The 57002-nt window shown below is 27.4% G+C and carries 57 protein-coding genes (1 of these 57 running past the window's edge); 4 read left to right on the top strand and 53 right to left on the bottom strand.

Annotated elements, in window-relative coordinates:
* The first annotated feature begins 191 nt into the window (after positions 1-191).
* On the top strand, positions 192-1217 hold the full coding sequence (locus tag O212_RS0108860; protein ID WP_024614755.1) for a branched-chain amino acid aminotransferase: 1026 nt from the start codon (positions 192-194) through the stop codon (positions 1215-1217).
* Positions 1218-1331: 114 nt separating this feature from the next.
* Here O212_RS0108860 and O212_RS0108855 read toward each other — a convergent pair whose 3' ends face one another.
* The 10 genes from O212_RS0108855 to purB form a co-directional block, all read right to left on the bottom strand.
* A complete protein-coding gene (locus O212_RS0108855) occupies positions 1332-1640 on the bottom strand; it encodes a hypothetical protein (protein ID WP_024614754.1) in 309 nt (102 codons plus the stop codon).
* Positions 1640-3184 carry a cobyric acid synthase gene (locus O212_RS0108850; RefSeq protein ID WP_024614753.1) on the bottom strand — a complete coding sequence of 515 codons (1545 nt, stop codon included), beginning with the start codon at positions 3182-3184 and terminating at the stop codon, positions 1640-1642. Before O212_RS0108850 ends, O212_RS0108855 begins: the two co-directional genes overlap by 1 nt.
* A 19-nt stretch (positions 3185-3203) precedes the next feature.
* Positions 3204-3851, bottom strand: coding sequence for a diphthine--ammonia ligase (locus O212_RS0108845; RefSeq protein WP_024614752.1), 648 nt, complete (start codon positions 3849-3851; stop codon positions 3204-3206).
* A gap of 103 nt (positions 3852-3954) precedes the next feature.
* Entirely contained in the window at positions 3955-4566 is a 612-nt protein-coding gene (locus O212_RS0108840) for a histidine phosphatase family protein (RefSeq protein ID WP_024614751.1), read from the bottom strand.
* On the bottom strand, positions 4559-4936 hold the full coding sequence (locus O212_RS0108835) for a bifunctional adenosylcobinamide kinase/adenosylcobinamide-phosphate guanylyltransferase (protein ID WP_024614750.1): 378 nt from the start codon (positions 4934-4936) through the stop codon (positions 4559-4561). Before O212_RS0108835 ends, O212_RS0108840 begins: the two co-directional genes overlap by 8 nt.
* Before the next feature lie 12 nt (positions 4937-4948).
* A complete protein-coding gene (locus tag O212_RS0108830; protein WP_024614749.1) occupies positions 4949-5701 on the bottom strand; it encodes an adenosylcobinamide-GDP ribazoletransferase in 753 nt (250 codons plus the stop codon).
* Entirely contained in the window at positions 5688-6251 is a 564-nt protein-coding gene (locus tag O212_RS0108825; protein ID WP_024614748.1) for a bifunctional adenosylcobinamide kinase/adenosylcobinamide-phosphate guanylyltransferase, read from the bottom strand. The genes O212_RS0108830 and O212_RS0108825 overlap by 14 nt, the downstream gene beginning before the upstream one ends.
* Before the next feature lie 26 nt (positions 6252-6277).
* Positions 6278-7378, bottom strand: coding sequence for a nicotinate-nucleotide--dimethylbenzimidazole phosphoribosyltransferase (cobT, locus tag O212_RS0108820; protein WP_024614747.1), 1101 nt, complete (start codon positions 7376-7378; stop codon positions 6278-6280).
* Positions 7379-7435: 57 nt separating this feature from the next.
* Positions 7436-8590 carry an MFS transporter gene (locus tag O212_RS0108815; protein WP_024614746.1) on the bottom strand — a complete coding sequence of 385 codons (1155 nt, stop codon included), beginning with the start codon at positions 8588-8590 and terminating at the stop codon, positions 7436-7438.
* Positions 8591-8696: 106 nt separating this feature from the next.
* Positions 8697-10127 (bottom strand): adenylosuccinate lyase, encoded by a 1431-nt coding sequence (gene purB, locus O212_RS0108810; protein WP_024614745.1) that lies wholly within the window; start codon positions 10125-10127, stop codon positions 8697-8699.
* A 178-nt stretch (positions 10128-10305) separates the two neighbouring features.
* Here purB and O212_RS0108805 point away from each other — a divergent pair, with 178 nt between their 5' ends.
* Complete coding sequence (locus tag O212_RS0108805; RefSeq protein ID WP_024614744.1) at positions 10306-10518, top strand: DUF378 domain-containing protein; 213 nt, start codon at positions 10306-10308, stop codon at positions 10516-10518.
* Between the two features lie 71 nt (positions 10519-10589).
* Here O212_RS0108805 and O212_RS0108800 read toward each other — a convergent pair whose 3' ends face one another.
* The 37 genes from O212_RS0108800 to O212_RS0108620 all read right to left on the bottom strand — a co-directional run bounded on the left by O212_RS0108800 (position 10590) and on the right by O212_RS0108620 (position 51148).
* Positions 10590-10850 carry an HPr family phosphocarrier protein gene (locus tag O212_RS0108800; RefSeq protein ID WP_024614743.1) on the bottom strand — a complete coding sequence of 87 codons (261 nt, stop codon included), beginning with the start codon at positions 10848-10850 and terminating at the stop codon, positions 10590-10592.
* Between the two features lie 141 nt (positions 10851-10991).
* Entirely contained in the window at positions 10992-11252 is a 261-nt protein-coding gene (locus O212_RS0108795; protein WP_024614742.1) for a stage V sporulation protein S, read from the bottom strand.
* Positions 11253-11430: 178 nt separating this feature from the next.
* Positions 11431-12975 carry a ribonuclease Y gene (gene rny / locus O212_RS0108790; protein WP_024614741.1) on the bottom strand — a complete coding sequence of 515 codons (1545 nt, stop codon included), beginning with the start codon at positions 12973-12975 and terminating at the stop codon, positions 11431-11433.
* A gap of 306 nt (positions 12976-13281) precedes the next feature.
* Positions 13282-14328, bottom strand: a complete 1047-nt coding sequence (gene recA / locus O212_RS0108785; protein WP_024614740.1) for a recombinase RecA — start codon at positions 14326-14328, stop codon at positions 13282-13284.
* Between the two features lie 155 nt (positions 14329-14483).
* Positions 14484-15074, bottom strand: a complete 591-nt coding sequence (gene pgsA, locus O212_RS0108780; RefSeq protein ID WP_024614739.1) for a CDP-diacylglycerol--glycerol-3-phosphate 3-phosphatidyltransferase — start codon at positions 15072-15074, stop codon at positions 14484-14486.
* Entirely contained in the window at positions 15058-16404 is a 1347-nt protein-coding gene (gene rimO, locus O212_RS0108775) for a 30S ribosomal protein S12 methylthiotransferase RimO (RefSeq protein ID WP_024614738.1), read from the bottom strand. Before rimO ends, pgsA begins: the two co-directional genes overlap by 17 nt.
* 98 nt (positions 16405-16502) lie before the next feature.
* Positions 16503-18869: a DNA translocase FtsK gene (locus tag O212_RS0108770; protein ID WP_024614737.1), complete on the bottom strand. Its 2367-nt coding sequence runs from the start codon at positions 18867-18869 to the stop codon at positions 16503-16505.
* Between the two features lie 102 nt (positions 18870-18971).
* The gene (locus tag O212_RS0108765) at positions 18972-19664 is read right to left on the bottom strand and encodes an ATP-dependent Clp protease proteolytic subunit (RefSeq protein ID WP_024614736.1); all 693 of its coding nucleotides are present in this window, start codon (positions 19662-19664) and stop codon (positions 18972-18974) included.
* Between the two features lie 59 nt (positions 19665-19723).
* The gene (gene dapG / locus O212_RS0108760) at positions 19724-20923 is read right to left on the bottom strand and encodes an aspartate kinase (protein ID WP_024614735.1); all 1200 of its coding nucleotides are present in this window, start codon (positions 20921-20923) and stop codon (positions 19724-19726) included.
* 18 nt (positions 20924-20941) lie between these two features.
* A complete protein-coding gene (locus O212_RS0108755; RefSeq protein ID WP_024614734.1) occupies positions 20942-21232 on the bottom strand; it encodes a YlmC/YmxH family sporulation protein in 291 nt (96 codons plus the stop codon).
* Between the two features lie 59 nt (positions 21233-21291).
* Positions 21292-22599: a pitrilysin family protein gene (locus O212_RS0108750; RefSeq protein WP_024614733.1), complete on the bottom strand. Its 1308-nt coding sequence runs from the start codon at positions 22597-22599 to the stop codon at positions 21292-21294.
* 45 nt (positions 22600-22644) lie between these two features.
* Entirely contained in the window at positions 22645-24753 is a 2109-nt protein-coding gene (locus O212_RS0108745; protein ID WP_024614732.1) for a polyribonucleotide nucleotidyltransferase, read from the bottom strand.
* Positions 24754-24834: 81 nt separating this feature from the next.
* On the bottom strand, positions 24835-25098 hold the full coding sequence (rpsO, locus tag O212_RS0108740; RefSeq protein WP_024614731.1) for a 30S ribosomal protein S15: 264 nt from the start codon (positions 25096-25098) through the stop codon (positions 24835-24837).
* A gap of 115 nt (positions 25099-25213) precedes the next feature.
* Complete coding sequence (locus tag O212_RS0108735; protein ID WP_024614730.1) at positions 25214-26128, bottom strand: bifunctional riboflavin kinase/FAD synthetase; 915 nt, start codon at positions 26126-26128, stop codon at positions 25214-25216.
* 22 nt (positions 26129-26150) lie between these two features.
* Positions 26151-27026, bottom strand: coding sequence for a tRNA pseudouridine(55) synthase TruB (truB, locus tag O212_RS0108730; protein ID WP_024614729.1), 876 nt, complete (start codon positions 27024-27026; stop codon positions 26151-26153).
* Positions 27026-28000: a bifunctional oligoribonuclease/PAP phosphatase NrnA gene (locus O212_RS0108725; RefSeq protein ID WP_024614728.1), complete on the bottom strand. Its 975-nt coding sequence runs from the start codon at positions 27998-28000 to the stop codon at positions 27026-27028. Before O212_RS0108725 ends, truB begins: the two co-directional genes overlap by 1 nt.
* A 1-nt stretch (position 28001) precedes the next feature.
* Complete coding sequence (gene rbfA / locus O212_RS0108720; protein ID WP_024614727.1) at positions 28002-28352, bottom strand: 30S ribosome-binding factor RbfA; 351 nt, start codon at positions 28350-28352, stop codon at positions 28002-28004.
* Positions 28353-28369: 17 nt separating this feature from the next.
* The gene (infB, locus tag O212_RS0108715) at positions 28370-30412 is read right to left on the bottom strand and encodes a translation initiation factor IF-2 (RefSeq protein ID WP_024614726.1); all 2043 of its coding nucleotides are present in this window, start codon (positions 30410-30412) and stop codon (positions 28370-28372) included.
* A gap of 14 nt (positions 30413-30426) precedes the next feature.
* Complete coding sequence (locus O212_RS0108710; RefSeq protein WP_024614725.1) at positions 30427-30744, bottom strand: ribosomal L7Ae/L30e/S12e/Gadd45 family protein; 318 nt, start codon at positions 30742-30744, stop codon at positions 30427-30429.
* Complete coding sequence (locus tag O212_RS0108705) at positions 30737-31003, bottom strand: YlxR family protein (RefSeq protein WP_024614724.1); 267 nt, start codon at positions 31001-31003, stop codon at positions 30737-30739. Before O212_RS0108705 ends, O212_RS0108710 begins: the two co-directional genes overlap by 8 nt.
* 14 nt (positions 31004-31017) lie before the next feature.
* Positions 31018-32127: a transcription termination factor NusA gene (gene nusA / locus O212_RS0108700; RefSeq protein WP_024614723.1), complete on the bottom strand. Its 1110-nt coding sequence runs from the start codon at positions 32125-32127 to the stop codon at positions 31018-31020.
* Between the two features lie 15 nt (positions 32128-32142).
* Positions 32143-32601 (bottom strand): ribosome maturation factor RimP, encoded by a 459-nt coding sequence (rimP, locus tag O212_RS0108695; protein ID WP_024614722.1) that lies wholly within the window; start codon positions 32599-32601, stop codon positions 32143-32145.
* 235 nt (positions 32602-32836) lie between these two features.
* Entirely contained in the window at positions 32837-37174 is a 4338-nt protein-coding gene (locus tag O212_RS0108690) for a PolC-type DNA polymerase III (protein ID WP_024614721.1), read from the bottom strand.
* An 85-nt stretch (positions 37175-37259) separates the two neighbouring features.
* Positions 37260-38309, bottom strand: coding sequence for a flavodoxin-dependent (E)-4-hydroxy-3-methylbut-2-enyl-diphosphate synthase (gene ispG / locus O212_RS0108685; protein ID WP_024614720.1), 1050 nt, complete (start codon positions 38307-38309; stop codon positions 37260-37262).
* A gap of 12 nt (positions 38310-38321) precedes the next feature.
* Positions 38322-39335 (bottom strand): RIP metalloprotease RseP, encoded by a 1014-nt coding sequence (gene rseP / locus O212_RS0108680; RefSeq protein ID WP_024614719.1) that lies wholly within the window; start codon positions 39333-39335, stop codon positions 38322-38324.
* A gap of 11 nt (positions 39336-39346) precedes the next feature.
* Positions 39347-40504, bottom strand: coding sequence for a 1-deoxy-D-xylulose-5-phosphate reductoisomerase (gene dxr / locus O212_RS0108675; RefSeq protein ID WP_024614718.1), 1158 nt, complete (start codon positions 40502-40504; stop codon positions 39347-39349).
* Positions 40505-40525: 21 nt separating this feature from the next.
* On the bottom strand, positions 40526-41488 hold the full coding sequence (locus tag O212_RS0108670) for an AI-2E family transporter (protein ID WP_024614717.1): 963 nt from the start codon (positions 41486-41488) through the stop codon (positions 40526-40528).
* A gap of 88 nt (positions 41489-41576) precedes the next feature.
* The gene (locus O212_RS0108665; protein WP_024614716.1) at positions 41577-42371 is read right to left on the bottom strand and encodes a phosphatidate cytidylyltransferase; all 795 of its coding nucleotides are present in this window, start codon (positions 42369-42371) and stop codon (positions 41577-41579) included.
* Positions 42372-42395: 24 nt separating this feature from the next.
* The gene (locus tag O212_RS0108660; RefSeq protein WP_024614715.1) at positions 42396-43157 is read right to left on the bottom strand and encodes an isoprenyl transferase; all 762 of its coding nucleotides are present in this window, start codon (positions 43155-43157) and stop codon (positions 42396-42398) included.
* Positions 43158-43219: 62 nt separating this feature from the next.
* Positions 43220-43777 (bottom strand): ribosome recycling factor, encoded by a 558-nt coding sequence (gene frr / locus O212_RS0108655; RefSeq protein ID WP_024614714.1) that lies wholly within the window; start codon positions 43775-43777, stop codon positions 43220-43222.
* A 15-nt stretch (positions 43778-43792) separates the two neighbouring features.
* A complete protein-coding gene (pyrH, locus tag O212_RS0108650; protein WP_024614713.1) occupies positions 43793-44503 on the bottom strand; it encodes a UMP kinase in 711 nt (236 codons plus the stop codon).
* 72 nt (positions 44504-44575) lie between these two features.
* Positions 44576-45484, bottom strand: a complete 909-nt coding sequence (tsf, locus tag O212_RS0108645) for a translation elongation factor Ts (RefSeq protein WP_024614712.1) — start codon at positions 45482-45484, stop codon at positions 44576-44578.
* A 94-nt stretch (positions 45485-45578) separates the two neighbouring features.
* A complete protein-coding gene (rpsB, locus tag O212_RS0108640) occupies positions 45579-46280 on the bottom strand; it encodes a 30S ribosomal protein S2 (RefSeq protein ID WP_024614711.1) in 702 nt (233 codons plus the stop codon).
* A gap of 214 nt (positions 46281-46494) precedes the next feature.
* Entirely contained in the window at positions 46495-47271 is a 777-nt protein-coding gene (gene codY, locus O212_RS0108635; RefSeq protein WP_024614710.1) for a GTP-sensing pleiotropic transcriptional regulator CodY, read from the bottom strand.
* A 176-nt stretch (positions 47272-47447) separates the two neighbouring features.
* The gene (gene topA, locus O212_RS0108630) at positions 47448-49544 is read right to left on the bottom strand and encodes a type I DNA topoisomerase (RefSeq protein WP_024614709.1); all 2097 of its coding nucleotides are present in this window, start codon (positions 49542-49544) and stop codon (positions 47448-47450) included.
* Between the two features lie 42 nt (positions 49545-49586).
* Complete coding sequence (gene dprA / locus O212_RS0108625; protein WP_024614708.1) at positions 49587-50639, bottom strand: DNA-processing protein DprA; 1053 nt, start codon at positions 50637-50639, stop codon at positions 49587-49589.
* A gap of 14 nt (positions 50640-50653) precedes the next feature.
* Positions 50654-51148: an ATP-binding protein gene (locus tag O212_RS0108620; RefSeq protein WP_278244704.1), complete on the bottom strand. Its 495-nt coding sequence runs from the start codon at positions 51146-51148 to the stop codon at positions 50654-50656.
* A 9-nt stretch (positions 51149-51157) separates the two neighbouring features.
* On the opposite strand from O212_RS0108620, the gene O212_RS0108615 reads away from it, so the two are divergent.
* The gene (locus tag O212_RS0108615; RefSeq protein WP_024614706.1) at positions 51158-51592 is read left to right on the top strand and encodes a helix-turn-helix transcriptional regulator; all 435 of its coding nucleotides are present in this window, start codon (positions 51158-51160) and stop codon (positions 51590-51592) included.
* Between the two features lie 224 nt (positions 51593-51816).
* On the opposite strand, the gene O212_RS0108610 is transcribed toward O212_RS0108615, so the two are convergent.
* A complete protein-coding gene (locus tag O212_RS0108610) occupies positions 51817-51960 on the bottom strand; it encodes a ribbon-helix-helix domain-containing protein (protein ID WP_024614705.1) in 144 nt (47 codons plus the stop codon).
* A 156-nt stretch (positions 51961-52116) separates the two neighbouring features.
* Between O212_RS0108610 and O212_RS0108605 the strand changes: the two genes are divergently transcribed.
* The gene (locus O212_RS0108605) at positions 52117-52344 is read left to right on the top strand and encodes a helix-turn-helix transcriptional regulator (RefSeq protein WP_024614704.1); all 228 of its coding nucleotides are present in this window, start codon (positions 52117-52119) and stop codon (positions 52342-52344) included.
* A gap of 44 nt (positions 52345-52388) precedes the next feature.
* Here the strand turns inward: O212_RS0108605 and O212_RS0108600 are convergent, their stop codons facing one another.
* The 5 genes from O212_RS0108600 to O212_RS0108575 all read right to left on the bottom strand — a co-directional run.
* Positions 52389-52754, bottom strand: a complete 366-nt coding sequence (locus O212_RS0108600; RefSeq protein WP_024614703.1) for a hypothetical protein — start codon at positions 52752-52754, stop codon at positions 52389-52391.
* Between the two features lie 15 nt (positions 52755-52769).
* Positions 52770-53147 (bottom strand): hypothetical protein, encoded by a 378-nt coding sequence (locus O212_RS17090; RefSeq protein WP_024614702.1) that lies wholly within the window; start codon positions 53145-53147, stop codon positions 52770-52772.
* 329 nt (positions 53148-53476) lie between these two features.
* Positions 53477-55009 (bottom strand): hypothetical protein, encoded by a 1533-nt coding sequence (locus O212_RS0108590; RefSeq protein ID WP_024614701.1) that lies wholly within the window; start codon positions 55007-55009, stop codon positions 53477-53479.
* Positions 55010-55614: 605 nt separating this feature from the next.
* Positions 55615-56529: a GH25 family lysozyme gene (locus O212_RS0108580; RefSeq protein WP_024614700.1), complete on the bottom strand. Its 915-nt coding sequence runs from the start codon at positions 56527-56529 to the stop codon at positions 55615-55617.
* Positions 56530-56605: 76 nt separating this feature from the next.
* Positions 56606-57002 carry the 3' portion of a hypothetical protein gene (locus tag O212_RS0108575; protein ID WP_024614699.1) on the bottom strand. 92 nt of this gene lie beyond the right edge of the window, so 397 of the gene's 489 nt are visible here — the last part of the coding sequence; its start codon lies beyond the right edge, outside the window; it ends in the stop codon at positions 56606-56608.

Below are 57002 nucleotides of genomic sequence, written 5' to 3'. Positions count from 1 at the left end.
TCACTTTTATTTTTTATTTATTACAAATCTAAATTAGTTTTTCACAAATTAATTCATAATATAATATAATTTTAAATAAAATTTATTATTTTTCATCTTTATTTGACATTTTATTTATAATATAATAATTAGTATATTGAAAATTTGAAGGGAGGAAATTATTTTAAGTTAAGCTTAAAATAGTAACTGTTATGAAAAAAATAAATATAGATTGGAACAATTTAGGATTTGAATACATTAAAACAGACTATAGATATATATCTATATGGGAAGATGGTAAATGGGATAATGGTAAATTAGTAGAAGACAATAAAATAGTAATTGAAGAAGGAGCACCAGCTCTACATTATGGTCAACAATGCTTTGAGGGATTAAAAGCTTATAGAACTAAAAATGGTGCTATACAATTATTTAGACCTGATAAAAATGCAGAAAGATTAAATAATAGTTGTAAAAGATTATTAATGCCTGAAATACCTGTAGAAAAGTTTATTGATGCTTGCATACAAGTTGTTAAAGCTAATGAACATTTTGTTCCTCCATACGGAACTGGAGCTACATTATATTTAAGACCTTTTCTAATAGGTGTTGGAGATAATATAGGTTTAAAACCTGCAAATAAATTTATATTCTCCGTATTTTGTATACCAGTTGGTCCTTACTTTAAAGGTGGAATGAAACCAGTAAACTTTATGGTATCTGATTATGATAGAGCTGCACCAAATGGTACAGGTGCTCAAAAAGTTGGTGGAAACTATGCTGGAAGTTTAATTGCACAAAAAAAAGCTAAAAGTCTTGGATATGCTGATGCAATATTTTTAGATCCAGCAACACATACAAAAATTGAAGAAGTTGGATCAGCAAATTTCTTTGGAATTACTAAAGATAATAAATTTATAACACCACTTTCTCCTTCAATACTCCCAAGCATAACAAAATACTCTCTTTTAGAACTGGCTAAAGATTATTTTAATATGGAAACTTCAGAAGAAGATGTATTTATTGATAATCTTGATATTTTTAAAGAAGCTGGAGCATGCGGAACAGCAGCTGTAATAACCCCAATTGGTGGTATTTACTATAAAGATAATTTACATGTATTTTATAGTGAAACTGAAGTTGGTCCAATAACACAAAAATTATATGATACTTTAACAGGTATACAATTTGGTGATATTAAGCCAATTCATGATAATTGGATATATAAAGTAAAATAACATTATAAATTTAGGCAATATTATTTTAGTATTGTCTATTTTTATTTATATAATAATCATTTACGAGGAAATCTTTTAAGAATGTATGATTTATAAATAAAAAAGAAGCAACATTTATATTGCTTCTTTTTTTGTATCTTTTAAAAAAATTAATGATGTTACAAAATATAATATTAGTAAACTAAAACCTTTTATTATTAATGCCAAAGTACTTCCATATAATAAATAATTATTAAAAATATTATTCACATATATACATATAAAAATTATTATTATTGATAAAAATATTAAAAATACTTTTATTAGCTTTTTATTTAAAAATTTTATAGCTGAAATTTTTTTAAAAGCTTTACTATTTCTCCAAATAGGATCTAATAAATAAAAAATTATAGCTATATATAAAATATTTAATATATAATTCATTATCTTACTTCCTCTTTATCTTTTGTGATTTCTAATTCTATATCCTTATTTTCAATCTCTTCTGACTCTTTACTAAAAAAAACTTTTACTTTATCTAAATCAATATTATTTTCAATTAATTCAGTTAAAGTATCATATTGTTTTAATCTATACATTTTATATTTTTCTTTTTCTTCAATACTATTTTCTATTATTACATCATATTTTTCCTTAAGGCTATTTATAAGATTTTTCCTAAATGCTTCAATTTCAAATATACCATGGATATATGTCCCAAAAACGTCTCCACTTTCATTAGATAATCCTACTATATTATTATTTTTATCTATAATAAAAACTTCTCCACCATCTAACATTTCACTATAGCCATTTTGAATTTCATATCCATATATTCTTATATTTGATAAAGGTTTTAATTTATTATCCATTGAACAAACAATACCTTTTGCTATAGCAGTTTTTTTATTTAATGAAAACTTAGTATTAAATGGTATCATATCAAAACCTTCTATTACTAAATTATCTTCTGTTGAAATTAAATTTTTACCTAACATTTGGAACCCACTGCATATTCCCATTACAGTAGCACCTTTTTTATGTAAATCAATTATTTTATTATACATTCCACTTTCTTTTAATTTATTTAAGTCATTTATTGGACTTTTACTTCCTGGTATTATAATTAGATTAGCTCCTTCTATCTCGCTTTCTGAACTGACATATCTAATATTTATATTCTTTTCTAGTTCCAACGGATAAAAATCTGTTAAATTAGATATGTTATCTAATTTAACTATTGCTATATTAAGTCCACTTCTTTTAGTACTTCTTATTTTTTTAATAACAGTTTTTTCTTTATCTAATTCTATATTTTTATATGGTATAACACCTAAAATAGGTATATTAGAATATTTTTCAAAGTCTCTTATTTGATTTTTTAATGAATCAGTAGTATCTTTATTTTTATTTATTATAATTCCTTTTATTTTACCTTTTATATTTTCATCAATTAACATTAAAGTACCGTATAATGAAGGAATTGCTCCACCTCTTTCATTATCAGATACTAAAATAATATCTGATTCTGTTAATTCTGAGGTGAAATTATTAGATATAAAATTATATTCATATTCATTTTGTGATAGTGCTCCATTTCCTTCTATTATTCTATATTCATATTCCTCACATACTTTTTCAAAATCTTCCTTTATAAAACTTTTAAAATCCTCTATTAATTCATCAGACTTAAAATTTTCCTTATTTCTATAAAACTTTCCATTTATAAATATCTTATTACTATCCTCTTTTATACATACAGGATTTAATACCCCTTTAGGTTCTATCTCACACGCCTCTGCTTGCATAAATTGCTCTAATGATATATATTCTCCTGAAATATTTTTTTTAGCTTCTGTACATATACTTATACTTTTAAATGGAACTATATTATATTTTTGTTTTTTTAAATATCTACATAATGCTATTGAAATAGTTGTCTTACCAACACCAGACTCTGTTCCTAAAAACATTAAATTTCTTTTCAAAACTATATATCTCCTTCCCCTACTCCTTACTAATTAAAATATGGTTATAATTTTCTCCTACAATTTTATCTAATACTTTAAATTCCACTGACTTTTTAAAAATAGGTCCATTACATACAAAAGTATGATATTCTCCATTCTCACCACATGGATCAGCACCTCTGTCTTTTATTTTAGAAACAAGCTCCTTTGTTAAAACTTTTCCTAAAAATGTACTATCTAATTCTTTATTATTACAACATTTTATAATAGCTTTAAAACCATTATCTATAAATTCATTAGTCAATTGTTCCCTATCTTCATTCCAAAGAGGAAATACATAATCTATACCTATATTATCACATCTATCAGTACACCACTTTTTATGTACTTCTATATCTATATCACCAAAAACACATGAGGTTGCTCCTAATTCTTTTGACTTTTCTAAAGCCCTTTCAAATTCGCTTTCATAATTATCTCCAATGCACTCTACTTTTATCAAAGGAATTTCTAATGAATTTGAAACCTCTTCTAAAATTTCATTTGGTATTCTATGAAACCAAGATTCATCTTCATTTTTATTAACTGTAACTATTAACCCTACCGGTGTATGTCCTTCTTTAATTAATCTATATAATGCTAGTGTGCTATCTTTTCCACAACTATATGATAATACAAAATTCATATTAAAATATTTCTCCTTTATTTCTATTATTCCATAAATTATTTTACCATGTAACTTTAAAGTAGTAAAAGTTTATAAAAATTTATTTATTAAAGATATATAATTATATATCTTTTACACCTATTACTTTAAACCCTTTTTCATCAATTTGAATACTTAACACATAACCTCGTCCACATTCTGGTTGCCATTCATAAAAATTTTTAGAATTATTATAAAATAATTCTAAAATTGTTCCTATTGTTCCACCATGGCATACCAATATAATTTTATTTTTATTTTCTAATACTAATTTATTTATAAATCCTTTAAAAGTTTTTTTTATTCTATTTCTATATTGATTTTTACTTTCACCACTTGGTACTATAAAATCACCAATTTCATCTGTTATCCATGAAATATAATTTTTATCTTTTTTTAGCTCATTATAGCCTTTCATTTCAAAAGTTCCAAAATTATATTCCATAAATCCTTCTTCAATATCATAATTACTATTAAAAAGTATACTCATTGTTTCATTAGTCCTTTTTAAACCGGTTGTATAGTATCCATCAAATTTGATTATTTTCTTTATATAATCATACTCTTCTTTATATTTATATAGGGTTTCTATTCCATTTTTAGATAATTCTAAATCAGTTTTCCCACAATACAATTTCTTCTCATTACCATCTGTTTTGCCATGTCTTATAAGATACAATTCTAAATTATTCATTTTTAAGCACCATCTCTAACCCAAAAAATATTCTTATAACTTTCTTATTTTCACTTGATAATATTTGAAGAACTTTTCCATTAGTATCTCTCCATATTCTATCAACTTTCTCTATAGGAATAATTCCTGAATTAATATCATCTGATATTATAATTTTTTCTTTTAGTATACATTTATTTTCTTCTACATATTTAATTATATCTTTATTATTTAAAAGCATTTCTCTAACAAATATATGAAATCCTGAAATAACTTTTTTATCTAACTCTAGCTTATCTGAATTACAGTAATAAATATCATTATTATCCAGTCCATACTTTTCTTTTATATAATTAAGCTTTCCATTAAAAGCCCCGCCCAAAATCAACATATACTTCTCCTCCTAAAATATTGCTAATAAAATTAATCCAACTAATTCGCCAGTTACAAGACAATATCCAGCAATATCTCCATTTATTCCATCTAAATCTTTCACATTTTTATAAGTTTTATAAAACATACATATACACATAGCTATTAAAATAAAATCATATTTTATTCCCAATAATAAATATAAAACAATTATTAATGCTAACATAATTATAATTTGAAATATTCTATCAAACTTATTTGTATTTTCTTTAAAAAATTTAGATAATGTGCTTTCTTTAAGATCCTTATTTATGAGTATCATAAAAGCAGAAAAACATCTTGATATTATAGGAATAAATATAATAAATATAATATTTTTTTTCTCAAATAAAATTGAATTCATAGCTGCATATTCAAACATTATTAAAATTACTAAACTTATTACAGAAAATGCACCAGTGCAAGAATCTTTTAAAATCTTAATTTTTGTTTCTCTATCTCGCCTTGATAAAATAGCATCACTAACATCCATAAATCCATCTAAGTGAAGCATTCCAGTTATATATATAGGAAATGCAATAAGTATTGCTGATTCTACCATATAATTTATATTAAATTTATTTAATATAATATAAATAAGATACCAAATCAATCCTATTATAACACCTATAAAGGGATAAAATTTTAATATATGTCTTACATTTTTATCTTCCCATTTATATTTAGGTGCAGGAATTACAGAAAACATTGATAATGCCATAAAAAAACTTCTAATATATTTCATTTATTAAATTCTCTCCTTCAGCTTTTCCTTTATGAATTATATAATTATTATTTATACATTCTATAACTATATCGAAATCTTTAACTATGCCTCTATTTATATAAGCAAGCTCTCTAGAATAATTAACTACTAAATCATCATATATTATTGAATCACTAAATATATAATCACTAACTATTATAATATTTTTACACAATCTACTTATTTCTAATATTTCTTTAGATATTCTTTTAGAAATATTTTTTTCAATTACTTTATCTTTAAACATTTCATTATTTAATAATGTTGTAACACTATCTAGCAATATAGTATCAGATAATTTTATTTTATTTTTTATACTAGAAATATCACTAAAAACTTCTAAAGTTTTAAAATTGCACTCTTTTCTTCTTTCTATATGACTATTTATTCTTTCTTTATCTTCAATACAAAAAGGCTGCATTGTAGCTAAATATAAAATATCACTTTTCTTTCCATTTAATATTTTACTTAATTCCTCTGCCATGAAAGATTTTCCACTTCTTGTTCCTCCAATAACGATAATTTTCATATCTTTATCTCCTTAATAGTAAATAATTATATCCTATAACATTTCTCTTCTCTTATTGATTCTAAATATTCACAATCTATCCCTGACTCTTCAAATGTAGCCATATTACTAATAATAGCATTCGCTGTATCTATTATTGTAAATGCTATTGGACAGCCACTACCCTCACCAAGTCTCATATCCAAATTAATCATAGGCTCTAATTCTAATTCATCTATAACTTGACTATATCCTATTTCTCTACTTATATGAGATGGAAATATATATTCTTTTATATTCTTATTTAATCTAACTGCCGTAAGTGCTGCAACTGCTGATATAAATCCATCAATTACTACAGGTATTTTATAATAAGCTGCTCCTATAAATGCTCCTGTCATTGCTGCAATATCAAATCCTCCAACCTTTTGTAACACATCAATAGGATCTAATCCATTTGGCTTATTAATATCTAATGCCTTCTTTATAACCTCCTTTTTCTTTTTAAATGCATTTTCTGTAAGACCTGCTCCTTTCCCTATAGCTAAATCAAAATCACATTCTTTAAGAGATATTAAAATTGAACTGCTTGTTGTTGTATTAGCAATTCCCATTTCACCTATTCCAATAATTTCATATCCATTATCCACTGCCGTTTTTACTGTTTCTATTCCTGTTAAAAGTGCACAAATACATTCTTCTCTGTTCATTGCAGGTCCTTTTGCTATATTACTTGTACCTTTTCTTATCTTTCTATCTATAACACCATTTATTTTTATATCACTATTTATTCCTACATCAACGACAAGTATATCACTTCCATTTTGCCTTGCTATAACTCCAACTCCTGATAATCCCTTTGTAAAATTTATTGTTTGTGCCACAGTTACATATTGTGGAGTACTTGCAATGCCTTCCTCAAACACACCATTATCAGCACAAAAAATTAATACACACTTTTTCGTAAAGTTATTTTGTATATTTCCAGTTATTCCAGATATTTTTATTCCTATATCTTCTAACTTTCCTAAACTTCCTAATGGTTTTGCTAAAGAATCTAATCTTTCTTTAGCTTTATTTTTAGTTTTTTCATTTATTTGACTTATATTACTTAAAATATTCCAAAAATCATTTTCGTTTAAATTCATTATTTTATCTCCTTTAATAAAATCAGCTGAATATATAAATATATTCAGCTTTATATTTTATCTTTCTTTTATTGTTTTACTAGCTAAGCATAAAAATATAAATGTAATAAATATTGATATTGGAACTATAAATATTGCATATTTTATTCCAATTAAATCAGATACTACTCCTAGTAATAAATTAACAAGCATATTTACTACGCTTGCTAAAGCTATTATTATACCAGTAATATAAGCTGTACTCCTTTTAAAAGTATTACTAACTATTACTACGACCGTTGGAAACATTATTGAAAAGAAAAATCCTGCAATTGATACAATATATAATCCTTTTTCTCCCAATATTAATCCTACAATAAATATAACACCTCCAATAAAAGAAAATAATTTCACTGTTCTCATAGCTCCTATCTTCTCAACTATAAATCCACCTACAAGCCTACCTATAGTTAATAATAAAAAGAAAATTGAAACATACGATGCTATATTGGATTCATTTATATTTTTATAACTACTTTCTATAAATGTTGGAAGCCACCTTCCTGTTCCCTGTTCTGCTAATATGTAAAATCCAAGACCTATAAAGAAAAACCAAACTAACTTATCTTTCAATATTATAGTAATTGGTAATTTTTCTTCTTTTTCCTGCTTATATATTGGAAGTTTTATAAAAATAAATATTATAAAAACTATTAAAGTTAATATAGCTGACCCAATATATATTGTTCTCCAAGAAAAACCATCAACCATTAACATACCTGATAATTTTTGTGATGCTGAAAGACCTACTCCATAAGCAAAATGTGTTAAATTCATTGCTATAGCTTGTCCTGTTATCCATAATACTGGGATTACAGTGTTAGTTGCTATTGACATTAGACCTAAAAAAGCTTGTATGAGTGCAAATGCAATTGTGAATATTATAAAATTGGGAGACCATGCTTGAATTAAATTTGTAAGTATTGCCCCTATTAATCCTATCAATATAAGCTTTTTTTGACCTATTTTTTCACATAAGGCCCCACCTATATAATTACATATTAAGTAAGCTAATGTTCCAAACATAAACATAACTGATAAATTAGTATCTGTTATACTAAATTCTATTTTTATTGGAACAGTAAAAATATTTATTAGACCCTCTGCTATTGCTGCTATTACCATTACTAAATATATAAGAATTGTAGCTATTATTTTATTTTTTTTATTCATTTCTTTCTCCTTCTAATTGTAATAAACCGAATACTATTATATCATATTCTTTTATTAGAATTGAAGTAAAAAAACTAGAAGTCAAAAGACTACTAGTTTTTTTATTTTAAACAGTTATTTCACTCTTTATATCAACTGCATCTTTATTTTCTTCTATTATTGGGTTAATGTATTCTGTTATAAACTCAACAACCTGACCTGGAGCTCTACCTATAAACTTATTTGGGTCTATAATATTTTCTATTTCTTCTTTTGAAAGTTTTATATTTTCATCATTAATTATTCTTTTTATTAAATCATTATCAAGCCCCTCAGCTTTAACTCTTTTAGCAGCATCCATTGAATGAATTCTAATTCTTTCATGAAGTTCTTGTCTATCTCCACCTAGCTTTACAGCTTCCATCATTATATTTTCAGTCGCCATAAATGGTAATTCATTATTAACATGTGCTTTTATAACTTTATCGTATACAACCATGTTTTCAGCTATATTTATATATAAATTAAGAACTCCATCTAAAGCCAAAAATCCTTCTGCTATAGATAATCTTTTATTAGCTGAATCATCTAATGTTCTCTCAAACCATTGAGTAGATGCTGTTATAGCAGGATTTAATGAGTCTACTATTACAAATCTTGCAAGAGCACCCATTCTTTCACTTCTCATAGGATTTCTCTTATATGCCATAGCAGATGATCCTATTTGATGTTTTTCAAATGGTTCTTCTATTTCTTTCATACTTTGTAACAATCTTAAATCATTACTAAATTTATAACAACTTTGTGCAACTTCTGATAGCGTATTTAAAACTATTGAATCTAATTTTCTTGGATAAGTTTGACCTGTTACCGCATAACTCTTTTCAAAGCCCATCTTTTCAGCAACTTTTCTATCTAATAACTTTACTTTTTCTTCATCATTATCAAATAAATTCATAAAGCTTGCTTGAGTTCCTGTAGTACCTTTTACTCCTCTAAGTTTTAGTGTACTTAATACAAAATCTATATTTTCTATATCCATTAATAAATCTTGCATCCAAAGAGTTGCTCTCTTTCCTACTGTTGTTAATTGAGCTGGTTGAAAATGTGTAAAGCCTAATGTTGGCATATCTTTATACTTAATTGCAAATTTACTTAATCTATCTAGAACTGTTACAATTTTTTTCTTTATTAAAAGAAGGGCATCTTTCATTATTATTATATCTGTATTATCCCCAACATAACAGCTTGTAGCACCTAAATGAATTATTCCTTTAGCATTTTCACATTGAAGACCATAAGCATATACATGACTCATTACATCGTGTCTAACTTCTTTTTCTCTTTTTATAGCTTCATCATAGTTTATATCATTAACATATTTTTTTAATTCATTAATTTGTTCATCTGTTATATTTAATCCTAATTCTTTTTCACTTTCAGCAAGAGCTACCCATAATTTTCTCCAAGTTATAAATTTCATATCATCTGAAAAAATATAACTCATTTCTTTTGATGCATATCTTGAATTTAAAGGTGTATTATATAAGTTTCTCATATCTTTCCTCCATACGAATATATTATAATAAAACTTCAATATAGTTCGTATTATAACATAAATTTTATTTATTTTCATCATTTTATTTATTTTTATGTAAATCTAATTAAGTTAAGTAATTATTTATATTATACCCTCATATATATATTTTAAATAATGTTTATTTAAAGGAGTTTTTATGTGTAAAATAACTTGGTTAGACAAACTTTCTTTTTTATTAGTTTTAATTGGGGCCCTAAATTGGGGCTTTGTTGGACTACTTAATTTTAACTTAGTAACTTTTTTAACTTTTGGAGTCCCTATTGCCGCAAGAATAATATATGTATTAGTTGCTATTTCAGGTATAAATTTAATTACATTATTATTTAGATGCAATTTAGTAAAAAAATAATAAATTATCATACATAATTTATTATAAAAGAAAAAGGTTCCTAAAATAAATTAGGAACCTTTATCTCTAAATTAATCTTCTAAGTTCTCGATTAATTTTGCAATCTCTTCTGCTGCTAAGGCTTCATCATCTCCTGAAGCAATAACGTTTACTACTGAATTAGCAGTAACAGCTAATGAAAGAACTCCGATTAAACTCTTAACATTTGCTTTCTTTCCGTTGAATTCTAAGCTTATGTCTGATTTAAATGAAGAAGCTTTCTTTACTAATAGAGTTGCTGGTCTAGCATGTAAACCAGTTGCGTTCTTAACTAAAACCTCTTTAGATACCATGTAAATACACCTCTTTACTATTTTTTTAAGTTAATATCCTATTAACCATTTCATTATAAATGTTTTTCGGTGAAATTTCAACTATTCAATACTTTTATTTTAAATAAATTAAACTATTTATCTTTTTTGTAACGAATATAATTATCTAGGTTGTACTATTAATTTTATAGCTGTTCTCTCTTCTCCATCTATAACTATATCTGTAAATGCTGGTATACATATTATGTCTTTACCACTTGGTGCTACAAACCCTCTTGCAATTGCTATAGCTTTGATAGCCTGATTTATGGCACCTGCCCCTACCGCTTGTATTTCTACTATATTTTTTTCTTTTATTATTGCAGCTAATGCTCCTGCAACTGAATTTGGATTTGATTTTGTTGAAACCTTTAATACTTCCATTTTTATTATTCCTCCTACATATCTTACTAATCGTTTACATTTTAATATTACATACTTTCGTATAATTATTATATTCTACTTTTTTTTATAAAATCCTCTTATTTTCTTGTAAATTTTTATATTTTAGTAATAAATTAAAAAATACACTTTGTATAAAACAAAATGTATTTTAATATCTTTATTTAGCAAAATCAACTGCTCTAGTTTCTCTAATCACGTTGATTTTTATTTGACCTGGATATTCTAATTGTTCTTCTATACTCTTTGCAAGATTTCTAGCTAACTCAACAGATCCAGCATCATCAATTTGTTCTGGTTTAACCATAATTCTAATCTCTCTACCAGCTTGAATGGCATATGACTTTTCTACACCTTCATATGAGTTTGAAATTTCTTCCAATTTCTCTAATCTCTTTATATATGCCTCCAATGTTTCTCTTCTAGCACCTGGTCTAGCTGCTGATATAGCATCTGCCGCTTGAACCAATACTGCTTCTAAAGATTGCATTTCAACATCCCCATGATGGGCTCCTATAGCATTTACTACCAATTTAGATTCCCCGTATTTCTTAGCAAGATCAGCACCAATAACTGCATGTGGCCCTTCTTGTTCTTGGTCTACGGCTTTTCCTATATCATGTAGTAATCCTGCTCTCCTAGCTAGAGTAACATCTAAACCTAACTCTGAAGCCATCAAACCAGCTAAGTATGAAACTTCTATGGAATGTTTTAATACATTTTGACCATAACTTGTTCTATACTTTAATCTACCAAGTAATCTTGTAAGCTCTGGGTGAAGTCCGTGAACTGCTGTTTCAAGTGTTGCTTGTTCTCCTTCTTCTTTTATGTCGTTTTCAACATCTTTTTGAGCTCTTTCTACCATCTCTTCGATTCTTGCTGGATGTATTCTACCATCCACTATTAACTTTTCTAGTGCCATTCTAGCAACTTCTCTCCTAATAGGATCAAAGCTTGATAAAATTACAGCTTCTGGAGTATCATCTATTATTAAATCAACTCCTGTTAAAGTTTCAAGGGTTCTAATGTTTCTTCCTTCTCTACCTATTATTCTACCCTTCATCTCATCATTTGGTAATGCTACAACATGAACAGTTGATTCAGAAACATGATCAGCAGCACATCTTTGTATAGCTGTAGTAATTATTTCTCTAGCCTTCTTATCGGCTTCTTCTTTTGCTTTACCTTCAATTTCTTTTATAAGTAAAGCAGATTCATGAGAAACTTCTTTCTTTACTTCATCTAATAAAATCTGACGTGCTTCTTCACTTGAAAGATTAGCAACTCTTTCAAGTTCCTCTCTTCTTTTTTCATGAAGATTGTTAGCTTCTTTTTCTAACTGTTTAATTTCATTAACTCTACCATTGATAATTTCTTCTTTTTTCTCAAGAAAATCACTCTTTTTATCAAGAACTTCTTCTCTTTGTAAAACTCTTCTTTCAAGCCTTTGAATTTCATTTCTTCTCTCACGAGAATCTTTTTCCAAATCACTTCTTAATCTATGAACCTCTTCTTTTGCTTCAAGAATAGCTTCTTTTTTCATAGCTTCTGCTTCTTTTTTTGCATCTTCTACTAATTTTTCAGCATCTTTTTCTAGAGATTCTATCTTGTTTTTTGATGTACTTTGTATAGTTTTGTAAAGTACTATTCCTAATATTAACAGCACAATTATATCAATTAAAATTATCGGCATAATTTGTTGCATATTAACACCCCCTAGCTTATTTTTATTAAAGAAAGCGTAGTAGGTGTCATACTGTTTTCTCACTGTTATCTTTGGAATATGATAAACCAGTATTTGTTATTATTGTATAGTAAAAATAAATTTATGTCAAGTTAGGCAATATTAATTAGATTGTTTTTATTTTTTTCATTTTTCTCTAAAATACTCTTTTTTTCTCTTTTTATTATCCATAATCTATCTATTTAAGTAAACCTTTTATCACTATATATTTTATTATAAAAATAAAATAACAAGATATACAAAAGTACATCTTGTTTTAGTTATTTTTTATTTCTTTTCTTTTTCATTTGCACTATCTTTTTCTAAGATATTACTCATTTTTGGAAGATTATGCTTTTCTCTTATCTTATTTTCTATTTCTAATCCAACCTCTGGATTTTCCTTTAAGTATGATTTAGCATTTTCTCTACCTTGACCTAATCTTATATCACCATAAGAAAACCAAGCGCCACTTTTTTGAACTATTTCTTCTTTAACGCCTACATCTATAATATTTCCTTCTTTTGAAATACCTTCATTATACATAATATCAAACTCTGCCTGTCTAAATGGAGGTGCTACTTTATTTTTTATTATTTTAACTCTAGTTCTATTTCCTACTATATTTTCGCCTTGTTTTATTGAATCAATTCTTCTAACATCCATTCTTACAGAAGCATAGAATTTTAATGCTCTACCACCAGGAGTTGTTTCAGGATTTCCAAACATAACTCCAACTTTTTCTCTTAATTGATTTATAAATACAGCAACACAATTTGTTTTATTTATAGTTCCTGCAAGTTTTCTTAATGCTTGTGACATTAGTCTAGCTTGAAGTCCAACGTGAGCATCTCCCATTTCACCCTCTATTTCAGCTCTTGGTACAAGCGCAGCAACTGAGTCTACAACTATTGCATCAATTGCACCTGAACGTACTAAAGCTTCAGCAATTTCTAAAGCTTGTTCACCAGTATCTGGTTGTGATACTATAAGATTTTCAGTATCAACTCCTATTTTTCTTGCATAAGCTGGATCTAAAGCATGTTCTGCATCTATAAATGCAACAGCTCCTCCCTGTTTTTGTGCTTCTGCAACTATATGAAGTGCTACAGTAGTTTTACCTGAACTTTCTGGTCCATATATTTCTATTATTCTTCCTCTAGGTACACCACCAATTCCAAGTCCAATATCTAGATCTAAACATCCTGTTGATATTGAATCTACATTTAAAGTTGATTCCTCACCAAGTTTCATTACAGAACCTTTTCCAAATTGCTTTTCTATTTGTCCCATAGCAGCCTCTATAGCCTTTAATTTATTTGCATCTATATTCATTAATAATACACCATCCTCTCATCGAACTTATGTTCTATATAATAATTATATAAGACATATTTTACATAGTCAACTAAAACTGCAAATAAAAGTTCCAACTAAATTATAGAAGGAACTTTTATAAGTATTAACATATTTTTATATTTTAAATCACTTTATTTTGTAGTTGATATAACTTTTTTATTTTTTCTAAAATAATCATATCCTGAAACTATCGTTATTAATACAGCTAAATCTAAAGTTAATCCTGGAACATATTTAAAGAAATTTGTTAAAAAGCTATTATTTATAACAAACTCATAAATTGCTGTATTTTGAACTATATTAATTTCTACTAATAATATTATTATAGCAATTATTTGTATTACAGTTTTTATTTTACCCCACCAACTAGCTGCTATTACTTTTCCTTCAGCAGCAGCTATAGTTCTAAGTCCAGAAACTGCAAACTCTCTTGCTATTATTATAACCGCAGCCCAACTAGGTACAACCCCATATTCCACTAAAGAAATTAAAGCAGCTGTTACCAATAATTTATCAGCTAATGGATCCATAAATTTTCCAAAATTAGTTATTTGATTTCTACTTCTTGCAATGTATCCATCAAGTTTATCTGTAATTGAAGCTATAATAAAAATAAATGTAGCAATAAATGTACCATAAGGTATTCCTTTAATAGCTATAAATACTAAAAATACAGGTACTAATAACATTCTAAGAACCGTTAATTTATTTGCAAGATTCACACATACCAACTCCTATTAAATCATACTCTGTATTCTTTTCAATTCTGACTTCTACAAATTCTCCTATATTAACAGGACAGTGCTTTGTAAAGAATACATTTCCATCAATATCTGGTGCCATTTCATAGTTTCTTCCATAGTAATATTCTTCATTCTTTCCTTCAACAAGAATATCATATACATTATCTATTTTCAAACTATTTATTCTTTCTGATATTCCGCTTTGTAAAAGCATTAACTCTTTTTCCCTTGCTTCTTTAACATCCTCTTCTATTTGACCTTCCATAATTGCAGCTGGTGTTCCTTCTTCTCTTGAGTATTTAAATACACCTACTTTATCTAATTTATACTCACTTAAGAAATCTTTAAGTTCATTGAAATCTTCTTCTGTTTCATTAGGAAAACCTACAATTAAAGATGTTCTAATTGCTATATTAGGTATTTTTTCTCTTAATTTATCTATTTTATTAGTTATATCAAGTTTTGTTGTTTTTCTTCCCATAAGTTTTAATATATGATCACTTATATGTTGAATAGGTAAATCTAAGTATTTAACTACTTTTTCATTAATGGCAATCTCTTCTATTAATTTATCATATATTTCTTCTGGATAACAGTATAATACCCTTATCCAATTTAATCCATCTATTTTTGAAAGTTCTTTTAAAAGTTTATGAAGACTTTTCTCACCGTATAAATCACTACCATAAAGCGTAGTATCTTGTGCAATTAATATTATTTCCTTAACGCCTCTATCTACTAAAGTTTTAGCTTCTTCTAGTATGCTATCCATATTTCTACTTCTAAACTTACCTCTTATTTTAGGTATTATACAATAAGTGCAAAAATTATTACATCCTTCCGCTATTCTTATATATGCAGTACTCTTGTTTGTAGTAAGTATTCTTTCACCTTCATTTATATTATTATCTGAATACTCAACTTCTGTAAATTCTAAATCAACATTTTTTTCTTCCATAAATTGTTTTATTAATTTAGCTATTTTTATATAATCATTAACACCAAGCATTATATCAATTTCAGGCATTAATTCCTTTAATTCTTTTCCATATCTTTGAGTTAAACATCCAGTGGCAATTAACATTTTACAATTATAATCTTTTTTATATTTTGCCATCTCTAATATTGTATCTATTGATTCTTGTTTTGCTTTATCAATAAACCCACATGTATTAACAATAATTATATCTGCATCTTTAGGATTATTTGTTATTTCATATTCTTTATTCATGATGCCTAACATTATTTCAGAATCTACTCTATTTTTATCGCATCCTAGGCTAACCATTCCTACTTTATATTTTGCCAAAACTTATTCCTCCTACGTTTTAAATACTTTTACTTAACTATTTTATAACTGTTTTTAAGCTATTACAAGTTTTAATTAAAACTATATTATAAATATAGTTAATCTAATTCTTCAGTAGCTATTAAATCCTCTTTTTTAATTAATACTTGTCTAGGTCTACTACCATCTTTTTTAGATATTATACCCTTCTCCTCTAATTCGTCCATAATTCTTGAGGCTCTATTAAATCCTATTCTCAATCTTCTTTGTAAAAAAGAAGTAGATGCTTGTCCATATTCTACTACAATATTTATTGCATCATCAATAAGTTCATCACTATCTTCATTTTTAATATTATTTAATGTTGAATCAGACTCGTTATTTATATGTTCTATTATTTCTTCTTTATACTCAACTTCATCAACTTCATTTTTAACAAATTCAACTACTCTTTCAACTTCATCTTCGGAAATAAAACATCCTTGAACTCTAAGTGGTTTGCTAGCACCAACTGGATAATATAGCATATCTCCTTTTCCTAAAAGTTTTTCTGCACCACCACTATCTAATATAGTTCTTGAATCTATTTGTGATGAAACTGCAAAAGATATTCTAGATGGTATATTAGCTTTTATTACTCCAGTTATAACATCTACCGAAGGTCTTTGTGTAGCTATAACTAAATGCATCCCTGCTGCTCTTGCCATTTGCGCTAATCTTCCTATATAATCTTCTACATCATTTGGGCATACCATCATAAGATCAGCAAGTTCATCAACAACAATAACTATATAAGGCAATTTCTCTTCTATTATCCCTTTGTCAAATAATGCATTATAAGAATCTATATTTCTTGCTCCTGAATCAGCAAACAACTTATATCTTCTAGTCATTTCGTTAACTGCCCAATTTAAAGCACCTGCTGCTTTTTTAGGATCAGTAACTACAGGTACTAGTAAATGTGGTATTCCATTATAAACACTAAGTTCCACCACTTTAGGATCAACCATTAAAAGTTTAACTTCATCAGGAGAATATTTATATAATAAACTAATAATTAATGTATTTATGCAAACACTTTTACCTGACCCAGTTGCTCCTGCAATCAACGTATGAGGCATTTTGCTTAAGTCTCCAACAACACATTTTCCTCCTATATCTTTTCCTAAAGAAAAAGCTAACTTTTTATCTGTATTTAAAAATTCATCAGATTCTAATACTTCTCTTAAAAATACTGGAGTTTGTTCTCTATTTGGAACTTCTATTCCTACCGCAGCTTTTCCTGGTATTGGTGCTTCAATTCTTACTCCAGTAGCTGCAAGTCCTAATGCTATATCATCTGATAAATTAACTATTTTACTTACTTTAACTCCAGGACTTGGTTGTAACTCAAATCTAGTTACTGATGGTCCTTTTGTAACTCTAGTAACATTTGCATCAACTCCAAAACTTTCCAATGTGCTTTCAAGTTTATCAGCACTTTCCATAAGTTCCTGTTTATCATCATTATTAAGATTAGTAGCATTATTTATTTTTAGTAATTCAAATCCAGGATATATATATGTTTTATCTTCATCATTTGTTTTTATTATACTATTTTCTATTTCATTATTAATCTCTTCATTGAAAGTATTATTTAAATTTTCTTTTTTAGATTTAATATTAGTTTTATTATTATCTAAAAATACTCTTTGAGGCTTTATATTTTTCAAATCATCAATTTCATCATTTGTATAATTATCATCAAATATACAAGTTTGTTCATCAACATCATCTATTGTTGAATTCTTCATAAAATCTAATATTTTTATCTTGTTATTAACTCCATTTAAAAATTCATCTTTATTTGAATCATTATGTTTTTTTTCAACAACTTTTATAAATGTATCATCTATATAGTCATTATTATCTCTTTTTTTATCTAATACCGGCTTTATTTTTTTACCTTTATTTTTAACTTCTTTACATAAATCATGTAATGTAATATCAAAAGTTAATATTGTTGCTATTATAGATAATGAAATATAAACTATATAAGACCCAATAGCTCCTAAAAACTTAAACAACGGATATGCAAAAATATACCCTATTACTCCACCATTAAATACACTCTCCATGGAAACTATCATTTTTAATCCATCACTAAATACTTTTATATTATCATTAGTTTGAATATATATAGTTGAACATATCAATATAAGTATCAGACAATATATTGTAATACCATAAAATCTCCTACTTAATATTAAAATTCCTTTATTCTTTATATATTGATATCCTAAATATAATAAATACACTGGAAGTATATATGTTCCAACACCAACTAAAAAATGAGTTATTCTTTGTGAAACAGTTGATAATATTCCTACAAAATCTGTATAAATTGCTACCGATAAAAGAATTCCTACAGATATATATATAAGCCCTATTATATCTGTATTCTTATTATTATTTTTTTTATTTCTTTTCTTATTATTTTTCCCCAAATTTACTCACCTCACTTTATTACTTTCTACAAATATAATAAAATCCCTTTTTATGAATACATAAGAAAATCAGCCATAAATAATTATAGCTGATTTTTTAAATTACTCATTATTATCAATTAATGAATTTAATTTTGAAATCGCTTCTTTCAAACCACCAACTTCATTTATAAGTCCGCACTCTACAGCTTGATTACCTATTAATATAGTTCCAACATCATTTAATAAGTCTCCTTGTTTCTTTAAAAGTTCCTCTAATTGTTTCTTGCTTATATTAGATGTTCTAACTATAAATTCATTTATTCTTTCTTGCATTTTCTTAAAGTATTCAAAAGTTTGAGATACTCCTATTATAAAACCATTCATTCTTATTGGATGTACAATCATAGTAGCAGATGGCGTTATAAATGAATAATTAGATGATGTTGCAAGCGGAACTCCTATAGAATGTCCACCACCTATCACTATGGAAACTGTTGGTTTAGATAGTGAATTAATCATTTCGGATATTCCAAGGCCTGCCTCAACATCTCCTCCAACTGTATTTAATACTATAAGAACACCTTTGACATTATCATTTTGTTCCATTTCTATAAGTTGTGGAATAACATGTTCATATTTTGTAGATTTATTTTGAGCTGGTGAAACAATATGACCTTCTATTTGACCTATTATTGGTAATACTCTTATTCTCTCATTAGGATTTACTATGCCTGTATTTCCAAATTCCTTTATTGCTTCACTATTTTTATCTAACTTCTCTTTATCTTTTTCATTATCAGTATTCATAGACATTCCTCCTATACATTTTTATTTTGTACAAGAGGAAATATTTTATACATTAATATTTTAATCTATGATAACTCAAATGTTTTATGTAATGCATTAATAGCTTCAGATACTTTATCTGACTTTATTAGACACCATATAGTCATATGTGAATCTGCAGTTTGTAAAACTTCTATATTATTATCAGTCAAAGTCTGAACTATATTAGCTATAACTCCTGGTATTCCTGCCATCCTTGATCCTATTACAGCTATTTGACTACAATCTTCATTTAATACATATTTTATATTAACCGAACTTAATATACTTTCTAAACTATTTTTACTTTCATTATCTATAGTAAAAACTTGTTGATCTGGAAATATATTTATAAGATCTAAACTTATTTTATTAGCGGCTAAAAGACTTAATACATCTCTATATTTTTCATTTCCTATATTTTCATCTAATCTTATTTTAACTTGTATTCTATCATTTCTATGAGTTATACCTGTTATGATTTTATCATTATTTATATCTCCATTGTTATTTATAAGAGTACCTTCAGCATCACTCATTGTATTCTTTATCAAAAGAGGAACATTACTTTTCATTGCAATATCTACTGCTCTTGGATGTATAACTTTTGCACCTTGTTCAGCTAATTGAAATACTTCATTATAACTTATAACATTTATAACTGAAGCATTTTGAACAATTCTTGGATCTGCTGTCATTATACCATCAACATCAGTATAAATCTCTATTTGTTTTGCATTTAATGCTGCACCAATAATAGCTGCACTAGTATCGCTGCCTCCTCTTCCAAGAGTTGTAAAGAAACCATCTTCTGTCATTCCTTGAAAACCTGTTATTACAGGTACTCTTCCTTTTGAAACAGCATCCAATATTTGATCCGGTTTAACATCTATATGACTTGCATTAGTATAAATATTATCAGTTTTTATACCTGCCTGGCCTCCAGTTAATGGAATTGCATCTATTCCAGATTTAAACATTTCATTACTCATTACTACAGAGCTTATTATTTCACCACAACACATTAATAAATCTGTAGCTAATTTATTTGTTGATTTAAAATCTTTTTCTATTAATGATAATAATGTATCAGTAGCATAAGGATCTCCACTTCTTCCCATGGCAGAAACTACTACAACTGGTGAAAATCCTTTATCAATAGCTTGCTTAACCTTTTCTATTACTTTTTCTCTTCTTTCTTTTGTAGATACAGATGTTCCTCCAAATTTTTGCACTACAATTTTCATAACGTTTCCCCCTTAGTTTTACACTTTCGCTCTTTTTATACTTCTTTCATCAGCATCTAGTATTATTGTTTTTGCTCCAACTTTTTGAACAGCACTCCAATTTATTTCTAGTACTTCTCTAGCCCCTCCAAAAATACTAAATTTAGAAGATGTTGTATCAACTATTAAATATCTTATATTTCCTTCTTCATCAATTACTAAATCATTATTTTGAAGATAATCATATTTTTCACCATCATTTATATTAATGAGTTCATATTTTTCAAGTTCACTAAGATATTTTATATTTTTATCCCCTTGGACATACATAATTAAAAACCTCCTATATATTTATACATAAATATATGAAGTTTTTTTTATTTTTATTACTATATCTCAGCCTTATCTTTATTATCATTATTATTATAAGCTTTTGTTGACTTATATATAAAAGAATCTAAATAATCCTTGTTTATATCACTTCCAACATATGCTGTATTTATTACACCATCTTTAAAGCAATTTTCAATAACATATTTTATATCTTCTTTACTTATTTTATCTATTTTTTCTATAACTTCTTCTTCTGTTCTAATATTTTTTCTTAAAAGTAATGCCTTTGCATTTGCAAACATTTTTGAACTAGTACTTTCTAACCCTAAAATATAATTTGCTTTTATTTTTTCTTTATTTATTTTTAACTGTTCATCTGTTATTCCGTTTTTAACCAAATTTTCTATTTCTTCTTTTATTATTTTTAACGCTTTAGGTGCATATTCTTTACTAAGTCCTATATATATGCTTATTAATCCAACATTTTGAAATGCCTGAATATATGAATACACAGAATAACAAAGACCAAGTTCTTCTCGAACCTTTTGAAATAATATTGAAGAGGCTCCTCCACCTAATATATTATTTAATAATACTAACGCATATCCTCTTTCATCATTTGAAGGCAATCCTTTTAATCCTAAATTTATATGAAGTTGTTCTATTTCTTTTTTTAAAAAATATGAATTTTTCTTTATTGTAAAAGGTTTATACTTAGGATAATAATTATTTTTATTTTCCCATTTTCCAAAAAATTTCTCTATTAAACCTAAAATTTCATTCTCATCAAACTTACCACAAATAGATATAACAGAATTATTTGGAGTATATTTTTCATCTATAAATTTTACTATTTCATCTCTTGTTAGACTTTTAATTTTTTCAATACTACCTAATATAGGATAAGATAATGCATCACCTTCAAAAGAGGCTTTTGAATGAAGATTATCTAAAACATCTTCTGGACTATCTTCACTCATATTTATTTCTTCTATTACTACACCTTTTTCCTTTTCAATTTCTTCTGCATCAAACTTTGACTTTAAAATCATATCTGATAATACATCTAAGGAAATATCTATATGTGTATGCAATGTTTTTATATAATAACAAGTTACTTCTTTACTTGTAAAAGCATTTATTTGCCCACCTACATTTTCAATTTCTTCTGCAATTTGCTTCGCAGTTCTATTTTCAGTGCCTTTAAAAAACATATGCTCTATAAAATGAGATATACCATTTACATCTAAATTTTCATTTCTTGATCCATTTTGAATCATTACTCCTACACTAACCGAATTAACCCCATCAATTTTTTCGGTAACAATTCTAAGCCCATTTTTTAGTGTAAAAATTTTATGCATAAAAGCCTCCTCTAGTAAAAAAAAGGCAATTAAATTGCCCTTTTATTATTCCTTATCTTCTTTTGTCTCATTATCTTCTAATGCATCTTTCCTTGAAAGATTTATTCTTCCTTGATTATCAATTTCTGTAACCTTAACAAGAATTTCATCTCCAACTGAGACTATATCTTCAACTTTATTTACTCTATTTTTATCTAACTTTGAAATATGCACTAGCCCTTCCTTATTAGGAAGAATTTCTACAAAAGCTCCAAATGTTGTTATTTTTGTTACTTTCCCTAAGTAAACCTCTCCAGCCTTAACTTCTTTAGTTAAGCCTTCTATTATACTTATAGCTTTTTTAACTCCATCATGGTCTACTGATGATACAAATACTGTTCCATCTTCTTTTATATCTATTTTAACGCCAGTATCTTCAATAATTTTATTAATTACTTTTCCACCTGCTCCAATTACATCTCTTATTTTTTCTGGATCAATTTTTATAATTGATGTTTTTGGTGCATATATTGAAACATCTTTTCTTGGCTCCGGTATACATTCATGTATTTTTTCTAAAATAGTCATTCTAGCTATTCTAGCATTTCTTATTGCTGTATTTACAACATTAAAGCTTAATCCTTTAAGCTTAGTATCAACTTGTATTGAAGTTATTCCTTTTTCTGTACCTGCAACTTTAAAATCCATATCTCCAAAGAAATCCTCTATACCTTGTATATCTGTTAATACTTCTTCTTCTATTAAATCTTCTGATGTTATAAGTCCCATAGCTATACCTGCAGCTGGTCTTTTTATTGGAACACCTGCATCTAATAATGCTAAAGTAGATCCACAAACAGACGCTTGTGATGTTGATCCATTTGAACTTAAAACTTCTGAAACTAACCTTATAGTATATGGGAACTCATCTTCTGAAGGAATTAATGGTTCAAGTGCTCTTTCTGCTAATGCTCCATGACCTATTTCTCTTCTTCCTGGTCCTCTAAGTGGTCTTACTTCTCCAACACTATATGATGGGAAGTTATAGTGATGCATATATCTTTTTGATTCTGCCTCATCTATACCATCTAATATTTGTATGTCACCAATTGAACCTAATGTTGCGACTGTCATTACTTGAGTTAATCCTCTTGTAAATAATCCAGTACCATGAGTTCTTGGTAATATTGAAACTTCACAACCAAGTGGTCTTATTTCATCAAAAGCTCTACCATCTGGTCTTCTTTTATCTTTTAAAAGCATGTTTCTAACTACCTTCTTTTGCATTGTGTAAAGAATTTCTTTTATATCCCCTTCTTTACCTTCATGCTTTTCAGCGAATTTATCATAAACAGCTTCATTTACTTTGCTCATAGCCGCATTTCTTTCATCTTTATCCATGATATACATAGCATCTTTAACCATTTCTGAAGCAAAATCTTTTACATCTTTTTCAACTTCTTCATCAACTGTATAAAGAATAGCTTCTTCTTTAGTTTTTCCAAATTTTTTCATAAGTTCTTCTTGGAATGCTATTATTTTTTGACATGATTCAAAACCAAACTCTATTGCCTTTATCATTGTCTCTTCTGGTATTTCATCTCCACCTGCTTCTATCATCATAACTTTTTCTTTAGTAGCACATACTGTAAGATCTAATGTACTTTTTTCTCTTTGTTCTGATGTAGGGTTAAGTATAAATTCTCCATCAATTAATCCAACTTGAACACCAGCTACTGGAATATCATATGGTATACTTGATAAACATAATGCTATTGAAGCTGCATTTATAGCTAATATTTCAGGTAAGTTATCTTTTTCAACTGAAACTACTGTACATACAACTTGAACATCATTTCTATATCCCTTTGGAAATAAAGGTCTTATTGTTCTATCAACAGCTCTTCCATGAAGAATAGCCTTATCTGATGGTCTTCCTTCTCTTTTTATAAATCCTCCAGGTATTTTCCCAACAGCATATAATCTTTCTTCGTATTCTACACTTAGAGGAAAGAAATCTATACCTTCTCTCGGTTCTTCTGACTTATTTACATTAGTTAATATTACAGTATCTCCATAGCTTACTAATACGGCAGCATTTGACAACATTCCTAAATCACCAAATTCAACCTTCATTTCTCTTCCAGCTATTACTGTACCTATTGTATTTCTCATAAGGAACCCTCCTTTCGACTTGCTTTCTTACAAATTTTTCTAATTATTTTAAAATAATAGAGCGGTTTTAACCGCTCTAAGCTATCTTCTTAAACCTAATTTTTTGATTATAGCTCTATATCTTTCGATATCTTGCTTTGCTAAATAATTTAAAAGACCTCTTCTTTGTCCAACCATCATTAATAGTCCTCTTCTTGAGTGGTGGTCTTTCTTGTGAACTTTTAAGTGTCCAGTTAATTCATTAATTCTTTCACTTAATAAAGCTATTTGAACTTCTGCTGATCCTGTATCGTGTTCACTTCTTCCAAATTCTTTAATTATTTCTTGCTTTCTTGCCTTATCCATAATTACACCTCCGTAAAATATCCCCTTAGTTCCACGTAATGAGATGGCACCTCAAAACGTAGGACTAGGTTTCCGCTATTATTATAACAGAACAATTTATTGTTGTAAACAAAATTTATATAATATGATTTATTTCTCTTAATTCTGCAAATTCTTTATCTTTTTGTAATTGATTTTTTAATTCAAATATAGAATTAAATTTTATTTCGCCTCTTATTCTTTCGATAAAATACAATGTTATTTGATCACCATAAATTTCTTTATCAAAATTTAATATAAAAGTTTCTATTGTAAGGTTTTTTCCATCAACTGTTGGATTATTTCCAACTGATGTTATACCTTTATATATTTTATTATTCCACTTTAGGTTAGTATAATATACACCAATACATGGAATAATTTTATCAGAATCAATTTTTAAATTTGCTGTAGGAAATCCTATAGTACGTCCTATTTGTCTTCCATGCACAACAGTACCTTTAATATTATAAGGTCTTGTTAGCATTTTATTTGCAATTTCGATTTCACCATCTTTTATTGCTTTTCTTATTCTTGTGCTACTTACTGCATATCCATCAAATAATAGTGGCTCCATAATTTTCAAATCATAATTATATACCTTTGATAATTTCTCTAAAAGTTTTGTATCGCCTGAATTTTTATATCCAAACTTATAATTAAACCCTACTACTATACCTTTAACATTATATTCATTACAAAGTTTTTCTATAAATCCTTCTGCTGATAATTCCATAAATTCTTTATTAAATTCTTTAAGAACAACCTTATCTATACCTTCATTTTTTAGAATATGAATTTTTTCATTATTGTTCATTAAATATTGTAATTTTTTATCTGGATTAATAACAGTTCTTGGATGATTACTAAATGAAAATACCATACTATTGCAATTGTTTATTTTAGAAAGCTCTATACACTTTTCTATAAGTGATAAATGTCCTTTATGTAATCCATCAAAACTTCCCAATGCAATATAATATCCAGTATCTTTTTTATTAATTACTTTCATCTTTTAGCATTCTCCTATTAAGTTATATTAATAATTTTTCTAACTTAAATCCATCTTTATACTTTTTTCCAAGTCCTAAAAATATATTATCTTCATCAAAAACTCTATATAAAGTATTTATTTCAACATCACTTTTTAATAGCCTCTTATCATATACATTTGCTCCATTTATAAGAAGCTTCTTAAATTTATTATTTATAGTTATTTGAGGGTATGCCTCTAATGCTTTTTCTATAGGTATTAAATATTCACTAATATTTTCTTCATTTAATAAATCTATATTTATACTAGTTTCTTCTTTAAAAACTGATGTTTCAGTTCTTTTTAATTTTGTCATAGTTCCATAAACTTGTAACTCTTCGCCTATATCATAACATAAGCTTCTTATATATGTTCCTTTAGAGCATTTAACAGACATTGTGATTTTAGGTAAATTTATTTTTATATCATCTATACTGTATATAGTAATTTCTCTACCATCTCTTTCAATTTCTATACCTTGTCTTGCCAAATCATATAATCTTACGCCATTTTTTTTAATAGCCGAATACATTGGAGGAACTTGATTAATATTCCCCTCAAAAGATTTTATAACATTATAAATAGTTTTTTCATCAAGATGAGAAATATCTTTCCTATCTAAAACTTCACCTTCTAAATCATATGTTGTAGTTTTAAATCCTAAAGAAAACTCAACCTCATATTTTTTAGGTGCTATCATTATATAATCTATTATTTTAGTTGCTTTACCAAGACAAATAGGTAAAACTCCACATGCCTCTGGATCTAAAGTTCCTGTATGTCCTACTTTTTTCTCTTTTGCAACCCTCTTTATAATCCTTACTACATCGAAAGATGTCATTCCAGGATTTTTAAATACATTAATTACTCCTTGCATTATATTAACTCTCTTTCAATAGCTTTTAAAATATTATCTTTAGCTACATTAAGTAAAATGCCTCTTTGCATTAATCCGGAAGCTTTAATATGTCCACCGCCACCAAATTGCTCTGCTATTTTTCTAACATCAAATTTATTTTTTGATCTAAGACTAGCTTTTACTCCTTCTTCAACTTCTTTTAAAAGAATTGCAACCTCAACTGATTTTATACTTAAAAGAGTTCCTATTATATCAGAAGTATCTTCTTTTTCTGCGTCAAATTTTTTTATTATATTATCATCTATTGATGCACAAATAACTTTACCATCAAAGTAAAGTTTAGCTCTTTGAAACACATATCCCATTAGGTTAAGTTTATTTATACTTCTATTATCAAATAAATTATTGTATATATTTGAATTGTTAACTCCAACTTGAATTAGATTTCCAGCTATTTCATGAGTTCTCTTAGTTACATTTGAATGTCTAAAAGAACCAGTATCAGTAACTAAAGAAGTGTATATACAAGTTCCAATTTTCTTTAATATGTCTTCTTTAACTGAAAAATCATATCCCATTTCTTGTAACAACAAAAATACTATTTCAGCAGTAGCAGAAGCATCAGTATCAACATAGTTTATAAATCCATAATTATCATTTGACATATGGTGATCTATATTAATTATCATGCCTTTAAATTGTGATAAATTAGCAGATATTCTTTCTACATTTCCACAATCTAATACAATTACTAAATCTGTTCCTTCTGTCGGTTCTGTAACCATGCCATTAATTTCTTCTGAATAATGAAGATAAGAGAAATCTTCAGGAAGTGTATCCTTTGATATTATATACACTTCCTTACCAAGTTCTCTTAATCCATTAAGAAGACCTAAGGCACTACCTATAGCATCCCCATCTGGTGATGTATGATATGTTATTCCAATTTTATTAGCCTCAATGATAATTTTCTTAATATCCTTAAGTGCCATTTTATTGCTCCTTAGCTTTTCTTATTAATCCATCAATTTTCATTCCATAATCTATTGATTCATCTAATTCAAAAATTATTTGTGGTGTAACTCTCAATTTAACTTTACGTCCAACTTCTCTTCTTATAAAGCCGCTCGCACTTTTTAATGCCTTTAAATTATTTTCTTTCTCTTCTTCACTATTTGCAAATATGCTTACAAATACTTTTGCATAACTTAAATCTCTAGTTACTTCAACACCAGTTACTGAAATCATAGCTGTTAATCTAGGATCTTTTATTTCATTTTGAATTAAACTACTTACAACTTTTTTAACTTCTTCGTTTATTCTTCCACCTCTATAATTAGCCATGTTAATTCACCTCTTAATTACAGTTCTTTTCTTTCTATGGCTTCCATAGTGTATGCTTCAATAATGTCGCCCTCTTTAATATCATTAAATTTCTCAACACTTAATCCACATTCATATCCACTTTTAACTTCTTTAACGTCGTCTTTAAATCTCTTTAAAGATGCTAAAGTTGATTCAAATATAACTATTCCATCTCTTATAACTCTTATATCTGAGTTTCTTGTTATTTTTCCATCAAGGACATAACATCCTGCTATTGTACCAACATTTGAAATTTTATAAGTTTCTCTTATTTCAGCTTTACCTAATATAACTTCTTTATATTCTGGTTCAAGCATTCCAATCATAGCTGACTTAACATCATCTATTGCATCGTATATAATTCTATAAGTTTTAACATCTACTCCATCTCTTTCAGCAGCTACAACAGCATTTGTATCTGGTCTTACATTAAATCCTATTACTATTGCATTTGATGCAGTTGCTAATGTTATATCAGTTTCAGTTATAGCACCAACTCCACCGTGAATAACTCTTACCTTTACATCTTCTGTTGATAATTTTTCTAAAGATTGTCTTATAGCTTCAACTGAACCTTGAACGTCAGCTTTTACTATAATACTTAATTCTTTTACAGTACCTTCTTTTATTTGACTATATAAGTCTTCAAGAGAAACTCTATGTCTATTTTGACTTTCAGCTTTAAGTTTTTCTTTTCTCTTTTCAGCCATATTTCTAGCAGTCTTTTCATCTTTAACTTGGTTAAATCTATCTCCTGCTGCTGGTACTTCAGAAAGTCCTAAAATTTCTACTGGAATTGATGGTCCAGCTGATTTTATATTCTTTCCTGTATCATCAAACATAGCTCTTATTCTTCCATAAGTTGATCCTACTAATATAGAATCTCCAACATGTAAAGTACCATTTTGAACAAGTAAACTTGCAACAGCACCTCTACCTTTATCAAGCTTAGCTTCAATTACAGTTCCTTTAGCTTTTCTGTTTGGATTAGCTTTTAACTCTAACATTTCAGCAGTTAAAAGAACCATTTCAAGTAATGTTCCTATTCCTTGACCTTCTTTAGCTGAAACTGGAACACATATTGTATCTCCACCCCAATCTTCTGCAACTAATCCATACTCAGTTAACTCTTGTTTAACTCTATCTATATTAGCACCTGGTCTATCTATTTTATTTATAGCAACTACCATAGGAACCCCTGCTGCTTTACAGTGACTTATAGCCTCTTTTGTTTGTGGCATTATTCCATCATCTGCCGCAACAACTAATATAACTACATCTGTTATTTGAGCTCCTCTAGCTCTCATAGCTGTAAATGCTTCATGACCTGGAGTATCTAAGAAAGTTATTTCTTCACCGTTTACAGTTACTGTATATGCACCTATATGTTGAGTTATACCACCTGCTTCAGTTGCAGTAACTTTAGCTTTTCTTATAGCATCTAAAAGTGATGTCTTACCATGGTCAACGTGTCCCATTACAGTTATTATAGGAGGTCTTTTTTGAAGATTCTCTTCTTTTTCATCTTCCATTTCTAATACATCAAGTTCTGCTGACTCTTCCTTTTTTTCTATTAAAACTTCATATTTTTCACATACTTTTTCTGCTGTAGCAAAATCTATTTCTTGGTTTATTCCAGCCATAACTCCAGTAAAGATAAGTGTTTTTATAACATCTGCTGATGGTTTATTTAGTTTTTCTGCTAATTCTTTTACAAGTATAGTTTCTCCAACCTCAATAATTTTACCTTCTGCAGCTTCGTCATCTTCATCTGACTCTGAATTTCTCTTACCTTTTTTCTTCTTCTTAGGACCTTTATTAACTTCTTCGTCAGCAATCTTTTCATATTCTTCTACTATTTCTGCTGTTCCTTCTGTTGAGTTTCCTAGAAGCTCTTTTATAAGTTCTGCATCTTCATCTTCAATAACACTCATATGATTTTTAACTTCTATATTAAACTCATCCATTAATAATTCGATTAAATCCTTTGAACTTATATTAAGTTCCTTTGCTAATTCATATACTCTAATTTTTGACATACAGTCACCCCCGATTAATTTCTACATACATTTTCCTCCTCGTAAAGAGATAATAATTTTTTAGCCATATTTTCATCTTTAACAGCTAAAATTTTAATTTCTTCTTTCCCTATTCCAATCCCTAAATCTTCTTTAGAGAAGTCTTCAATATATGTTATTTCATTTTCATTACAATGTTTTTTAAATTTTTTCTTTGTTGATTCAGATGCATCTTTTGAAATTACAAAAAGATATATTTTTGTTTTATTTCTAATTTCATTGCATCTACTATATCCCTCTATCAGGCTACCAGATCTTTTAGCTAATCCTAGAAAACTTAAAAACTTACTCATCTTTCATCTCTTCCCTTAGCCTATCATAAATTTCTTCATTTATTTGAATATCTAAATTTCTGCTAAGTCTTCTTGTTTTAACTGCATTTTTTAAACATTCAGTAGACTTACAAATGTAAGCCCCTCTACCTGATTTTTTTCCTGTTAAGTCTACAGAAACCTCACCATCTTTTGATTTTACAACTCTTATAAGTTCATTCTTAGGCTTCATTTCCATACACCCAGTGCACATTCTTAAAGGTATCTTTTTAGTCTTCATAAAAAACATCTCTCCTATTCTGATATTTCTTCTGAATCCATATTAATAACTTCTTCTTTTATAATTTCCTCTTCTTCTTTTAAAGCTTGTGTTTTGCTTTTTATGTCTATTTTCCAATTAGTTAATTTAGCTGCTAATCTAACGTTTTGACCTTCTTTACCAATTGCTAAAGAAAGTTGATTGTCATCTACAACAACTTTTGCTGACTTTTCATCTTCATTAACAGTAACACTTATAACTTTTGCTGGGCTTAAAGAATTAGCTATAAATTCAGATGGATCTTTACTCCATTTTATTATATCTATTTTTTCATTTTTAAGTTCATTTACTATATTTTGAACTCTAACTCCTTTAGGTCCAACACATGCGCCCATAGCATCTACTGATTCATCATTTGAATATACAGCAATCTTACTTCTTGATCCAGCTTCTCTTGATATACTCTTTATTTCAACTATACCTTCGTATATTTCTGGAACTTCAAGTTCAAATAATCTTTTAACTAATCCTGGATGTGTTCTTGAAACGTTTATTTGAGCTCCCTTTGAAGTATTCTTAACTTCAACTATATATAGTTTTAACTTTTCGTTAAAGTTATATTCTTCACCTTTCATTTGCTCATTAGGTCCAATAACACCTTCAAGTTTTCCAATACTTACAAATACTAATCCTTTATCTTTTCTTAAAACAGTACCTGTTATTATGTCAAATTCTTGATCTTTATATTCACTGTATACTATATTTCTTTCAGCTTCTTTTATTCTTTGTGTAACAACTTGTTTAGCTAATTGAGCAGCAACTCTACCAAAGTTTCTTGGAGTAACTTCAATGTCAACAACATCATCAACTTCATACTTAGGATTTATTTCTTTTGCTTCTTCTAAGCTAATTTCAGTTACTTCATCATAAACTTCATCAACTACTACTTTTTGAGCATAAACTCCAATTTCTCCGTTATTTCTGTTTATTGAAACTTTAACATTTTGAGCTGATGTATATTGATTTGCATAGTTTTTCTTATATGCTGCAACCATCGCATCCTCAATTGTTGTAAATATTAAATCTTCACTTATTCCTTTTTCTTTTACTATCTCTTTAAGAGCACCTATAAACTCTTCGTTCATCTGTTTATCCTCCTTTTATAAATCTCCTTCTAAATTTGCTGATTTAACTTTTTCAAGTTCAACCTTTACTAAATCTTCTCCATCTACTTCTATAAAACCATCATTGCATGACTTTAATATACCCTTTATATTTTTACGTCCATTTAATATTTTTGTAAATCTCACAAAAATTTCTTTGCCTATAAATCTATTAAAGTGTTCTTCCTTATATAAATTTCTATTTATACCTGGTGAAGAAACTTCGAAGTAGTATGAAGTACTTATTGGATCTTCTATATCTAACATTTCACTAACTCTTCTTGAAACATTTTCGCAATCAGTAAGTGTAATGCCATCTTCATTATCTATATATATTCTTAAATAATTTTCTCCATTTTCTTTTACGAATTCTACATGATATAACTCATACCCTAAATCATCAGTTATTGGAAGAACTAATTCTTCTATTCTCTCAATTAAAGCATCTTTTTTCATATGTGACCTCCTTTTCAATATTCAATTTTTACTTTTATTATTCCCAATAACTTAGATTCTATTTCTAATTAAAAACGCAACCTAGTATTAAGTTGCGTTCTAAACAGAAAGAGCGGGTAATTACTTCCCACTCCTTTAATCTAGCTATTAGTAATAATCTTCTTCATATAAAGTCTATCATATAAGCTATATTTTTTCAAGTATCTTTAAATAAATTGTCAATTTAATGAATTTTTTAAAATAAAGATAATTGATTGGTTTCTGACATCCCTTCTAAACAACCATGATTATCTAATGTTTCTACAGCAGTTTTTGTTATTTTAGATCTAAGTCTTAAATCTTCCTTTGATATAAACTCTCCATCTTTTCTAGCTTCAACTATAGCCTTTGCCGCATTATCTCCAACACCTTGAAGAGCATTTATTGGAGGTCTTAATCCATCCTCTTCTATTATAAATTTAGTTGCTTCTGATTTATATAAATCTACCTTTAAAAATTTAAATCCTCTCTTATACATTTCAAATGCCATTTCTAAAGATGTTATCATACCTTTATCTTTTGCAGTAACCGCATTTCCTAAACTATATAATTCTTGTAATTTATCATCAATTGCGCCTTCACCCTTACATATTAAATCGGCATCAAAATCATCCGCTCTTACAGTAAAGTATGTAGCATAATAAGCTTCCGGATAATAAACTTTATAATAAGCTATTCTTACAGCCATCATAACATATGCAACAGCATGCCCCTTAGGAAACATATATTTTATTCTTTTACAAGACTCAATATACCAATCTGGAACATTATTTTCTCTCATTAATTTTTCATCTTCCTCAGTAAGCCCCTTACCTTTTCTAACCTTTTCCATTATTGTAAATGAAGCTTTAGGTGGAACTCCTTGATACATTAAGTAAACCATAATATCATCTCTTGTCGCTATACAATCTTTTAGAGTTGTATAACCTTCTTTAATAAAGTATTGAGCATTATTAAGCCAAACATCAGTACCATGTGAAAGCCCTGATATTCTGACCAAATCTGCAAATGATTTTGGTTGCGTATCAACAAGCATTTGTCTTACAAATTTAGTTCCAAACTCAGGAAGTCCATAACTACCAACTTCACATTTTAATTCTTCCTTAGTAACTCCAAGTGCATCTGGTTTTATAAATAAGCTAAGAACTTTTTCATCATTCAATGGAATAGTTTTAGGATCTAGTCCCGTTAAATCTTGTAACATTCTAAGTACAGTAGGATCATCATGACCTAGTATATCAAGTTTTAAAAGTCTACCACTTATTGAATGATAATCAAAATGAGTTGTTATTATATCCGTATCATTATCATCTGCCGGATGTTGAATTGGACAAAAATTATATATCTCATTATCACTAGGCACAACCATAATTCCACCTGGATGTTGTCCTGTTGTCCTCTTTATCCCTGTGCATCCTATAGTTAATCTTTCAATTTCAGCACTAGTTGCTCTTATTCCTCTTTCATCTAAATATTTTCTTACATACCCATAAGCAGTTTTTTCAGCCACTGTACCAATTGTTCCTGCTTTAAAAACATATCCTTTTCCAAATAGAACTTCACAATATTTATGAACTACCCCTTGATATTCTCCTGAGAAATTAAGGTCTATATCTGGTTCTTTATCTCCTTCAAATCCTAAAAAAGTTTCAAAGGGAATATCGTGTCCATCTCTTTTATAGGGAATTCCACAATTCGGGCAATTTTTTTCAGGTAAATCAGCACCAGAACTTATAGACCCATCTAAAAAGAACTCAGACTTTTTACACTTTGGACAAACATAATGAGGTGGTAACCCATTAACCTCTGTAATATCAGACATTGTTGCAACAAATGAAGACCCAACCGATCCTCTTGATCCAACAAGATATCCATCTTCAAGAGATTTAGCAACAAGTTTTTGTGCTATAAGATATAATACTGCATATCCGTTATTTATTATTGAATTAAGCTCTTTATCTAATCTTTTTTGTATAACCTCAGGCAAGTTTTCTCCATATATACTATGAACTTTCTTGTTGACCATATTTCTTATTTCATCTTCTGCACCTTCTATTTTAGGCGGAAAAGTTTCTTCTGGTATAGGTTTTATATTTTCAACTTCAGATGCTATTTTATTAGGATTAAAAATAACAACTTCTTTTGCTTCATCTTCCCCTAAATAAGAAAACTCCTTAAGCATCTCATCTGTTGTTTTTAAATAAAGAGGCGGTTGATTATCAGCATCTTTAAAACCCTTACCAGCCATTATTATTCTTCTAAACGCTTCATCTTGTGGCTCTAAAAAATGCACATCCCCAGTTGCAACAACAGGTTTATTTAATTTCTTCCCTATTTCATATATCTTTTTATTTATATCTCTTAATTCTTCTTCACCATTTACATTCCCTTTTTCAATTAAAAAATTATTATTTGCAATTGGCTGTATTTCTAAATAATCATAAAATCTACATATATCAATAACCTCTTCATCACTTCGCCCATCTAAAATTGCTCTGTAAACTTCTCCTGCTTCACAAGCAGACCCAATTATAAGACCTTCTCTCATTTCTTGAAGCCTAGACTTTTTAGTTCTAGCACTTTTAAAGAAATTATCTAAATGTGCTTCAGATACTAATTTATATAAATTTTTAAGCCCTTCTTGTGTTTTAGCTAATATTATAATGTGATTAGTTGGTTGCTTTTTTATATCTACATTTAATAAAAACTGATTATTTAAACTTTTTAAATCAAATATTTCTTTTTCTTCTTTTAATCTTTCAAAACATTTTAGTAATATTTCTGCTGTTGCCTCCGCATCATCTACAGCTCTATGATGATTTTCTAATGATATTCCTAAATGTTTAGCTACTATATTAAGTTTAACTTTTTTAAGTTCTGGATATAAAAATCTAGCAAGTGGAACTGTATCTAATATAGTAAAAGAAAAATCAAGTTTCATTTCTCTACAATTATATTTAATAAATCCTGTATCAAAAGAAGCATTATGAGCTACTAATACACTTCCTTCACAAAATTTTAAAAATTTAGGAAGTAAGGTTTCAATAGTTTCAGCATCAACTACCATACTATCAGATATACCTGTAAGTTCAGTTATTTTATACGGTATAGTCCTTTTAGGATTTACAAACTCACTAAATCTATCAATTATTTTACCTTCTTTTATTTTTACAGCCCCAATTTCTATTATTTTATCATTTTTAGGTGAAAATCCTGTTGTTTCTAAATCGAATACTACATATGAATCCTCTAAAGACTCTCCTTTTTCTCCTAGAGCTAATGGAACACCATCGTTAACTAAATATCCTTCAACTCCATATATAACTTTAATTCCATATTTTTTAGAAGCACTTTGAGCATCTGGAAATGCTTGAACTACTCCATGATCTGTTATAGCAATTGCTTCGTGTCCCCATTTTGCTGCTCTCTCTATCATTTTACTTGCTGATGACATTCCATCCATTGTACTCATATTAGTATGTAAATGAAGTTCAACCCTTTTATTTTCTGCTCCATCTACTCTTTCTATTTTTTTCATTTTAACTATATCTCTACCCATTATTACAACTTCTCTTGCATATGTATCATATATAGCCTCTCCTCTTACTTTACAATAAAGACCTTTTTTAACATTATCTAAAACTTCTTCTTTGTCTTTATCTCTTAAGAAGCATTTAACAGTAATTGAACTTGTATAATCAGTTATGAAGAATGTTAAAATCATCTTACCAGTTCTTGTTTCAATTATTTCTGTTTTAAAAACTTCACCAATAACAGCCACATATCCAGATGTTTCGTCAATTTCGCTTATATTTATAGCTTCTTGACTTATATTTCTTCCAAGTATTGTATTTTCCCCTTTAGGTTCTTTCTTAAACTTTTGATATCCTTCATTTTGTTGTTTCTTTTGATGTTCTTTATTTTCTTTTTTCTTTTCTTTAGGCGATTCACCTTTTTGTATTATTCTTCCTTGAAGAACATCATCAACTATTTTTTTATTTTCCTTAGCTTTATTTTCTTCATAATTTTCATCTTCTAAAGAACTATCATATTTTAATTCTAATTTTATTTTTTTACCAAATATATCACGTATTTGATATGCTACTTTTTTTTCTATGTCCTTCTTCTTTAAATGATTTACAATAGCTTCACTACCATATTTTATTACTATAATGTTCCCATTTAAAATTTCTTTGTTTTTTGAATAAAGAACATTTTTAGATAAAGGATTTTTCTTTACTATATCTAAAACTACATCTGACCAATATTTTGTAATTATTTCATCATTTGTAGCATCCTGTACATCTTTATATACTAAAAGTTCTATATTTATATTTATCCCTAATTTTTTTACTATTAATCCTTTAATCCATTCTTCTTCTTGATTTGATAAATCATCCTTTGATTTTATAACAACTTTTAATATATTACTTTTTCTGTAAAACTGAAATCTATTTAATCTTATTTCTTTTTCTTCTAAACTTTCATTTTTCTTAATTTCTTTATTAATACTTTTTATGAACTCTTCACTCAAAGGATTACCTCCTTTTAACTTGCTTTTTTCAAAATATTACCCCCAAAATATTTATAATTTTGGGGGACAATTTAATTTGTAAACATTATAAAGACTTTATTTCCTTTATAAGTTCATCAACTAATTCCTCTTCTTTTACTTTCTTTACTATTTCACCCTTTTTAAATATTATTCCAACGCCCTTTCCTCCAGCTATTCCAATATCAGCCTCTCTAGCTTCACCAGGACCATTGACAACACAACCCATTACTGCAATTTTAATGTTTTTATTTATTCCTTCTAATCTTTTTTCAACTTCCTCAGCTATTTTTATAAGATTTATTTCTGTTCTTCCACAAGTAGGGCATGAAATAAGTTCTATTCCTTCTTTAGTATATTCTAAATCTCTTAATATTTCTTTTGCTACTTTTATTTCTTCAATAGGGTCTGAAGTTAAAGAAACTCTAATAGTACTTCCTATTCCTTCTGCAAGTAAAGTTCCTATTCCTATACTTGATTTTATAGTTCCTTTAAATGTAGTTCCTGATTCTGTAACCCCTAAATGCAATGGATAATTACATTTTTTACTCATTAATCTATAGCTTTCTATCATCATTGGAACATTTGATGATTTTATTGATACTACTATATCATAAAAATTTAAATCTTCTAATATTTTAACATGTCTTAATGCACTTTCAACTAGTCCTTTAGCGGTTGGTTTCCCATCTCTTTCCAATATATCTTTTTCTAAGGAACCTGAATTTACTCCTATTCTTATAGGTATACTATTTTCTTTTGCTTTTGAAACCACTGCTTTTATTCTTTCATAATCTCCTATATTTCCAGGATTTATTCTAAGCTTAGAAACTCCATTTTCAATTGCTTTAATAGCTAATCTATAATCAAAATGAATATCAGCAACTATTGGAACTGGTGACTTTTCTGTAATTTCTTTAAGTGCTTCACAGGCTTCCATATCTGGAACAGCACATCTAACCATTTGACATCCACAGTCTACTAATTTTTTTATTTGTTCTAATGTACTTTTTACATCTCTTGTATCAGTATTAGTCATTGATTGTATAATAATAGGATTATTCCCACCAATTTTTAAATCTTTTATATTTACTACTCTAGTTATTTTTCTTTCCATTTTTTTATTCTCCTATAAGTTTATTGGGAACAGTATATCTTTTACAGTTACTAATAGCATTAATCCCATAAGCAATGCAAAGCCTGCAAAATTTAATGCTCCAACAACTTTATCTGGAACCTTTCTCTTTGTTATTAGTTCAATTAAAAGAAGTACTGTCCATCCACCATCTAATGCAGGAAATGGTAATAAATTAAATACTGCTAAATTTACACTTATAAACGCAGTAAAATTTAATAAGTTCCATATACCAGCCTTCGCTGCTGCACCTGATAATTTTATAATAGTAACAGGTCCTCCAACATCTGTCTTAAGATTTGCTTCACCAGTAAATATCATTTTAAGTCCTGTGAAAGTTTGATCTACAACAGAAATTGTTTTATATAAACCTTCCTTTATGCTTTCTATTATAGTAGGATTTTCTACTTTTTCAAAGTAAAATCCAATCATATCTCTTTTTTCTTCTTTATTATATTCTGGTTTAACATTAAAATTTAAAAGTTCCCCATTTCTTTTAACCTCTAAATCTATAGGTTTGCCTTTAGACATTGCAATAGAAAAAGTTATATCATCTGCTGAATGAACTTTATCCCCATCAACTTTTATAAATTCATCTCCAGGTTTTATACCTACTTTCGCAGCTGGACTATTTTCCACAATACTACTTACTTTAGGAGAAACATATCCAAAATTACTAATAATGGCAGTAAAAATCCCTATAGCAAGTATTAAATTCATTATAGCACCTGCTAAAATAATAGTAATTCTTCTTAAAGGTGATTTTAAAGAAAAACTTCTTTCATCCGTACTTTCCTCATCTTCTCCTAACATTTTCACATAACCACCTATAGGTAATAATCCTAAAGAATACTTAGTTTCTTTTCCATTTATAGAAAATATTTTAGGTCCCATACCTATTGAAAATTCTTCAACCTTAACCCCATTTATTTTGGCAAGGATAAAATGACCAAACTCATGAACTATTATAAGTAGTCCAAATGCTATTACAGCATATAGTATATACATTCAATTTCCTCCTAGCTATATTTTTTTCTTACATATTCCTTTACTTTTTTATCTAAAGAAATAACATTATCTAAAGTTACCTCATGTCTTCCTTCATCTTTAAAATGTTTCATACAATGTTCTATTATGTCTCCTATTTGAAGATAATTTATCTTATTATTTAAATATAAATCTACAGCCTCTTCATTAGCTCCATTTAATATAGTTGGCATTAATCCTCCTTGTTTTCCAGCCTCAAAAGCTAATCTTAAACACTTAAAAGTATCGATATCTGGTTTTTCAAATGTAAGACTTGATATTTCATAAAAATCTATACCATTTGCAATAGATTTTTCTCTATTTGGATAATTAAGTGCATATTGAATTGGAAGTCTCATGTCAGCTGAACCTAATTGTGCTATTATACTATTATCTTTATATTCAACCATTGAATGTATTATACTTTGTGGATGAACTAAAACTTGTATATTATCATAATCACAATTAAATAACCAATGTGCTTCAATTACTTCAAGTCCTTTGTTCATTAAAGTTGATGAATCTATAGTTATTTTTCTTCCCATACTCCAATTAGGATGATTCAAAGCATCTTCTAATGATATATTTTTTAAATCATTAATTTTCTTGCCTCTAAACGGACCTCCTGATGCTGTAAGAATTATTTTTTTTAGTTCTTTAATAGAATTCCCTCTAAGACTTTGGAATATCGCACTATGTTCTGAATCAACAGGTAAAATATTAACTCCATATTCTTTAGCTTCTCTCATAACTAATTCACCTGCTACAACTAAAGTTTCTTTATTTGCAAGTGCTATATCTTTTTTACTTCTAATTGCTTTAATTGTTGGTTCTAAACCAATCATTCCAACAACTGATGTTACAACTGTATCTATTTCATCCAATGAAGCTATTTTATTTAATCCTTCAATACCTTCTAAAACATTTATATTTAAAGATTTTTCTTTAACATATTTTTCTATTTTATTTTTTGATTCTTTATCCATCATACCTACATATTTAGGATTAAACTCGTCAATTATTTCTTTAACTTTTTCTACTGAAGTATTTGCTGTAATTCCAATCAGATTTATATTATCAGATTTTCTAATCACATCTAAAGTTTGTGTTCCTATTGAACCAGTAGCTCCTAATATTGAAATATTTTTCATATTTTTTCCTCCGTATTCCATCTAATTATTACAAAATATATCTTTTACCATAATACTATATATAGGACCTATTATTATACCTATTACGCCAAAAACTTTTATGCCTATATAAACAGAAATAAACATTATTAAAGGATGCATATTAAGCTTATTACTTAATAATTTCATTTCTAAAAGTTCCCTTAAAATTTGGATTAATATATAAAGACATATTAATCCAAAAGATATCAAGTAATTTTTTATAATAATATTGTATATTATTATTGGTATAAATACAATTATTGTCCCTACATATGGAAGCAAATCTAAAATTCCACATATTATCCCTAAAATTAATGCCTCCTTAACCCCTAATATTTTAAAACCAATTATAGTTATAATGCTAGATATAATTACAAGCATTGATTGAATTATTATTATTCCCTTTATATTTTTTCTACTATTTTTAAATTTTTCTAATGTCTTAATAGGAACAATATTAAAAGCATATTTCACAATTTTTCTTTTGTCTATAAGAACAAAAAAAGTACAAATATTTCCTATAAAGTAACTAATTATACCTTCTCCTGTATTTATTGCTCCTTTTGTTATGAAATCTGGACTAATTAATTTCAATGCTTCATTACTTATATTTATATTTCCAAATATATTTTCCAAAAAACCATTAAATTCTATTATTAAATAATTAATTGTATTTATGTTTTCCTTATACATATCAAGTGCTAATTCAAATATATTTCTTCCTAAATAATATAAAAATAATGCTAAAAATACATTTAAAAAAAGTAAACTTAAAAGAGCAGATAATTTATTGCTAATTTTTAAATTTAGCAATATATTATATATAGGATTTGAAAGTAAAAATATTATGCATATCCATAAAAAAGGAGTAAAATACATTTTTATAAAAATTACAAAGAAAATAACAAAAAATAATAATAGTATAGCTTCAATAATTTTCTTATGTTCTTTTCTTATTTCCATACATAACCTCCCCCTTTATTTTTATTTATATGCAAAAAATAATCTAATAGAATTTAAAAAGAGAGCTCTAATTAAATTAGAGCTCTCTTTATATACATACTACGAAAGTTAAATAATAAAATACTACTAGACCTGAAAAAAGTATACTATCAAATCTATCTAATATACCACCATGCCCTGGTATTAAATTACTATAATCTTTTATTCCAACATATCTTTTAATTGAAGATGCAACCAAATCTCCAAATTGACTAAATACACCACATAAAATACCTATTATAAAATAATTATAAATTGGCATTATATACATATACTTAGATACAATTATTCCAAATAATCCACAAAATAAAGTTGAACCTATTATTCCTCCAATAGATCCCTCTATTGTCTTCTTAGGACTAACTTTAGGACATAACTTGTGTTTACCAAAAAATCTGCCTGCATAATAGGCTGATGTATCAGTCATCCATGAACCTATAAATATAAGCCATACAAGAAATGCACCACCATATTTTATGTTTACTAAATGTAAGAAGCTAAATAAAATTCCAACATACATAAAGCCTAGTAATGTTAGTGCTACATCTATAAACGTATATTTTAGGTTAATAACAGGTATTATTAATAATATAAATGTTCCAAATACAACCAAGTATGTTAATGTTGTAAAATTATTATTTAATACGTAAAATAATATAAGTAATAAATATCCTATTATTGATATAGGATTAAAATCTTTTTTCTTTAAAGCACCATAAAATTCATGCATACCAATTGCGGAAATTATTAAAGTAAATAACTCTAACCAAATTCCACCTAAAAACACAAATATAATGAATGGAGCAATCATTAAAGCACCAAGATATCTGCTATTTGATTTCACCAAAAAACCTCCTTGTTTATTATATTATTTTATTCCGCCAAATCTTCTATCTCTGTTTTGAAAATCATAAATAGCCTTTCTTAAATCTTCCTCTTTAAAGTCAGGCCAACAAATATCAGAATACCAAAACTCTGAATAAGCACATTGCCAAAGTAGAAAATTACTTAATCTTTGTTCTCCTGAAGGTCTAATTATAATATCAGGATCCGGTATTCCTTTAGTATATAAATGTTCTTCAAAAATATTATCATCTATATCTTCCTTTTTAATTTTTCCACTTAAAATATCTTCTACAATTAATTTAGTTGCCCGTATTATTTCATCTCTGCCTCCATAATTTAAAGCAATATTCATTGTTATCCCAGTATTATTTTCTGTTTTTACAACAGATGAATTTATTTCTTTTTGACATTCTAAAGGAAGTTTAGATATATCTCCTAAAACATTTATTTTAACGCCATTTTTATGTAGCTCATTAATTTCTTGTCTTAAATATTGTATTAATAATTTCATAAGTGCATTTACTTCATCTTTTGGTCTCTTCCAATTCTCAGTTGAAAATGCATATAAAGTCATATATTTTACACCAAGTTTATCCGCTTCTTTTAATACTCTACGAATAGTTTCAACACCAGCTTTATGTCCCATTGTTCTTGGTAATTTTCTTTTTTTTGCCCATCTACCATTACCATCCATTATTATAGCAATATGTTTAGGAATATTTTCTATATCAATTTCTATGTTATTATCTACAGTTTCTTTTTCCCCTTTAAAAAAATTAAGCATGAGTTTCCTCCCCACTTTTATTTATGTAAAAAACCTGCTAAAGAGCAGGTTTTTTGTTTAAATTAGATTGACATTATCTCTTTTTCTTTTGCTTCTATTAACTTATCTATTTCTTTAACGAATTTATCAGTAGATTTTTGAATATTGTCTTCTGCCTTTTTCACTTCGTCTTCTGTAAGTTCTCCATCTTTTTTTAAAGCTTTTATTTTATCGTTAGAATCTCTTCTAATTGATCTTAATGCTATTTTAGCATCTTCCCCAGCTTTCTTAACATTTTTAACTAAATTTTTTCTAGTTTCTTCAGTTAATTCTGGTATTATTAATCTTATAACAGCTCCATCATTTGAAGGATTAAGACCTAAATCTGAAGTAAGAATAGCTTTCTCTATATCCTTTAAAAGTGTTGTTTCCCAAGGAGTTATTTGAAGAACTCTTGGTTCTGGAGCTGATATGTTAGCTACTTGATTTAAAGGACACATGCTACCATAGTATTCAATTTGAATTCTATCAAGCATTGTAGGATTAGCTCTACCAGCCTTCATTGTTGATAAATCACTCTCTAAAACATGTATTGTTTTTTGCATTTTTTCTTCTAGTGTTTTGAAAATTGCTTTAGTCATAAATACCCTCCTTTTTTATTTTGAAACTAATGTCCCAATTTCTTTACCTGTAATAGCTTTTTGAATATTTCCTGGTTCATCTAAACCGAAAACTAATATAGGAATTTCATTATCCATACATAAAGAAGTTGCTGTAGAATCCATAACTTGTAAGCCTTGTTCTAAAACTTCTATATATGATAGTTTATCATATTTTTTAGCATCTGAATACTTATGAGGGTCTTTATCGTAAACTCCATCTACCTTTTTAGCTAGAAGGATTACGTCTGCTTCTATTTCAGCTGCTCTAAGTGCTGCTGTAGTATCAGTTGAGAAATATGGATTTCCTGTTCCAGCTGCAAATATAACAACTCTACCTTTTTCTAAATGTCTCATAGCTCTTCTTCTTATGAAAGGCTCAGCTATTTCTTTCATTTCTATTGCAGTTAATACTCTAGTATCTACACCAACTTGTTCAAGTGAATCTTGAAGCGCTAAAGCATTAATACAAGTAGCCATCATACCCATATAATCAGCAGTAGTTCTATCCATGCCTTCTCCACTTCTACCTCTCCAGATGTTTCCGCCTCCAACTACACATCCAACTTCTACTCCTGCATCAACTAATTCTTTTATTTCTAATGCTATTCTCTTAGCTACATTAAAATCTAATCCGAATCCATTTTCTCCTGCAAGAGCTTCACCAGATAATTTTAGTATTACTCTATTATATTTACAATCTGCCATTTTAATCCCTCCAAATATTCATATGTTCATTTTCAAAAAAAGAGAACACAAGGTGTTCTCTTTTATAGGTTACTATTTACCAATTTGTTTTGCAACTTCTTCAGCAAAGTTTTCTTCTTTCTTTTCGATTCCTTCGCCTCTTTCAAATCTAACAAACTTTGTTATAGTCATTGGAGCACCTGCTTCTTTTGACTTTTCTTCTAATAACTTAGTTATTGTCTTATCTCCATCTTTAACCCATACTTGGTCAACTAAACAAACTTCTTTGAAGTACTTTTGAATTCTTCCCATAACCATCTTTTCAACGATTTTTTCTGGTTTTCCTTCATTTAAAGCTTGAACTCTGTAAATTTCTTTTTCTTTTTCTAATGATTCTTGATCTACTGAATCTCTGTTTAAGAATAATGGATTAGCAGCAGCAACTTGCATACATACTTCTTTAGCTACTTCTGAAGCAACTTCTTTGTTTCCTTCAGTTGAAACTTCAACTAAAACACCAATTCTTCCGCCACCGTGAATATAACTTTCAATCGCACCATTTTCTAATGCTAATCTTTCAAATCTTCTTACAGTCATGTTTTCTCCAAGCTTTGCAACTAAAGCTGTAAGAGTTTCTTGAACCGTAGCATCTCCCATTTTTTCATTTAATAGTTCTTCTACTGTTTCAGCATTGCTTTCAACTACTAATTTAGCAACATTATCAGCGAATGCTATGAAATCTTCGTTAGCAGCAACGAAATCTGTTTCACAGTTTACTTCTACTATTGAAGCTTTTTTCTTATCTTCTGTTACAAAAGTTTTAACTATACCTTCAGCAGCTATTCTTCCAGCTTTCTTAGCAGCAGCAGCTAATCCTTTTTCTCTTAATACTTCAACAGCTTTTTCTATATCTCCGTTAGTTTCTGTTAAAGCTTTTTTGCAGTCCATCATACCTGCACCAGTTTTATCTCTTAATTCTTTAACTGTCTTAGCAGTAATCATTATAATTCCTCCTTCAATTTTAAAAGTAACCCTTATCATCTAGGGTAAAAGGTAAATGAAGTTACCCTCACCTACCTTTTATTTAGCATCTATATTATTCAGCTATTTGTTCACCTTGTCTTCCTTCGATTATAGCATCAGCCATTTTAGCTGCGATTAATTTAACAGCTCTTATAGCATCATCATTTCCTGGAATTACGTAATCAACTTCTTCTGGATCACAGTTTGTATCTACGATAGCTACAACTGGAATTCCTAAGATTTTAGCTTCTGAAATAGCATTCTTTTCTTTTCTTGGGTCAACTACGAACATAGCTCCGATATTTTTTGAATCTAAATTCTTAATACCGCCAAGGTTCTTTTCAAGCTTTTCCATTTCGCCTTTTAATTTTATAACTTCTTTCTTAGGAAGAACGTCGAATGTTCCATCTTCTTGCATTCTTTCTAAATCTTCTAATCTCTTAATTCTAGTTCTGATAGTTTTGAAGTTTGTTAACATTCCACCTAACCATCTGTTGTTTACAAAGTGCATGTTTGATCTTATAGCTTCTTCTTGGATAGCTTCTTGAGCTTGCTTCTTAGTTCCAACGAAAAGAATTTCTTTTCCTTCTTCTGAAACTTCTCTTAAGAAGTTATAAGCTTCTTCTGCTTTTTTAACTGTTTTTTGAAGATCTATAATATAGATTCCATTTCTTTCTGTGAAGATATAAGGAGCCATTTTAGGGTTCCATCTTCTAGTTTGGTGTCCAAAATGTACACCAGCTTCTAATAATTGTTTCATTGATATAACTGACATATTGTTACCTCCTGGTTTTTCCTCCATAATCGATATAATTACAATAAACCTTAAATAAAGGCACCTATATTATAATTTCGATAATGTGTGTATTTTTATTACCTTAGATAGTATATCATAAGGTCTTTTCTCTATCAACATAAATTTATTTTTTTTTATATTTTTATATAAAATAATACGAGTAACTAAAACTTTCTGTCACTCGTATTATTTACTACTTTATCTTTTTTAATTCATAAAGTAATTTATCATTTAATATTCTTATATGAGTTCCTTTCATACCTAATGATCTTGACTCTATTACTCCAGCACTTTCAAACTTTCTTAAAGCATTTACTATAACACTTCTAGTTATACCAACTTTATCTGCTATTTTTGAAGCTACTAGTAATCCTTCACTTCCGCCTAGTTCATTAAATATGTGCTCTACAGCTTCTAACTCTGAATAAGATAGTGTTCCTATTGCCAATTGAACAACTGCCTTTTTTCTTGTTTCTTCCGCTAGTTCTTCTTGTTTTGCTCTTAGCATTTCCATTCCAACTATAGTTGCACTATATTCACACAAAACAAGATCATCATCTGTAAAAACCTCACCAAATCTTGCCAAAAGCAATGTTCCAAGTCTTTCTCTATTACCTATAATAGGAACTATTGTTGATAGCTTGTCTGACATAGTGCACACTCCTACGCCATCAAAAACGCATTCTCCTTTATTTGGTAAATTAGCTAAAGTTTCTGAAACCTTTAATAACTTTTCGTTATAATCATTTGGAAATTTCTTTTCTTCTATAACTTTTTCTTTCATTATTTCACATTCAAAGCTAGTTGCAAAACTATGACCAATAACTTTTCCTCTTTTGCTTACAATATAGACATTACAAGCTAAAACATCACTTAATAGTTCACATATGTCTTCAAATGCCACTGCTTCAGTACCTGACTTTTGCAGTATTTTATTTAATTTTCTCGCTTTATTAAGTAGTGATGACATTAAAAATCCTCCTTGATATCTAAATATTTCAGATTCATATTGTCATTTGTTAGAATATTTAAAATTGTTTTAATTTTTTAACAAATCCGTAATACTAATACAGTGTATCATACCGACTGACCTATTTCAATATCATTCTGTTTTTTTTGACAAAGCTTTTAATACTTTATTACTACTTAATCTTCCTTAGATTCTTCCTTATTACTTTTTAATTCTTCTCTATACTTACATTCTGGGTTTGCACATTCTATAAAGTCTCCAGATTTTTTAGAATATTTTTTAACCATATAAGATCCACATTCAGGACACTTTTCTTTAACTGGTTCATTCCAACTTACAAAATCGCAATCTGGATATCCAGAACACCCAAAAAATTTCTTACCTTTTTTACTTCTCTTCGCTAAGACCTTTTTACCGCATTTTGGACAAGGCGCATCTATTTCTTCTACTATAGGTTTAGCATTTTTACACTCTGGATAACCTGGGCATGCTAAGAACTTTCCATATCTCCCCTTTTTAATAACCATCATTCTTCCACACTTATCACAAGGAACATCGCTTACTTCATCTTCTATAACAACTTTTGCCATTTCTTTTTCAGCTTTTTCAAGTGATTTCTTAAGAGGTTCAAAGAATTCCTTAACTACAGCTTTCCATCTAATTTGACCTTCTTCTATATTATCCAAATTTTTCTCCATACTTGCCGTAAAGTCAACATCAGCTATTTGTTTAAAATATTCACATATTATATTATTAACTATAAATCCTAATTCTGTTGGAATTAAGTTCTTTTTCTCTCTATTTACATAATCTCTACTTAATAAGGTTGAGATTGTAGGAACATAAGTACTTGGTCTTCCAATTCCCTTTTCTTCAAGTAATTTTACAAATGATGCTTCAGTATATCTTGCAGGTGGTTGAGTAAAATGTTGCTTTCCTTCGATACTTGCTGCTGATAACATTTCACCTTCTTCAAGTTCTGGAAGAGATGTATCATCTTCTTCATTAATAGCATACTCATAGATTTTCATAAATCCATCAAAGTTTATTGTTGATCCAGTAGCTTTAAACTTATAATCTCCATTTAAAATATCTATAGAATTAGTATTAAGTATACAAGATGCCATTTGTGATCCAACAAATCTTTTCCAAATTAAAGTATAAAGTTTATATTGCTCAGGTGATAAATTTTCTTTTGCAACTTCTGGCGTTATATCTATATTTGTAGGTCTTATTGCTTCGTGAGCATCTTGAATATTTTTCTTTCCCTTGTAAACTCTTGTTTCTTTTGGTAAATATTCTTCTCCATAGTTATTTAATATGAAATTTTTAGCATTTTCTTGTGCCTCTTTTGATATTCTCACAGAGTCTGTTCTCATATAAGTTATAAGTCCAACAGTTCCATGTCCTTTAACTTCAACACCTTCATATAAAACTTGAGCTACTGACATAGTCTTTTTTGTCATAAAGTTTAATTTTTTACTAGCTTCTTGTTGAAGTGTACTTGTAGTAAAAGGGGCTAATGGATTTTTTAATTTACTTCCCTTTTTAATTGAACCTACTAAAAACTCATCTTTATTTAACTCTTCTATTACTTTATTAGTATCTTTTTCATTTTTTAATTCAATCTTTTTATTTTTATAAGTGGAAAGTTTGATTGGAAATTTTTTTCTTCCTTTTTTAAGTAAGCAATCTACTGTCCAATATTCTTCTGCTTTAAAGCTTTTAATTTCTTCTTCTCTTTCACAAATTAATTTAAGAGCTGCTGATTGAACTCTACCAGCACTTAATCCCCATTTTACATTTTTCCATAAGATAGGACTTATTTCGTAACCAACTAATCTATCTAATATTCTTCTAGCTTGTTGAGCATCTACTAAATCTTGATTTATTTTTCTTGCATTTTTTATTGAACTTTTAACTGCACCTTTAGTTATTTCATTAAAAACTATTCTACATTCTTCTGTATCATCTATTTTTAAAAGATTAGCTAAATGCCATGATATTGCTTCACCTTCTCTATCAGGGTCAGTAGCTAAATATATCTTATCTGCTTTTTTAGCAGCTTTTCTCAAAGATTTAAGTAAATCTCCTTTTCCTCTTATTGTAATATACTTAGGTTCAAAATCATCATCTATATCAACACCTAATTTACTTTTAGGTAAATCTCTAATATGTCCCATGGAAGCTTCAACAATATAATTCTTTCCTAAATATTTTCCTATTGTTTTAGCCTTCGCTGGTGATTCTACTATTACTAATTTTTGGCCCATAATTAACTCCATATTTTATTGGAGTCTTCACCCCCTTAAATTCTAAGTTATTCTTACATAATAATTGCCAGGTAAACTTAATATTTCATTTTTAATTTGCAGTTCAAATAATAAACCATATAAAGTATTTCTGTCAACCTGTGATTTTATAAATATGTCATCAATATGTACAGGTTCATTTTTAATCATGTTCAATATATCGCCATAGTTTCCTGTTATTTTTTGTGCTTTTTTGTCTATTTTAAATGTCGTATAAATATCATCTAAACAAGTATATATATAAGCACCGTCTCTTATTAAACAATTACATCCACATCCACCATTGGAAAATATAGTATGAGGAACTACTAAAATATCTTTTCCTTGATCTAATGCACAACTAGCTGTTATTAATGAACCACTTTTTTTATTAGCTTCAGTTATAATTATACCTTTCGCTAATCCACTTATTATTCTGTTCCGTCTTGGAAAATTATATGCATTAGGTTTTGTTCCTGGCAAAAATTCTGATATTATTAATCCTTCTTGTTCTATTTTATTAAATAAAGATTTATTACTTAACGGATAACATACATCCAAGCCACAGCCTAAAACTGCTATAGTTTTACCATTATTTTTCAGGCATTCATCATGAGCTATTTTGTCTATACCTAATGCTCCACCACTTACTATACAAATATCATTACTTGCAAGATCTTTGGTTATTACTCTAGTTGACATTTCCCCATAAGAAGTGTTTTTTCTAGATCCAACTATTGCAACTATATCATAATTAATTAATAAACTTATATCACCTTTATAAAAAATTACATAAGGTGGCTCCTGTATATTTTTTAAACTTTCAGGATATCTATCATCATTAAATGAAATAAAACTTATATTAAGTAATTTTAATTTTTCAAGTAAGTTACATGCTTTGTTTAATGTTTCATTTTTATCATAATTTGTAAATTTTTTATTACTAAATGGAATCTCACTTTTTATTTCATCAAAATTAAAGAAAATTTTCTTTTCATCTTTGTACTTTTTTATAAGCTTAATTTTCTGAAGATTTGTACATTCCATTATCATTAACCATAATATATATTTTTCCATTTGTCTACCTCTCTTTAAATAAATTCACCGCTTATATCTCTTCTATAATTTATAGCTTCTATAACATGCTGACTTTTTATTTCTTCTTTACCCTCTATATCTGCAATGGTTTGAGCCACTTTTATAACTTTTCCATAACCTCTAATAGACGGGGTATTTAATTTGAAATAATCTTCTAATATTTTTTTAGCATTTTTATTTATTTTACATAATTCAAATATATCTTTTCCTTTCATATCTGAATTAAACTTATAATTTGTATTTTTAAATCTATCACTCTGTATTTCTCTTGATTTAATTACTCTTTCTCTAATTTCTTTACTATTTTCTGCTCCTTTTCCATTTTTAAATTCATCTAAATTTATTAAAGGAACATAATTAAATATATCAATTCTATCTTTCAAAGGTTTTGATAATCTTTTTTGATATCTCCTAATTTCATATTCACTACATTCACACTTATCATTATGTCCAAGTATAGACATTTTCCCACAGGGACAAGGGTGAATAGAACAACGTTGAAGTCGGAAAAAAATATTGATTTTAGAGCTAAGCTATTTAAACAGCTAAGATTAAAAAACAATCTAAGTTTAAGACAACTTTCCAAACTAACTGGCATAACAGTTAATACTATATTAGATATAGAAAAAGGTAGACTTAATGGTCCAACTAAATATAATTATTACTATATTATTTGTAAAATATTCAATATTGATCATATTTCTTATTTTAATTTAGATAAATTAAAGGAAGATACATTGGAAGATGTAATATTGAAATTTAAAGTCTATTTAGGTTTTAGAAATAATCAACAACTTTCTAAATATATATTTAATAATAAATACACTATAGATGGTTTATTCAAATATAAAAATCGTAAGCCAAAAAACTTTGAGGAAAAATCTATTATAATAGTAGAAACTTTTCAAGAATATAAAAATAATAAAAAATAGAAGCAGTGATTTCATTCTCTGCTTCTATTTTTTCTCTTTTTAATTATTACTTTACGTTTTCCGTCTGCATATTTTATTATAAATTTCATTAAAGCACCCCCGTATATATACGAACGTGTGTTCGTATATATATTATATCTTTTTCTCTTTATATTCAATTATATTTTCAAATAGTTACAAAAATATAATATTACTAAAGCGTATCGGGTGCCTCGATATTGGAATTATTTACGTTTTTTTAATAAATCTTCTATTGCTTCATCAAGCAATCTGCTCATTGGTATTCTTGTATCTTCACTTAGTTTTTTTAATTTATTATACAAATTCTTATCTATACTATTGCTTATTCTTATTCTGTGGACTAACATCTATAAATCTCCCCTTAAATTTAAATATAATAAAATTATATTTTTGCTTTAAGGTTATAACAAGAAACATAAGGTTATGTCACTTTATGTAACTTTACATAACTTTCCTGTATCTTTAGGAGCTTTAAATTACTATAATAAAGAATGGTGATATATGTGTACAGGGAAAAAATAAAATATTTAAGAACTAAAAAAAATATTACTCAATCCAAATTAGCTCTTAAAGTTGGAATAAGCCAAAACTTTTTAAGTGAAATAGAAGATAAAAAATATGATATAAGAGTATCTTTACTTATAAAAATTGCTAAAGCTTTAGATGTATGCATTAAAGATTTAATTCCTTGTTCTTGTAAAAAATGCAAAAAAGAAAAAGACCGGTTATAATTTATAACCGGTCTTTTATTATATAAAATTTATTTTAATATCCTTTACTCTACTGGTTTATCCCATTTACCATCTTTATAAGTATATTCGACTCCATCAATTGGCTTGAATTGTTTTATATTAAGTTTTATTTCATCAACTTTATCTCCAAATTCTCTAACAATTGTATTCCTAATTTTCTCTACTTTACCAACTATCATTACATTGGCCTTATATGTTAATTCAACTTTTAAAGTCTTTTGTTTTCCTTTCGTTTCTAAAGTATACTTACTATAATCTAACTTCAAATCCCCAAAAGTTATATTTTTATCTAAAGTAGGTTCTTTTAACTCTTCTGTTTTAGTACCACATCCTACAAATAAAGATAATGTTACTAGTATAGTTAATAAAATACTTATTATTTTTTTCATTAGTAATCCCCCTTATTAAAATATTATTTTAAATATAATATAAAACATTCCAATTAATAATGCTCCATAAAACAACACTTGAGCTAAATAAAATAGTAACATTATTATATTTCCTATAATACTAAAAATACCACCTATAGCTCCTATAAAAGAACCATCAGCATTACTATTACTATCGTAACTACTATTATTATCTTCTAAAAAATCTTTAGCTGATACTGTAGTTTTATTATAGACTTTATTATAAGCAGCTTTCTTGGGATCATTAATCCACCCCATACCCTTTTTACCGTATGCTGGATTTATAGCTTTTTTAATCTGTCTTTTTGCTCTTCCAGTAGTTCTAGCACTTACTGACTTTTTAATACTAGGTGTCCTTATTCCTACCTTCATATGTATTCCCCCTTAATTGATATACAAGAATATTTTACCATATAGTAAATAGAAATTTGTAAATAAAATATGTATAAAATATATCTATATGGAAAGTATTATATATATGAAGAAACAGAGTTATATAAAAATAGAATTAATAACAATATTATTTTTTATTACTATTATGATTGCAATAATACCATTTCTTATTTTATAATTTAAGCGTAGTAATATTTATCAAGTTACTGTACTTACATAAACAAATTAGAAAACAACAAAAAGAGCTGTATCATACAGCTCTTTTTTAATACAATAATTATAGTTTTTCATTTATATATTAAAAATTATTAATTTTTATATCTATTACCAAAAGCCTTCAAATTTAATTTATAAAAATTATGTTTATTCAATAAAAAATCATTCTTTATACCTTTTTTATCTAATCTTAATTCAATATCACTCCTTCCTCCTAAAGGTACATTATTTTCTCTATCACTCCTTATTTCATCCAATATGTTATCAAATAATTCACTATCTTCTCCTAAAATATAAATAAGTCGCTCAAATGCATCTATAGTTATTATATATGTATTTTTATCTAATTCATTGTTCTCTCTAAAGTTAAAAATACATTCTTCTAATAAGGTTGTACATTTACAATCATCATATAATAAAACAAACTTTATTATTTTTTTATTTTTATTCAATAATTTTTCTGTATTATTTAATTGTTCATAAGATTGTTTTGCATGAAATTTTACCTGCTTTGTTAAAATATTCATATCTGGATACATATGTTTTGCAAGTTTGCTAATTATGGTACTTTTTTGTTCAATAATTAGATTATACTTTTTACTTTCAATTATCCAATCAGCTATCTTATTATTTTTTCCACAATTACTTAAAACATCTGCTCTGTAATACTGACTTTTATCTAAATAACAATTTAATATTTCATTAACATAGATTTCGAAGTATTCACCAAATTCATTAGTAAACTGTTGACTGCTTAATTTAAAAAAATGATTTCTTATTATCCAGTATTCACCTTCTGATAATGTTTTATATAATATGTTTATATCTAGCAAAATTAATTTATTAGTATTTGTTTTTATAAAAGGCTTTATATAAAATATATTATAAATTAATTTAGAGTTTCTAATTTCTTCATAATTACAAGTATAATAATTCAAAAAATTATATAGTGTTTTCTCATCTATATTAAGATTAGCTTCTTCTAATATTGATTTTAAATCTTTTATACAAATTATAGGTGTTTCAAATTTTAATACATAAAACTGTATTGCTATTATAATATTAAAAAATTGGTTTGTATTACAACCTACTTCTTTTTTTAGTATATCATTAATATTTATATTATTCTTAGAATTATTATTAATATCATTATATTTATTTCTTTTAACAGTTGCTTTTTCAAAAATAAATTTATTTCTATTATACATTTCTATTAATTTAAATAGATTTTGATACCAAAACTCTTCTTGTGAATGACCATATAATATTGCTAATGCTTTTAAATCATCATTAATATTATCTAATTCAAAAAAATTACTATCAATTTCATTAATATTTTTTCTAAATTCATTTACTATTTCTTTATATTTTTTATCATTAATTTTATTATCTCTATAATCACTTGAAACATTAATTGAAAAATAGCACAATTTAATATAATCCCAAGGGTTTAAATCACCATTTATTTTTAAAAAGACTTCATTATTTAAAATTTTTTTAAAACTATTAATATTTTCTTTTCCTATATATTCAATAATTGCATCACAAGAAATCTTTTTTATAAATTTACTTTTAGTATTTTCTTTTCCTTTAAATAACCTATTAATATCCCATTCTGATTGCATTATACTTTCCTCTCTCCTTAAATAATTAATAATAATTATATTATGAATAAGTATTTCTAGCAAATTTTTCTATAATAAAAATTTATTTACTATATAATACTTTCTACATCTTCTTGCTAATATGTTAATTATATTCATTGTCTAATAATTAATTTAATCTCTGTAAACTTTTTTCTAAAGTGTTTTTTCAACTCTGTTCTCATTTTAAATTTCATTTTATAATATAGGCATAAATTAACTTCTAAGTTTATTTAATATTAATATCCGTATAAATTACTTTTTGCTCAAAATTAGAAAACTAAAAAAGAGCTGTAAGGAACTTAATCCCTACAGCTCTTTTTTTAATTTATATTAAATTTAATATGCTAATTGTACTATTTTAAAATCTGATGATATAACAATATAAGAAAAAGGGGGTGATAAAATGACCTTTTTAACATGTGTATATATTATATTAATTATCATTAGAGAAATTTTAAATATAATATATATGTATAAGAATATAAATAATTTTTATTAAAAATATTAATTTTAAATTATAACTAGAAAGTAAAATAAGTTGCAAATTTACTTTCTAGTTAATATAATTTTTTATAAATTACTTTCTAAACACATTTACCATATCTTTTATTAGTATCTAAAACTCTTACAGCCATATATCTACGTTTTCCACTAGCACCTATCCATGATATCCATCTGTAGCCTTCGTTATCAACGTAGTAATCATAAGATACTTGTTCATCTTCATAATAAGCCCCTACTATATCAGAATCTGTTGAAGGTTCTTCTCTTATATTTAGCTTATTTACAACAATAGTACAAGTTCCAGTTTGAGGCACTAATTTATAGCTTGTCTTAGAAGGTCTTGAAACTGGCTTACTATTATCTAATCTATTTAATCCTTTATCTCTTATAGCCTTTTCAAAGTTTCTATAATCGTAATTTATATCAACTGAATTTGTACCTATTCCTGGTATACTTCCACTTTCAGTAAACTGCCACATTTCACAACCATAAGACTTAGCTTGACTTTCTTTTGCTCCATACCAAGCTAACCATAAAGAATATCTTTCTAACTCACTTTGATAGAAATAATTATTTATAAAGTTTGGATTTGCATAATTTGAAGCCCAATATCCAGCACCTTCTATTTCACTTAAAAAAGCCTTTGCTATGTCTGTACAAAGCCTTTTTGTAATATTTATACCTTCTTGTTCTGCATATCTTTTAGAATCACCTTCCCAATCACAGAAAAGTGGATATTCTATTCTATAACTTTTTACTGCATCTAATAAGAATCTTGCTTCTCTTTTAGCCATATCAGCATTTAAAGCATAACTAAACCAGTAAGCTCCGCAAGGTATGTTTAATCTGTTACATTCTTTAATATTTCTTATAAATTGCTTATCAATATGGTTGTTTCCCCAACCTGCTCTTAAAATTGCAAAGTCTACATGATCTTTAACTTTATTCCAATCTATAACTCCTTGATGTTCTGATACGTCTATTCCTTTTAACATTTAACATTCCTTCTTTCTTGATACCGACATTACTGTCGGTCGCATATTTTATTTCTATAACCTAAAAGAGCAACTTTTATTGTTGTTCTGTTGGTACAAAATTTGATATTGCTGCTAATTTATTTTTAAGTGTTGCATTTTCATTTTCTAAAGCATTATTTTTATTTACTAATTCTGTTGCTTGTTGTTTTAAGTTATCTTCATTTAGCATAGCTTTACCTTTATTTATTTCTCCTGCTAATGCTTGGCGTAATTGATTAACTTCATCTTTTGTTAAATATGGTATTTTTTCTAACAATAACTTATCAAATTCATCTGCTTTAGATTTAGCTAAATCTTTAATATTATCTGTAATTCTATATTTTTCTTCTATTATATTCCACACTTGCTTAGCTGTTTCTACTTCTTCTACATGTTTATCTAGTTGTAACCTTTGTTCTACTACTTGCTTTTTCTTGCCTATATATTCTATA

Source organism: Clostridium sp. Ade.TY, from assembly GCF_000498355.1.
Lineage (GTDB): Bacteria > Bacillota > Clostridia > Clostridiales > Clostridiaceae > Clostridium.
This window is presented reverse-complemented; position numbering and strand designations above follow the sequence as displayed.

Bases quoted from the DNA above. Each gene is read 5' to 3' on its own strand.
- O212_RS0108580 (WP_024614700.1), bottom strand. From the start codon at position 56,529: ATGTTAAAAGGAATAGACGTATCAGAACATCAAGGAGTTATAGATTGG.
- codY (WP_024614710.1), bottom strand. From the start codon at position 47,271: ATGTCATCACTACTTAATAAAGCGAGAAAATTAAATAAAATACTGCAA.
- O212_RS0108855 (WP_024614754.1), bottom strand. From the start codon at position 1,640: ATGAATTATATATTAAATATTTTATATATAGCTATAATTTTTTATTTA.
- O212_RS0108795 (WP_024614742.1), bottom strand. From the start codon at position 11,252: ATGGAAGTATTAAAGGTTTCAACAAAATCAAATCCAAATTCAGTTGCA.
- O212_RS0108600 (WP_024614703.1), bottom strand. From the start codon at position 52,754: ATGAAAAAAATAATAAGTATTTTATTAACTATACTAGTAACATTATCT.
- dapG (WP_024614735.1), bottom strand. From the start codon at position 20,923: ATGAAAATTGTAGTGCAAAAATTTGGAGGAACATCTGTATCTACAAAA.
- O212_RS0108745 (WP_024614732.1), bottom strand. From the start codon at position 24,753: ATGAGAAATACAATAGGTACAGTAATAGCTGGAAGAGAAATGAAGGTT.
- pyrH (WP_024614713.1), bottom strand. From the start codon at position 44,503: ATGGCAGATTGTAAATATAATAGAGTAATACTAAAATTATCTGGTGAA.
- O212_RS0108735 (WP_024614730.1), bottom strand. From the start codon at position 26,128: ATGAAAGTAATTAATAAAAAAGATACTGGATATTATATTGCATTGGGA.
- rbfA (WP_024614727.1), bottom strand. From the start codon at position 28,352: ATGGCTAATTATAGAGGTGGAAGAATAAACGAAGAAGTTAAAAAAGTT.
- O212_RS0108835 (WP_024614750.1), bottom strand. From the start codon at position 4,936: ATGTTGATTTTGGGCGGGGCTTTTAATGGAAAGCTTAATTATATAAAA.
- O212_RS0108845 (WP_024614752.1), bottom strand. From the start codon at position 3,851: ATGAATTTTGTATTATCATATAGTTGTGGAAAAGATAGCACACTAGCA.
- O212_RS0108840 (WP_024614751.1), bottom strand. From the start codon at position 4,566: ATGAATAATTTAGAATTGTATCTTATAAGACATGGCAAAACAGATGGT.
- O212_RS0108660 (WP_024614715.1), bottom strand. From the start codon at position 43,157: ATGCTTAATTTTTTTAAAGGGGAAAAAGAAACTGTAGATAATAACATA.
- truB (WP_024614729.1), bottom strand. From the start codon at position 27,026: ATGCAAGGAGTAATTAATGTATTTAAAAATCCTGGAATGACATCTTTC.
- O212_RS0108750 (WP_024614733.1), bottom strand. From the start codon at position 22,599: ATGCATAAAATTTTTACACTAAAAAATGGGCTTAGAATTGTTACCGAA.
- rny (WP_024614741.1), bottom strand. From the start codon at position 12,975: ATGCAACAAATTATGCCGATAATTTTAATTGATATAATTGTGCTGTTA.
- rpsB (WP_024614711.1), bottom strand. From the start codon at position 46,280: ATGTCAGTTATATCAATGAAACAATTATTAGAAGCTGGTGTACATTTT.
- rpsO (WP_024614731.1), bottom strand. From the start codon at position 25,098: ATGGATAAGGCAAGAAAGCAAGAAATAATTAAAGAATTTGGAAGAAGT.
- O212_RS0108705 (WP_024614724.1), bottom strand. From the start codon at position 31,003: ATGAAGACTAAAAAGATACCTTTAAGAATGTGCACTGGGTGTATGGAA.
- O212_RS0108725 (WP_024614728.1), bottom strand. From the start codon at position 28,000: ATGGCACTTAAGGATATTAAGAAAATTATCATTGAGGCTAATAAAATT.
- O212_RS0108815 (WP_024614746.1), bottom strand. From the start codon at position 8,590: ATGAATAAAAAAAATAAAATAATAGCTACAATTCTTATATATTTAGTA.
- O212_RS17090 (WP_024614702.1), bottom strand. From the start codon at position 53,147: ATGAAGGTAGGAATAAGGACACCTAGTATTAAAAAGTCAGTAAGTGCT.
- O212_RS0108765 (WP_024614736.1), bottom strand. From the start codon at position 19,664: ATGTCTATGAATACTGATAATGAAAAAGATAAAGAGAAGTTAGATAAA.
- O212_RS0108590 (WP_024614701.1), bottom strand. From the start codon at position 55,009: ATGCAATCAGAATGGGATATTAATAGGTTATTTAAAGGAAAAGAAAAT.
- O212_RS0108805 (WP_024614744.1), top strand. From the start codon at position 10,306: ATGTGTAAAATAACTTGGTTAGACAAACTTTCTTTTTTATTAGTTTTA.
- dprA (WP_024614708.1), bottom strand. From the start codon at position 50,639: ATGGAAAAATATATATTATGGTTAATGATAATGGAATGTACAAATCTT.
- topA (WP_024614709.1), bottom strand. From the start codon at position 49,544: ATGGGCCAAAAATTAGTAATAGTAGAATCACCAGCGAAGGCTAAAACA.
- ispG (WP_024614720.1), bottom strand. From the start codon at position 38,309: ATGGAAAGAAAAATAACTAGAGTAGTAAATATAAAAGATTTAAAAATT.
- O212_RS0108830 (WP_024614749.1), bottom strand. From the start codon at position 5,701: ATGAAATATATTAGAAGTTTTTTTATGGCATTATCAATGTTTTCTGTA.
- O212_RS0108710 (WP_024614725.1), bottom strand. From the start codon at position 30,744: ATGAGTAAGTTTTTAAGTTTTCTAGGATTAGCTAAAAGATCTGGTAGC.
- O212_RS0108610 (WP_024614705.1), bottom strand. From the start codon at position 51,960: ATGTTAGTCCACAGAATAAGAATAAGCAATAGTATAGATAAGAATTTG.
- O212_RS0108670 (WP_024614717.1), bottom strand. From the start codon at position 41,488: ATGGAAATAAGAAAAGAACATAAGAAAATTATTGAAGCTATACTATTA.
- rseP (WP_024614719.1), bottom strand. From the start codon at position 39,335: ATGTATATACTATATGCTGTAATAGCATTTGGACTACTTATAATAGTT.
- tsf (WP_024614712.1), bottom strand. From the start codon at position 45,484: ATGATTACTGCTAAGACAGTTAAAGAATTAAGAGATAAAACTGGTGCA.
- O212_RS0108825 (WP_024614748.1), bottom strand. From the start codon at position 6,251: ATGAAAATTATCGTTATTGGAGGAACAAGAAGTGGAAAATCTTTCATG.
- nusA (WP_024614723.1), bottom strand. From the start codon at position 32,127: ATGAACGAAGAGTTTATAGGTGCTCTTAAAGAGATAGTAAAAGAAAAA.
- cobT (WP_024614747.1), bottom strand. From the start codon at position 7,378: ATGAATTTAAACGAAAATGATTTTTGGAATATTTTAAGTAATATAAGT.
- O212_RS0108860 (WP_024614755.1), top strand. From the start codon at position 192: ATGAAAAAAATAAATATAGATTGGAACAATTTAGGATTTGAATACATT.
- infB (WP_024614726.1), bottom strand. From the start codon at position 30,412: ATGTCAAAAATTAGAGTATATGAATTAGCAAAGGAACTTAATATAAGT.
- O212_RS0108755 (WP_024614734.1), bottom strand. From the start codon at position 21,232: ATGTATGTCCAAGGGGATAAAAATATAAAATATCTTAGTGAACTTGAA.
- dxr (WP_024614718.1), bottom strand. From the start codon at position 40,504: ATGAAAAATATTTCAATATTAGGAGCTACTGGTTCAATAGGAACACAA.
- purB (WP_024614745.1), bottom strand. From the start codon at position 10,127: ATGAGAAACTTATATAATACACCTTTAAATTCAAGATATGCATCAAAA.
- recA (WP_024614740.1), bottom strand. From the start codon at position 14,328: ATGAATATAGATGCAAATAAATTAAAGGCTATAGAGGCTGCTATGGGA.
- O212_RS0108800 (WP_024614743.1), bottom strand. From the start codon at position 10,850: ATGGTATCTAAAGAGGTTTTAGTTAAGAACGCAACTGGTTTACATGCT.
- rimP (WP_024614722.1), bottom strand. From the start codon at position 32,601: ATGAAAAAAGATGCTTTAATTGAGAGAATAGAAGAATTAGTTCTTCCA.
- frr (WP_024614714.1), bottom strand. From the start codon at position 43,777: ATGACTAAAGCAATTTTCAAAACACTAGAAGAAAAAATGCAAAAAACA.